Origin of the sequence: Salmonella sp. 741265116_PST (assembly GCF_046567715.1) — a bacterium.
In the GTDB taxonomy this organism is placed as follows: domain Bacteria; phylum Pseudomonadota; class Gammaproteobacteria; order Enterobacterales; family Enterobacteriaceae; genus Salmonella; species Salmonella enterica.
This window is the reverse complement of the sequence record NZ_JBKFPH010000029.1, coordinates 1-53,484: the sequence shown is the minus strand read 5'-3', so window position 1 is coordinate 53,484 and position 53,484 is coordinate 1. Positions and strand designations below refer to the sequence as shown.

The 53,484-nt window shown below is 51.7% G+C and carries 41 protein-coding genes; 32 read left to right on the top strand and 9 right to left on the bottom strand.

Going from position 1 to position 53,484, the window contains the following annotated elements; all coding sequences use genetic code 11:
* Positions 1-230: 230 nt before the first annotated feature.
* From baeR to mdtA, 6 genes are read right to left on the bottom strand one after another with little or no spacing between them, the layout of a single operon-like run.
* On the bottom strand, positions 231-953 hold the full coding sequence (gene baeR, locus ACLD11_RS17790; RefSeq protein WP_000137854.1) for a two-component system response regulator BaeR: 723 nt from the start codon (positions 951-953) through the stop codon (positions 231-233).
* Complete coding sequence (baeS, locus tag ACLD11_RS17785; RefSeq protein WP_000870081.1) at positions 950-2,353, bottom strand: two-component system sensor histidine kinase BaeS; 1,404 nt, start codon at positions 2,351-2,353, stop codon at positions 950-952. The genes baeR and baeS overlap by 4 nt, the downstream gene beginning before the upstream one ends.
* Positions 2,353-3,765 carry an MFS transporter gene (locus ACLD11_RS17780; protein WP_079981515.1) on the bottom strand — a complete coding sequence of 471 codons (1,413 nt, stop codon included), beginning with the start codon at positions 3,763-3,765 and terminating at the stop codon, positions 2,353-2,355. Before ACLD11_RS17780 ends, baeS begins: the two co-directional genes overlap by 1 nt.
* Positions 3,762-6,842 carry a multidrug efflux RND transporter permease subunit MdtC gene (mdtC, locus tag ACLD11_RS17775; RefSeq protein ID WP_023224593.1) on the bottom strand — a complete coding sequence of 1,027 codons (3,081 nt, stop codon included), beginning with the start codon at positions 6,840-6,842 and terminating at the stop codon, positions 3,762-3,764. The genes ACLD11_RS17780 and mdtC overlap by 4 nt, the downstream gene beginning before the upstream one ends.
* Entirely contained in the window at positions 6,843-9,965 is a 3,123-nt protein-coding gene (mdtB, locus tag ACLD11_RS17770) for a multidrug efflux RND transporter permease subunit MdtB (protein ID WP_197390300.1), read from the bottom strand.
* Complete coding sequence (gene mdtA, locus ACLD11_RS17765; RefSeq protein WP_411015197.1) at positions 9,965-11,206, bottom strand: multidrug efflux RND transporter subunit MdtA; 1,242 nt, start codon at positions 11,204-11,206, stop codon at positions 9,965-9,967. Before mdtA ends, mdtB begins: the two co-directional genes overlap by 1 nt.
* 282 nt (positions 11,207-11,488) lie before the next feature.
* Here mdtA and ACLD11_RS17760 point away from each other — a divergent pair, with 282 nt between their 5' ends.
* A complete protein-coding gene (locus ACLD11_RS17760) occupies positions 11,489-11,548 on the top strand; it encodes a type I toxin-antitoxin system Ibs family toxin (RefSeq protein WP_108418456.1) in 60 nt (19 codons plus the stop codon).
* A gap of 98 nt (positions 11,549-11,646) precedes the next feature.
* Here ACLD11_RS17760 and yegD read toward each other — a convergent pair whose 3' ends face one another.
* Positions 11,647-12,999 carry a molecular chaperone gene (yegD, locus tag ACLD11_RS17755; protein ID WP_411015196.1) on the bottom strand — a complete coding sequence of 451 codons (1,353 nt, stop codon included), beginning with the start codon at positions 12,997-12,999 and terminating at the stop codon, positions 11,647-11,649.
* Between the two features lie 133 nt (positions 13,000-13,132).
* On the opposite strand from yegD, the gene alkA reads away from it, so the two are divergent.
* Positions 13,133-14,002, top strand: a complete 870-nt coding sequence (alkA, locus tag ACLD11_RS17750; protein WP_023224531.1) for a DNA-3-methyladenine glycosylase 2 — start codon at positions 13,133-13,135, stop codon at positions 14,000-14,002.
* Here the strand turns inward: alkA and ACLD11_RS17745 are convergent.
* Positions 13,970-16,960, bottom strand: a complete 2,991-nt coding sequence (locus ACLD11_RS17745) for an MASE1 domain-containing protein (protein ID WP_411015195.1) — start codon at positions 16,958-16,960, stop codon at positions 13,970-13,972. The genes alkA and ACLD11_RS17745 overlap by 33 nt on opposite strands.
* A 330-nt stretch (positions 16,961-17,290) precedes the next feature.
* On the opposite strand from ACLD11_RS17745, the gene udk reads away from it, so the two are divergent.
* The 3 genes from udk to asmA all read left to right on the top strand — a co-directional run bounded on the left by udk (position 17,291) and on the right by asmA (position 20,499).
* The gene (udk, locus tag ACLD11_RS17740) at positions 17,291-17,932 is read left to right on the top strand and encodes a uridine kinase (RefSeq protein ID WP_000132082.1); all 642 of its coding nucleotides are present in this window, start codon (positions 17,291-17,293) and stop codon (positions 17,930-17,932) included.
* Between the two features lie 90 nt (positions 17,933-18,022).
* Positions 18,023-18,604 carry a dCTP deaminase gene (gene dcd, locus ACLD11_RS17735; RefSeq protein WP_001234783.1) on the top strand — a complete coding sequence of 194 codons (582 nt, stop codon included), beginning with the start codon at positions 18,023-18,025 and terminating at the stop codon, positions 18,602-18,604.
* 38 nt (positions 18,605-18,642) lie between these two features.
* Positions 18,643-20,499: an outer membrane assembly protein AsmA gene (gene asmA / locus ACLD11_RS17730; RefSeq protein ID WP_001252263.1), complete on the top strand. Its 1,857-nt coding sequence runs from the start codon at positions 18,643-18,645 to the stop codon at positions 20,497-20,499.
* An 85-nt stretch (positions 20,500-20,584) separates the two neighbouring features.
* Here asmA and ACLD11_RS17725 read toward each other — a convergent pair whose 3' ends face one another.
* On the bottom strand, positions 20,585-22,165 hold the full coding sequence (locus ACLD11_RS17725) for a TerC family protein (RefSeq protein WP_411015194.1): 1,581 nt from the start codon (positions 22,163-22,165) through the stop codon (positions 20,585-20,587).
* A 674-nt stretch (positions 22,166-22,839) separates the two neighbouring features.
* On the opposite strand from ACLD11_RS17725, the gene ACLD11_RS17720 reads away from it, so the two are divergent.
* The 27 genes from ACLD11_RS17720 (at position 22,840) to ACLD11_RS17590 (ending at position 53,302) form a co-directional block, all read left to right on the top strand.
* Complete coding sequence (locus ACLD11_RS17720; protein ID WP_000978077.1) at positions 22,840-23,979, top strand: polysaccharide export protein; 1,140 nt, start codon at positions 22,840-22,842, stop codon at positions 23,977-23,979.
* 5 nt (positions 23,980-23,984) lie between these two features.
* Entirely contained in the window at positions 23,985-24,434 is a 450-nt protein-coding gene (wzb, locus tag ACLD11_RS17715) for a low molecular weight protein-tyrosine-phosphatase Wzb (protein ID WP_000482224.1), read from the top strand.
* The gene (gene wzc, locus ACLD11_RS17710; RefSeq protein ID WP_411012150.1) at positions 24,431-26,590 is read left to right on the top strand and encodes a tyrosine-protein kinase Wzc; all 2,160 of its coding nucleotides are present in this window, start codon (positions 24,431-24,433) and stop codon (positions 26,588-26,590) included. The genes wzb and wzc overlap by 4 nt, the downstream gene beginning before the upstream one ends.
* A gap of 86 nt (positions 26,591-26,676) precedes the next feature.
* Complete coding sequence (wcaA, locus tag ACLD11_RS17705) at positions 26,677-27,519, top strand: colanic acid biosynthesis glycosyltransferase WcaA (RefSeq protein WP_017442203.1); 843 nt, start codon at positions 26,677-26,679, stop codon at positions 27,517-27,519.
* A 2-nt stretch (positions 27,520-27,521) separates the two neighbouring features.
* The gene (wcaB, locus tag ACLD11_RS17700; protein WP_000888724.1) at positions 27,522-28,010 is read left to right on the top strand and encodes a colanic acid biosynthesis acetyltransferase WcaB; all 489 of its coding nucleotides are present in this window, start codon (positions 27,522-27,524) and stop codon (positions 28,008-28,010) included.
* A complete protein-coding gene (wcaC, locus tag ACLD11_RS17695; protein ID WP_411015193.1) occupies positions 28,007-29,224 on the top strand; it encodes a colanic acid biosynthesis glycosyltransferase WcaC in 1,218 nt (405 codons plus the stop codon). The genes wcaB and wcaC overlap by 4 nt, the downstream gene beginning before the upstream one ends.
* Positions 29,199-30,413 carry a colanic acid polymerase WcaD gene (wcaD, locus tag ACLD11_RS17690; protein ID WP_000091392.1) on the top strand — a complete coding sequence of 405 codons (1,215 nt, stop codon included), beginning with the start codon at positions 29,199-29,201 and terminating at the stop codon, positions 30,411-30,413. Before wcaC ends, wcaD begins: the two co-directional genes overlap by 26 nt.
* A 12-nt stretch (positions 30,414-30,425) precedes the next feature.
* A complete protein-coding gene (gene wcaE, locus ACLD11_RS17685) occupies positions 30,426-31,172 on the top strand; it encodes a colanic acid biosynthesis glycosyltransferase WcaE (protein ID WP_411015192.1) in 747 nt (248 codons plus the stop codon).
* 15 nt (positions 31,173-31,187) lie between these two features.
* Positions 31,188-31,742: a colanic acid biosynthesis acetyltransferase WcaF gene (gene wcaF / locus ACLD11_RS17680; RefSeq protein WP_411015191.1), complete on the top strand. Its 555-nt coding sequence runs from the start codon at positions 31,188-31,190 to the stop codon at positions 31,740-31,742.
* A gap of 23 nt (positions 31,743-31,765) precedes the next feature.
* Positions 31,766-32,887: a GDP-mannose 4,6-dehydratase gene (gene gmd / locus ACLD11_RS17675; protein ID WP_000048160.1), complete on the top strand. Its 1,122-nt coding sequence runs from the start codon at positions 31,766-31,768 to the stop codon at positions 32,885-32,887.
* Between the two features lie 2 nt (positions 32,888-32,889).
* The gene (locus tag ACLD11_RS17670) at positions 32,890-33,855 is read left to right on the top strand and encodes a GDP-L-fucose synthase family protein (protein ID WP_001041701.1); all 966 of its coding nucleotides are present in this window, start codon (positions 32,890-32,892) and stop codon (positions 33,853-33,855) included.
* Positions 33,856-33,857: 2 nt separating this feature from the next.
* Positions 33,858-34,331: a GDP-mannose mannosyl hydrolase gene (locus ACLD11_RS17665; RefSeq protein WP_411015190.1), complete on the top strand. Its 474-nt coding sequence runs from the start codon at positions 33,858-33,860 to the stop codon at positions 34,329-34,331.
* Positions 34,328-35,551, top strand: coding sequence for a colanic acid biosynthesis fucosyltransferase WcaI (gene wcaI, locus ACLD11_RS17660; RefSeq protein ID WP_023252071.1), 1,224 nt, complete (start codon positions 34,328-34,330; stop codon positions 35,549-35,551). The genes ACLD11_RS17665 and wcaI overlap by 4 nt, the downstream gene beginning before the upstream one ends.
* On the top strand, positions 35,548-36,990 hold the full coding sequence (gene cpsB, locus ACLD11_RS17655) for a mannose-1-phosphate guanyltransferase (protein WP_000605943.1): 1,443 nt from the start codon (positions 35,548-35,550) through the stop codon (positions 36,988-36,990). The genes wcaI and cpsB overlap by 4 nt, the downstream gene beginning before the upstream one ends.
* Positions 36,991-37,100: 110 nt before the next feature.
* On the top strand, positions 37,101-38,471 hold the full coding sequence (gene cpsG / locus ACLD11_RS17650; RefSeq protein WP_411015189.1) for a colanic acid biosynthesis phosphomannomutase CpsG: 1,371 nt from the start codon (positions 37,101-37,103) through the stop codon (positions 38,469-38,471).
* A gap of 53 nt (positions 38,472-38,524) precedes the next feature.
* Positions 38,525-39,919 (top strand): undecaprenyl-phosphate glucose phosphotransferase, encoded by a 1,395-nt coding sequence (gene wcaJ, locus ACLD11_RS17645; RefSeq protein WP_000183163.1) that lies wholly within the window; start codon positions 38,525-38,527, stop codon positions 39,917-39,919.
* 132 nt (positions 39,920-40,051) lie between these two features.
* On the top strand, positions 40,052-41,530 hold the full coding sequence (gene wzxC / locus ACLD11_RS17640) for a colanic acid undecaprenyl disphosphate flippase WzxC (protein ID WP_000058681.1): 1,479 nt from the start codon (positions 40,052-40,054) through the stop codon (positions 41,528-41,530).
* 21 nt (positions 41,531-41,551) lie between these two features.
* Positions 41,552-42,832, top strand: coding sequence for a colanic acid biosynthesis pyruvyl transferase WcaK (wcaK, locus tag ACLD11_RS17635; RefSeq protein WP_411015188.1), 1,281 nt, complete (start codon positions 41,552-41,554; stop codon positions 42,830-42,832).
* A complete protein-coding gene (gene wcaL, locus ACLD11_RS17630; protein ID WP_411015187.1) occupies positions 42,829-44,049 on the top strand; it encodes a colanic acid biosynthesis glycosyltransferase WcaL in 1,221 nt (406 codons plus the stop codon). The genes wcaK and wcaL overlap by 4 nt, the downstream gene beginning before the upstream one ends.
* Positions 44,050-44,059: 10 nt before the next feature.
* Complete coding sequence (wcaM, locus tag ACLD11_RS17625; RefSeq protein ID WP_411015186.1) at positions 44,060-45,463, top strand: colanic acid biosynthesis protein WcaM; 1,404 nt, start codon at positions 44,060-44,062, stop codon at positions 45,461-45,463.
* Between the two features lie 176 nt (positions 45,464-45,639).
* Positions 45,640-46,533 (top strand): GalU regulator GalF, encoded by an 894-nt coding sequence (gene galF, locus ACLD11_RS17620; RefSeq protein ID WP_109273138.1) that lies wholly within the window; start codon positions 45,640-45,642, stop codon positions 46,531-46,533.
* Positions 46,534-46,852: 319 nt separating this feature from the next.
* Positions 46,853-48,088, top strand: a complete 1,236-nt coding sequence (locus ACLD11_RS17615; protein WP_411015185.1) for an oligosaccharide flippase family protein — start codon at positions 46,853-46,855, stop codon at positions 48,086-48,088.
* Positions 48,081-48,896 (top strand): glycosyltransferase family A protein, encoded by an 816-nt coding sequence (locus ACLD11_RS17610; protein ID WP_088523982.1) that lies wholly within the window; start codon positions 48,081-48,083, stop codon positions 48,894-48,896. Before ACLD11_RS17615 ends, ACLD11_RS17610 begins: the two co-directional genes overlap by 8 nt.
* Before the next feature lie 144 nt (positions 48,897-49,040).
* Positions 49,041-50,039: a hypothetical protein gene (locus ACLD11_RS17605; RefSeq protein WP_411015184.1), complete on the top strand. Its 999-nt coding sequence runs from the start codon at positions 49,041-49,043 to the stop codon at positions 50,037-50,039.
* Positions 50,036-51,112 (top strand): glycosyltransferase family 4 protein, encoded by a 1,077-nt coding sequence (locus ACLD11_RS17600; protein WP_088523980.1) that lies wholly within the window; start codon positions 50,036-50,038, stop codon positions 51,110-51,112. Before ACLD11_RS17605 ends, ACLD11_RS17600 begins: the two co-directional genes overlap by 4 nt.
* Positions 51,109-52,176: a glycosyltransferase family 4 protein gene (locus ACLD11_RS17595; RefSeq protein WP_411015183.1), complete on the top strand. Its 1,068-nt coding sequence runs from the start codon at positions 51,109-51,111 to the stop codon at positions 52,174-52,176. Before ACLD11_RS17600 ends, ACLD11_RS17595 begins: the two co-directional genes overlap by 4 nt.
* Before the next feature lie 28 nt (positions 52,177-52,204).
* On the top strand, positions 52,205-53,302 hold the full coding sequence (locus ACLD11_RS17590) for a glycosyltransferase family 4 protein (protein ID WP_411015182.1): 1,098 nt from the start codon (positions 52,205-52,207) through the stop codon (positions 53,300-53,302).
* Positions 53,303-53,484: the final 182 nt, after the last annotated feature.

The window sequence follows — 53,484 nt, the reverse complement described above, 5'->3', positions numbered from 1 at the left end:
TGTGACTGGGGTGAGTGAGCGTAGCCAACACATAAGCGACTTGAAGTATGAAGGGTATATATCGGTAAACTAAAAAGAGCGGCCAAATAATTTATTGTCCCCGATCGCGTTCGTCATGGTTTTCGGGATACCGCTTGGCCAAAGAAAAGAGGACAGTGTGTTAATTCCGCCAGAATAGCGTTGGCGGAAAATATCGTTTTACGACCTTGTTATTGTTATGCCAATAATCATTATACCAGGCGACACGCATCCGCTTCCCAGCGATATCCCACCCCGTAGACCGCGCGTATAAATGACTGTTCGGCATCCAGCGATTCCAGTTTACGGCGCAGGTTTTTAATGTGGCTGTCGATAGTACGATCGGTCACCACACGGTAGTCGTCGTAGAGGTGGTTTAACAACTGCTCGCGGGAAAAAACTTTACCCGGTTCAAGCGATAAGGTTTTTAGCAGGCGGAATTCAGCGGGGGTTAAATCCAGCGCTTTACCACACCAGGAGGCCTGAAAGCGGCTTTCATCAATCATTAACGGGCTTTCGGCATCCTGCTGCTGGAGTTCGCGCTGCGGTTTACAGCGGCGCAAAATGGTTTTCACGCGGGCCACGACTTCGCGTGGGCTGTAAGGCTTACAGATATAATCATCGGCGCCGATTTCCAGCCCAAGCAGCCGGTCGATCTCTTCGATTTTGGCCGTGACCATCACAATGGGGATGTCGGAAAAACGACGAATCTCCCGGCATAGCGTCAGACCATCGGTACCCGGCAGCATCAGATCCAGCAGGATCAGATCCGGCGGCGTTTGACGCACATACGGCAGTACCTTGTCGCCATGATTGATGAGCGTGGGGGCGTAACTCGCCGCGCGTAAGTAGTCAATAAGCAGCTGTCCCAGCTTGGGTTCATCTTCAACAATCAAAATGCGCGGCGTGTTTTCATCAATGGGTAATTCAGTCATACTTCTCTCTGTAAATCGCGATCCAGCGGTAACTCTACTGTAATGCTAACCCCGCCAAAAGGCGAATGAGCGGCGTGAAGATGACCGTTATGCGCGTGTACAATATTGACGCATATCGCCAGCCCCAGTCCAGAACCGCCGCTGGCGCGGTTACGGGACACTTCCGTGCGGTAAAAACGGTCAAAAAGCTTTTGTAACTGTTCATCGCTGACGCCCGGTGCAGAATCGGCAAAGGTCAGGAATAATGATTTGTCGCGTTGTTCGGCGGAAATATGCAGGCCACCGCCGCTGTCGGTGTAGCGCAGACTGTTTTCCAGCAGATTATTAAACAGTTGCATCAGGCGATCCGGGTCGCCGAAGACGGTCATGCTATCCGGCAGCGCGTAATGTAGCGTTAGCCCCCGGCTGGTAAAGCGCTCTCTGAACGCGCCGCCAGCGACTTCCAACAGGGGGACAAGATCGACGGTCGTTTTTTGGTAAGCCAGCGCGCCCTCGTCAGACAACGACAGCTGATGCAGGTCGTCAACCAGTTTGGTAAGCGTACCGACTTCCGCCTGTAGCGAGGTAACCGATTCTGGCGTGAACTGGCGAACGCCATCCTGAATGGCTTCCAGTTCGCCGCGCAATACCGCCAGCGGCGTGCGCAGTTCGTGGGAAATATCCGCCATAAAGTCGCGGCGCATCTGCTGGTTTTTTTCCAGCGTGCTGGCAAGCTGGTTAAAGTCCTGCGCCAGTTTTCCCAGCTCATCGGCGCTGGTTGGGGTCACGCGCGTGGTAAAATCCCCCGCCGCCAGTCTGTGCGTACCCTCGACCAACCGTTTGACCGGGGCGAGCAGGCCACGCGCCAGCAAAAATGTCGCCAGCGCGGCCAGCAACGTTGATAACGCCACGATCATCCAACTGGCGCGCCGCTGCTGCATATCAAAATTAATATCCGTATTGCGCGTCAGCCGCTCGACAGGCGAGGCGATAATCGCGCCGACTTCGACGCCATTGACCAGAATGGGGCGGCGAGTACCGTCATGCGGCACCGGACCGCGTGGGCCGACCAGCACCCGGCCATTTTGATCGACGACCCAGAACTGGGTGCGCCAACCGTGCGGCGGCATACCGGGGCCGGGTTTATCCCGGTCGTTGTCATGCTCAAATGAACGCAGAATCTGGAAAACGAAGCGATCGTTGTTGCGTAAAAAACGCCAGTTGCCGTGTTGCTGGTACTGGTCGCCCAGCGCATCGCCCAGCATTTGTAGCCGCTGCTCGTTGCCGTGTTTGATATAGTCAATAAATCCGCGTTCAAAACTGACGCGCACGGCCCAATGCATACTGATCAGCAGCACGATGCAGGTGGCGAAGATCGCCAGAAACAGCTTGCCGGTGATTCCGGGCCGCCAGACTTTCATTACAGGCTCCTTTTACGCCGTGAAATGATCATGTTTTGCTGTGTATCGTTCGGCACGCGGGCAAAAATTATCGCCGGTAGCGCGATAATAACCGCCATACATAACCAGGTGTACATAAAGACGTGATGTGTGGCGCTACTGTCTATCCCGATATGCTGTTGGCCAAACATACCCAGCAGCATTCCGGCAATAGTGACGCCGATACTCATCGAGAGCTGCATAATCATCGATAATAAGCTATTGCCGCTGCTGGCCAGCGTATCGGGAAGGTCTTTTAGCGTTAAGGTATTCATGGAAGAAAAGCGCGCCGAGTTCACCATTCCCTGCAAAAGCAGTACCAGCGGCAGGAGATAATACCAGCCGAGCAGCGCAACCGACATAAACAACAGGCTAACCAATGCCAGTCCGAGCGTAGTCGCCACCAGAACCCGACGATAGCCAAAACGGTTAACTATCTGCACCACAATCCGCTTCATTCCCATGCTGCCCAGCACCATGGGGATCATCATCAAACCGGCATGAAACGGTGAAAAACCAAGACCAATTTGCAAAAAGACCGGCGTCATAAACGGCAGCATACCGCTGCCGATACGCCCGGCAAAACTGCCCAGCAACCCCAGTGAAAACGTGGGCGTGCGGAACAATCGCAGGCTGAATAACGCACCTGAGTTTTTTTTGGCATGGAAGAGATAGAGCAGAATGGCTGCCGCGCCGCCCGCAGCAAGTCCGGCTAATGTCCAGGGCGAAATCCCCATGCTTTTACTACCATCCAGCGCCAGCGTGAGTACCGCCATGCCGATAGCTAACAGCAGGAACCCCGGCAGATCAAAGCGCCGGGTCTCTATGGTGTAGTTTGGCATCAGCATAAAGGTTGCCATAGCGCCGACAATTCCCACCGGGATATTGATCAGAAAGATCCAGTGCCATGAAGCATATTCCACCAGCACCCCGCCCAGCGCGGGGCCGAGTAACGGCCCGATCTGTCCCGGTAGGGTGACGAAGGTCATTGCCGCCATATATTGCGTGCGCGGCACGATTTTCATGACCGTCAGGCGTCCGACCGGTACCATCATCGCGCCGCCTACGCCTTGTAAAACCCGCGCTAATACCAGTTGATTAAGCGTGCCGGAGAGGGCGCAAAACAGCGAACCCAACGTGAACAGCACAATGGCGGCAAAGAAAATATTACGCACGCCGATTTTATCTGCCAGCCAGCCGCTGGCGGGGAGCATCACGGCGACGGTAAGAACATATGACACCACTACCATGTGCATATGCAGCGGGCTTTCCCCCAGGCTTTTCGCCATGGAGGGCAGCGCAGTGTTGACGATGGTGGTATCCAGCGACTGCATAAAAAAGCCGAATGCCACAATCCAGAGTTGCCAGCGGGTGTTGTCAGGAAGTTCTGTCATATCTCTACTACCGGTTTGCTATTTTTACGCGAAAAACGCAGCCGCAGACGATCGAAAAAGAGGTACACCACCGGCGTGGTATAGAGCGTCAGGAGCTGGCTCATGACCAAACCGCCGACAATGGTTATCCCCAACGGCTGCCGTAATTCCGAACCGTCTCCGCCAGATAACACCAATGGCAGTGCGCCGAACAGCGCCGCCAGCGTGGTCATCATTATTGGACGGAAGCGTAACAAGCAGGCCTGGAAAATAGCTTGTTCCGGCGTCAGGCCGCCGCTTCGTTGCGCTTCAAGCGCAAAATCGACCATCATAATGGCGTTTTTCTTCACAATGCCAATTAATAGCATGATCCCTATCAGGGCGATTAGGCTGAAAGGGGCATTGAAGAGCTCCAGCGCCAGAAGCGCCCCAACGCCCGCCGATGGCAGAGTAGAGAGAATGGTCAGCGGATGGACGTAGCTTTCGTACAGTATCCCCAGCACAATGTAGACGGTAGCGATCGCCGCCACTATCAAAATAAGCTGCGAATTCATGGTCTGCTGGAACACTTGCGCCGTTCCGGAAAAACTGCCGCGTACCGTCGGGGGGACGCCAAGCTGCGTCATGGTGCGATTAATGGCCTCCGTCGCCTGCGATAACGATGTGCCGGTCGGCAGGTTAAAGGCAATCGTGGACGCCGCGGAAAGTCCCTGATGGTTCACCGACAGCGGCGCATTGGCGGGCCGCCATTGGGCGAAATAAGAGAGGGGGATCGCTTTTCCGTCGCGGTTGATAACAAACATTTTCTCCAGCGCGCTGATATCCTGGCTATAGCGCGGATCGACTTCCATCACCACTTTATACTGGTTCATCGGCTGATAAATGGTGGAAATTTGCCGCTGGCCGAAAGCATTATTTAACAGACTGTTTGCGGCCTGAACATCAATACCCAGCCGTGACATGGTGTCGCGGTCGTAGATAAGGTTCATCTCCGCGCCGTTATCCTGCTGATCGGAGTTTACGTCCGCCAGTTGCGGCAGGGCCGAGAGCGCTTTGCGTATTTTCGGCTCCCACTCGCGCAGCGCCGCCAGGGAGTCAGACAGCAATGTGTATTGATAACTGGCGTTAGCCTGCCGCCCGCCGACGCGAATATCCTGTACCGCCATCAGAAACAGCCTGGCGCCGGGTTCTTTTGCCAGTTTGACCCGCAGTCGATCAATGACTTGCTGCGCCGTCTCTTTGCGTTCGCCGCGCGGCTTCAGCGTAATAAACATCATGCCGCTATTCACCCGCGAGCCGCCGGTAAAACCAGTGACATTATTCACCGCCGGATCGTCGCGAATAATTTTCATAAAATCCTGCAGCTTGCCGCGCATGGCCTGGAAAGAGATGCTTTGGTCAGCCTGAATACCGCCCATCAACACGCCGGTGTCCTGCTCCGGAAAGAATGTTTTAGGGATGGCGATATAAAGCCAGATGTTCAGCGCAACGGTGCCAAGAAAAACCACCCCGACAAGACGCGTATGGTTAAGCACCCATTTTAACGACGTGCCGTAACCCTGTTGCAAGGCGACCAGCAAACGGCCAACGCCCCGTTTACGCGGTTGGGTGCGCGGTTTGCTTGATTTAAGCATCCAGCCGCACATCATCGGCGTCAGCGTGAGCGAGACCACCAGCGAAATGCCAATCGCCACCGAGAGGGTAACGGCGAATTCCCGTAATAATCGCCCTGGCAGACCGCCCATTAACAGCAGCGGCAGAAATACCGCCACCAGCGACAGACTCATGGAGATGACCGTAAACCCGACTTCCCGCGTACCCTGTAATGCCGCCTGCAAAGGTTTCATTCCCGCCTCCAGATGGCGGGCGATATTTTCCAGCACCACAATGGCATCATCAACGACAAATCCGGTCGCGATAGTCAGCGCCATCAGCGACAGATTGTTGAGGCTGAAGCCGCACAGATACATGGCGGCGAAGGTGCCGATGAGCGAAACGGGAACGGCGACGGCGGGGATTAGCGTGGCGCGCCCGGAACGCAGGAATAAAAACACCACCAGGATCACCAGCGCGACAGAGATAGCCAGCGTCTCTTCTACCTCTTGCAGTGACGCGCGAATCGTCGGCGAACGATCCTGGGCGATTTGTAAATCGATAGCGGCGGGGATCATTGCCCGCAGTTCCGGCAGTTTTGCCCGGATGCCGTCGACCGTCTGAATAATGTTGGCCTCCGGCAGCTTGCGGATCATCAACAAAATAGCGGGTTTAGCGTTCGTCATCCCGGCGTTACGGACATCCTGCACCGAGTCGGTGACGCTGGCGACGTCGCCCAGGCGTACCGCCGCGCCGTTGTTATAGTGAATAATCAGCGGCTGGTATTCGGCGGCGGTTTTCAGTTCGTCGTTGGTCTGGATTTGCCAGCGGTGCACGCTATCTTCAATTGCGCCTTGCGGTCGGCGTACGTTGGCGCTGTCGATCGCTTCGCGGACCTCATCCAGCGAGACGCCCTGGTTAAAGAGCGCCTGCGGGTTTAAGCCTACACGTACTGCGGGCAGGGAGCTGCCGCCGACGTCAACATCGCCGACGCCGTCAATTTGCGCGATGGTTTGCGCCAGTTGGGTAGAGGCGAAATCATACAGTTTGCCCTGTGACCAGCTCTCCGAGGTGAGCGTTAAAATCATAATCGGCGCGTCGGACGGGTTGGCCTTGCGATAAGTCGGGCGGCTGGGCATTCCGCCTGGCAACAAGCTTTGCGCGGCGTTAATGGCGGCCTGCACGTCGCGCGCCGCGCCGTTAATATCACGATCGAAATTAAATTCGAGAATAATGCGCGTACTGCCGAGCGAGCTGCTGGAGGTCATTTCATTGACGCCTGCAATGCGTCCCAAAGAGCGTTCCAACGGCGTCGCCACTGACGAAGCCATGGTTTCCGGCGAGGCGCCCGGCAGCGAGGCGCTAACCATAATCACCGGGAAATCGACCTGCGGCAGCGGGGCGACCGGCAGCAGACGAAAGCCCAGAATGCCGCACAGCGTAATGGCGGCGGCAATCAAAATGGTGGCGACCGGGCGGTAGATGAAAAGGGCGAAAAAGCGCATCTACGCCTCCTCTTTATGGCGCGGAAAGCGACTTTTCACGTACAGCGACAGGCGGTCAAACAGGAGATAAATCACCGGTGTGGTAAACAGAGTTAATACCTGGCTGACCAGTAGGCCGCCCACCATCGCGATCCCCAACGGGCGACGTAATTCCGCGCCAACGCCGGTACTCAACATTAATGGCAATGCCCCGAGCAACGCCGCCAGCGTGGTCATCAGAATCGGTCGAAAACGCAGCAGACAGGCCTGGAAGATAGCGTCGCGCGGGCTCATCCCCTGTTCGCGTTCGGCGGCGAGGGCGAAGTCAATCATCATGATGGCGTTTTTCTTCACGATGCCGATCAGCAAAATAATGCCGATAATGGCGATAATATCGAGCTCGCTACCGGCGATGATCAGCGCCAGCAGCGCGCCGACGCCCGCCGTAGGCAGCGTTGAGAGAATCGTGATCGGATGGATAAAACTCTCATACAGCACGCCGAGCACGATATACATCGCCACCACGGCGGCGACAATAAGCCAGACGGTGCTGCCCAGCGCCGCCTGGAAGGCGAGCGTACTGCCCTGAAACTGCGTTGTAATATCCGCTGGCAGGGCGAGCGTTTTTTCCGTATCGAGAATTGCCTGCACCGCATCGCCGAGCGAATAGCCCTCCGGCACGTTAAACGAAAATGTCGTGACCGGGAACTGATCTAAATGATTGATGGAGAGCGGAGCGAAGCGCTGCTCAATGCGGGCAATCGCGCTGAGCGGTACGGTGCCGCCGTCGCGGCTCGTCAGGCGAATCGTCTCCAGCGCCGCCAGGCCCGGCGTGCTGGCGGTATTATGTTCCAGCACGACGCGGTACTGGTTCGCCTGGGTATAAATCGTTGAAATCAGGCGTTGTCCGAACGCGTTGTAGAGCGCGTTATCCACATCCGCCATGCTGATACCCAGACGGCTGGCGCTGTCGCGGTCGACATTCACCCAGGCCGCTAATCCTCGATCTTGCCAGTCGCTGCTTACCTCAGAGAGCTGTGGTAACGACTGTAGCGCGTTCTGCAGTTTTGGCACCCAGTGGCTGAGCGCATCGAGCGTCGTGGCCTGCAGGGTAAACTGATACTGCGTGCGGCTGACCTGCGTGTCGATGGTTAAATCCTGCGTCGGCTGGAGATACAGCACCACGCCGGGAATCGTCGCCACGGCGGTTTGCAGCCGGGAGATCACCTGCTGCACGCGGTCATCACGCGCATCAAGCGGCTTGAGGTTAATTTGCAGGCGCGCGCTATTCAGCGTGGGGTTAGCGCCGTCTACGCCAACAAAAGTCGTCAGGCTTTGCACCGCCGGGTCCTGTAATATCCGCTCCGCCACCTGGCGCTGACGTTGCGCCATACTGGCATACGATGACGATTGCGGCGCCTGCAGCGTCCCCTGGATAATGCCGTTATCCTGTACCGGAAAGAATCCTTTCGGAATGACTATCCACAGCATAACGCTGAGCAGGAGCGTGGCGAATGCCACGCTCAATGTAAGCCACGGATGGTTGAGCACTTTCGCTAATCCGCGTCCGTAGCTGGCGATCACGCGGTCAAACATCCGCTCGCAGGCGCGGGAAAAGCGGTTTTGTTTACGCAGAGACTGCTGGCTGAGCATACGCGCGCACATCATGGGCGTGAGCGTCAAAGAGACGACGGCGGAGATTAAAATCGCTACCGCCAACGTCACCGCAAATTCGCGGAACAGTCGACCAACAATATCGCCCATAAAGAGCAACGGGATCAGCACTGCAATCAGTGAAAAGGTGAGGGAAATAATGGTAAAGCCGATTTCGCCCGCGCCTTTGAGCGCCGCCGCCAGCGGTTTTTCTCCTTTTTCGATGTAGCGCGAGATGTTCTCGATCACCACAATCGCATCGTCCACCACGAAACCCGTGGCGATAGTGAGCGCCATCAGCGTCAGGTTATTAATGGAAAAATCCAAAAATACCATCACCGCAAAGGTGCCGATAAGCGACAGCGGTACGGCGACGCCGGGAATAATTGTGGCGGGAATGTTACGTAAAAACAGATAGATAATCATGACGACCAGCGCGATCGCCAGCATCAGTTCAAACTGGGTATCGCGCACGGAAGCGCGAATATTGGTGGTGCGATCGGACAGGACCGTGACCTTCACCGATTTCGGCAGGCTTTCGGTAAGCTGGGGCAGCATCTGGCGAATGCTGTCCGCTGTCGCAATGATATTGGCGCCAGGCTGGCGTTGAACGTTCATCACGATAGCCGGCGCTTGATTCGCCCATGCGCCGAGCCAGCTATTTTCCGCCCCCTGTTCGACGGTGGCGACATCGCCCAGCCGTACCGGCGCGCCGTTTTGATACGCGATGATAAGCCTGCGGTATTCGTCGGCAGACTGCATCTGATCGTTAGCAGAAAGCGTCACCGCCCGTTCGGGGCCATCCAGACTGCCTTTCGCCGAGTTGACGTTGGCGCCGGTAATTGCGGTACGGACCGTTTCGCTGGTCAGACCGAGCGCGGCGACAGCCTGAGCATTCAGTTTTACGCGTACCGCAGGGCGCTGCCCGCCGGCAAGCGTCACCAGTCCGACGCCGGAGACCTGCGAGATCTTCTGCGCCACGCGGGTTTCTACCATGTCCTCTACCTGGGTCATCGGCATCGCGTTTGAGGTGACGGCAAGCGTCATAATCGGCGGGTCCGCCGGATTGACTTTGCTATAAATCGGCGGATTCGGCAGGTCGGAAGGCAATAAATTGGTGGCTGCGTTAATCGCCGCCTGTACTTCCTGCTCGGCAACGTCCAGCGGCAGCGTCAACTGAAACTGTAGCGTTACCACCGATGCGCCGCCGGAGCTTTGCGACGACATCTGCTTCAGTCCTGACATCTGGCCGAACTGGCGCTCAAGCGGCGCGGTGACGGCGGAGGTCATGACATCCGGGCTGGCGCCAGGGTAGAGCGTAACAACCTGAATAGTGGGGTAGTCGACCTCCGGCAAAGCGGCGACGGGCAGGAAGCGATAGCCGATAATCCCGGCGAGTAAAATCGCCGCCATCAGCAGAGTGGTGGCCACGGGGCGCAGAATAAACAGACGCGAGGGGCCGCCCGTGCTGCCCGGAGGTAATACCTGCATCAGGCGCGCGCTCCTTTTTGACCTTCATGGCGGGAAGGGGATTTTTCATCCGCCATGGTGGTTTGCGGCTCAACGACCTCGACTTTTGCGCCTTCCGTCAGCCGATCAATACCATCGGTAACGACGCGATCGCCTGCCGACAAGCCTGCGCTGATCACCACGTTTTGGTTATCCTGAATACCGATTTTTACCCGCTTCTTGCTGACGTTATTTTCGTCGTTCAGCACCCACACAAAGTGGCCCTCATTGCCCATTTGCACCGCCGCGGCAGGCACCACAACGGCATTTTGTTCGGTATCGACCAGCATCCGGGCGTTCACAAATTGATTGGGGAACAGCGTATCGTCCTGATTGGTAAAGCGCGCTTTAATTTTGATCGTTCCCGTCGTGGGATCAATCTGGTTGTCCAGACTGAGCAACACACCTTCGCTCAATTTGTGCGAGTTAGTCCGATCCCAGGCTTCTACGACCAGCGTTTTCCCCGCTTTCTGCGCCTGAACCACGGTCGCGATATCGCTTTCCGGCAGAGTAAAAATGAGATCAATCGGGTGCGTTTGCGTAATGACGACAATACCTGCGGTATCGCTGCTGGAAATCTGGTTGCCGACATCCACCTGTTTCAGACCCACGCGTCCCGAGACCGGGGCCGTGATACGACTCCAGTCGAGCTGTAACTGCGCGCTGGCGACATTGGCTTCATCCGCTTTAATGGTTCCCTGGGTTTCGTTGACCAGCGCCTGTTGCGCACCCAATTCCTGACGGGAAACCAGATTGGTTTTTGCCAGTTGCTGATAGCGCGCCAGATCACGACGCGCATTCGCCAGCGTAGCGTTATCTTTCGCCAACTGTCCCTGAGCCTGCGCCAGGGCGACCTTAAACTGGCTGGGATCGATTTGCGCCAGCAGATCGCCTGCGTTGACCTGCTGACCTTCCTGAAAGTGCAGGGCGATGAGTTGACCGTCCACGCGGCTACGCACCGTAACGGTATTCGCGGCGGTCACGGTACCCAGCCCGCTCAGATAGCGCGGTACGGCTTGCGTGGTCGCGGTCGCGGCCTGTACCGGCGCCAGAGGGCCGTCGCGCATACCGCGGCGACCTGCGGCGGCGGTATGCGGCGCTTGCGCGGCGACGCCCGGCGCGGCGGTCGGGCTTTCGCTACGGCTATGCCAGAACCAGAATGCGGCGGCGGCTACTACAACCCCAATCGCTATTGCCCAGCGGAAAGTATTACTGCCTTTCATCGGTATAAGTTTCTCATCCTGAAACGTTTTGCGGAATGTTGCTCCCTCTATTGTAGTCAGCAGGGAAGGGAGAAAAATGGAGGAATTATGGAACACGGTCGGGATTATTCTGAATGGCGACCCGCTTTGCGAGGCGCTACGCAACTCTCATCGGTGAAAATCGTTAACGCGCCGGAGTGCGGTAAAGTGGCGGCACGGCAATGAAGGTAAGCCACCGATTTCAGCAGGACGCTGAAACGGGAAAGCCCCTCCCGAGGAAGGGGCCAAAATAAGGAAAGGGTTATGATGAAGTTAGTCATCATACTGGTGATACTCTTAGTGATTAGCCTACCAGCTTACTAAGACACCAGGGGGAGGAGGAATCCTCCCTTACCCTCACTCCTGACGTTAAGCCACATCAAGAATAATGTCAATCCATCAGCGCTGGGCCTGCGAGGCGCTTAGCGGAAAACGACCTCCGCCCAGCGCGCCAGTCCTGCGGTGACGGAGCCGAAATCATCGCCGCCAGCGACGGGTATGCCCGGTAACTGTTCGGAAAGCGCTTTTTTAATCAATGGCGAACGGGCGCTGCCGCCGGTCAGATAGATGACATCCGGTTTTTCCTGCGCGCTGTCCAGCGCCAGTTGCACCTGTTCCAGAATACGCGTCAGCGGTTGATCCAGCGCCGCTTCCAGTCCTTGCTGGCTGATAGCGACCGCCAGGTCGTCGCTGATAAATGGCAGCCTCGCCGTAACATCCGCCTGGCCGGAAAGGGCGATTTTGCTCTCTTCCGCGCAGCGTACCAGGCGGTAACTAAGGCGCTGGCACCAGACCTTGAGCAGCAACGCGACCTTGTCTGCTTCACGCGCGTTGCGAACCAAATCGTTCAACAGACGACCATTCGCGCTACTGTAAAAATCGCTTTGCGCCGGGACGTCGTTAATCGCCACGGCATTCCACCACGGCAGCACCGGCAGGGCGATGCCTTTTTCGGTTTCGCCGCCCATGCCCAGCAAAGGCATCAGATTTTTAAAGGCCAGCGCGATATCCAGATCGTTTCCGCCCACGCGGCAACCGCTGTGCCCCAACAGGCTGCTTTCACGATCGGCGCGCTGACGCCACTGCGGCCCCATCAGCAGCATGGAACAGTCGGTGGTGCCGCCGCCAATATCCACGACCAGCACACGCTTCTCTTCCCGCAGCGTAGCCTCGTAGTCCAGGCCCGCCGCGACCGGTTCGTACTGGAATACCACCTCCTGAAAACCGGCGCGTTTTGCCGCCCGCTCCAGAATACCCTGCGCCTGGCGGTTCGCGTCATCGCCGCCCAGTCCCTGAAAGTTGATCGGGCGACCGATCACCGCCTGGGTAATGGCCTCCGGCAATTGGCTGTGCGCCGTATGACGAATATGTACCATCATGGCGCAGACCAAATCTTCAAACAGCGCGACCTGCTGCGGTTTCAGGCCGCTGGCGCCTAAAAAGGATTTCGGCGATTTGACAAACCAGACCTCCTGGGGATCGTCAATATAGTGCGCCAGCGACGCCAGACCAAACTGTACGCTTTGCGCGCCAACCTCAATATCTTCCTCGCGGTTGTAGCGTATCGCGCGGCGCAGCAGCGCCTGGGTTTCTTCGTCCGTTGCCGGCACATCATGATGGCGATACAGCCACTCGCTCACCGCTTCGCGCGTCGGCGCGCACAGCATAGACGGCAGTAATGCGCTGTTATTCTCCATTGTCAGCAACTGTGGATGCCCGTCGCGCATAATGGCGACCGAGCAGTTTGCCGTACCGTAATCAAATCCTATAAACACCTTAAAATCCCCATGCCAGTGAAGAAGGGGCGTGACTTTAGCGAAATGTCGTCGCGGCGACAACTGGAATATGAAAGCAAGGCGTTACGTGCGATTAGCGTTTATGCTGAAAGGTCAAATAAAGGAGAAAAGTATGTTTACCCTGAGCTGGCAGCCGCCTTACGACTGGTCGTGGATGTTGGGCTTTCTTGCCGCGCGTGCGGTGGACGGCGTGGAAACGGTAGGCGAGGGCTTTTATGCGCGCAGCCTGGTGGTGGGCGAGCATCGCGGACTGGTCAGCGTGAGGCCCAATCTGCCCACCCACACTGTGCAGGTCAGCGTGAGCGCCGGATTACTTCCCGTCGCGCCGGCGTGTCTGGCGAAGGTTTCGCGTCTGTTTGATCTTGACTGCCAGCCCGCGCAGGTTGCCGCCGTGCTGGGGCCACTGGGCGAGGACAGACCGGGGCTGCGTTTACCGGGATCGGTTGATACGTTTGAACAGGGCGTGCGGGCGATACTGGGGCAACTGGTGAGTGTTGCAATGGCGGCAAGGTTGACGGCGAAAGTGGCGCGCCGCTATGGCGAGGCGTTGCCGGATGCGCCCGATTATGTCTGTTTTCCCGGTCCGGAAACGCTGGCGTTGGCCGATCCGCTGGCGCTTAAAGCTCTGGGGATGCCGCTGCGGCGCGCCGAAGCGCTGATTCATCTGGCGCAGGCGACGCTGGCGGGAAAACTGGCGCTCGCCGCGCCGCCGGATATTGAGCAGAGCGTTAAAAATTTACAAACGTTTCCGGGAATTGGCCGCTGGACGGCGAACTATTTCGCTCTGCGCGGTTGGCAGGCAAAAGATATCTTTTTACCCGATGATTACTTAATTAAGCAGCGCTTCGCCGGGATGACGGCCGCGCAGATCCGTCGCTACGCGGAGCGCTGGAAACCGTGGCGTTCCTACGCGCTCCTGCATATCTGGTATACCCACGGCTGGCAACCGTCAATGGATAGCGAAATAGCTGGTATTCAGTAACAAATCCAGCGGTTGCGCTTCGGCGATAGTGTCGCCATAAATCAGATCCACGCCAATACGGGAGAGCGTATCCAGCACCTGTGGGTTTTGTACCGGCCCGACGAGCGTTTTGATGTCCAGATGCTGGGCGTGTCCCTGGATGATCGAGGTCAGCATTTCATCCATTAAACTTTCATGAACGTTGGTGATAAGGTCGCTATCCAGCAGTAAATAATCGGCGATATGCGGGGTCAGTAAATTAAACATTTGTAAATCGCGCCCGACATGGCTGAGAATCACCTGGCAGCCGCGTTGCCGCAGTTTTCGCAGAGTTGCAGCGGCGGTCTGCGCCTGCTTAACGATAACGTCAGCCGGGATAATCAGGTGTAATAACCGTGGCGGCAGTGGGCTATGCTCCAGTTGTTCCAGCAGTTCATCAATAAGGGTCGCGCTGCATAATCCCGCGGCGGACAGCGGCAGCGCAACGCTTAATCCCTTGCTGGCGACGGCGGTCGCCGCATGGTGGAAAAACTCATGGAATACCCGTCGGTCAAGCGCGTGATGCAGCGCGGAGTCGGCTAACCCTACCCGGAACGCGCGCTCTTCCATCACTTCCCCTTCGCTGGTCCACAGCCTGAGTGAGACCAGCCAAAAGCTGGTGGCCTCCGGCGTACGCGGCGGCGCGACGTTTCTGGCAAGCATCAGCAGGTGGTTATTTTTAATCATATGCCACTGTTCTTCCAGCGGCATCATTCCCTTTGAGGAGGTTAATGCGTGCTGCGGTTCGTACACGGTCAGACGGCCGCGACCGCTATTTTTCGCGGCGTAGCAGGCAATATCGGCCTGAGACACGACCTCTGTGAGCTGGCAGTTATGTTCATTTATCATTGTGATCCCGGCGCTGGCGCCGATCCGATGCAGGTGTCCTTCCCACATAAAGTGATATTCATTAACGGCGTTGATAAGCCGCGTCACGATAAAGCGCGCGCTGTCACTATTACAATCCGGCAGCAACAGGCCAAACTCATCGCCACCCAGACGGGCCAGAAGATCGCCGGATCGAAGCATACTGAGCATCAGTGACGCGAGCTCGCGCAATAAGGCGTCGCCGGCGGCATGTCCCGCGCTGTCGTTAACCGCTTTAAAACGGTCCAGATCAATAAACACCAGCGCATGATGTTGAGGCGATTCCTGTATTGTTTGCAGGCGCTGTTGAAGCTGTTTTTCAAAACTGGCGCGGTTGGCAAGATGGGTGAGGGCGTCATGCGTTGCGCTGTAGCTGAGCTGGCGTAACATTTTTCGTGATTCGGTAACGTCCTGGATAACCAGAACCGAACCAATCTTATCGCCGTCAAGCGTACTGAGCGGCGTGATACTGTAATGAATATCGTAGCTGCCGCCGTTATGACAATGGAGCACTATCTCCTGTTCCATGTCCGATCGCGACCTGTCGGCGCGATAAATATCCTCCAGCAGCGGCCCCTTATTACCTGACGTAATGCGCAGAACCGTTAATAATGGTGCGCCTAAAGCATCCTCTTGCCGCCAGCCGCTCATCTTCTCGGCGATCGGGTTCATAAAGGTGATATTCATCGCGACATCAATACACACCACCGCTTCTCCGATAGAGTCAAGCGTGATGTGCAACCGTTCTTTTTCCTGAAACAGCGCGTCGTTCGCTTGTGTAATACGTTCCATCAACCGCTGGTTTTCCTGCTCGCTTTGCTTGAGATCGTTAATATCTTCAATCTGAGCAATAAAATAGAGAGGTTTATTGTCTTTATGACGAACCAGCGAGACGGCCAGTAGCGCCCAGACGACATCGCCGTTGCGGGTGTAGTAGCGTTTTTCCATGGAATAGCTATTGATGTCGCCGCGCACCAGCATGTTTAGCTGTTCAAGGTCGTTATTCAGGTCTTCCGGCCAGGTCAATTGCTGAAATGTCATCGTGCGTAATTCATCCTGGCTATAGCCAAGAAAATGGCTCAGAGATTTATTGACCTGTAGCCACTGACCCTCCGTACCGACCAGCGCCATACCAATGGCGGAATACTCCATCGCGTTGCGAAAGCGGGATTCGCTCTCGGTGATATGTTTGCGTTCCGTGCGAAACGCGTACATCACCATCGTCATCATATTGGCAGGCAGCAGGATCATTAAAAAAGGTAGCCACGGCATATTGACCATCACGTCGGTTTTCGGCGTGGCGAGCAGCGTGGGGTCATTGGCCAGCATGAGCGAGACCACGATAACGGTAGCTAAAAAAATTAAAAACGCCTCCATTCGCGGCAGGCGCACCGCACTCCACATCAACAGGACGATAACGCACGTAAACGGCCACGGAATATAGCGCATAGCGAGCCAGCTTAGCGCCAGCGTAATGACCAGCGTCAATAGCGTTTCCAGCAACAGATGCGGGTCGCGATGACGCAACAGATAGTGTGGTTTAAACAGTAAACCTAACGGTACCAGCGTCAGCGCGCCGATGGCTTCCGATAATACCCAAATCAGAAACGCTTTCGAGGCGACCGCTTCCGGCGCTATCAGCCAAAATAACAGGCCGCCGAGTAGCGGCGGAATCACGGCGCTGCCGATAGCCAGACGAAACCAGTCATTCAAATTTTGTAAGGGGTTGTAGCTGGGGAGCAGTTTTCGCAGCAGTATCGCGCCAGTGGCCGCCTCGATAATATTTATTGCCGTCCAGCTAAAGTTAAGCGAGGCGGCAGGAAATAAAGTCAGTGAGGCGCCGATGCTGCCGAGCGAGCAGGCGACCGCGATCCCTGGCCACAGACGGCCCGCATGGCGGTAAAACGCGACCATCATAATGGAGGTGGGGAACCACAGCGGCGCGAGTTGGGTGCCGACACGCGATAATACGAGCGAAAAGAGCGTAAAGACAAACGCGACCAGGCCTAAACTGACCAGACGCAATAGCGGGTGGGGGACGGTAACGAAAACATGTTGGGATGGTTTACTCATTACCACTCTATCCGAATCGCCGGTAACGTCGCGGAATACCGGACGCGTCAGTTTACTCTGTGATTATGCTAGTATAAACGCGTAATGATTTATACGCTGGCTGAATATAAATTGTGGCTCCCGGCGTATTCCTCCTCCAGACGGGTCGATAAAACCGCTGCCCGCGTTAAAACTGAACGCTTTTACGTCGCGACGTCGAATGCGCCGCCAACAAATTCACCGTGGCATAGCGCCGGACTGGTATCGCGCTGCTGAAATCCCTATAATTGCCGCGTTTGGCGTTTCGGCGCCCCCCTTCCTTACATCCAGGTTAATCAGGTCGCTAAATTTATGACTGATCAGTCTCATCAGTGCGTCATTATCGGTATCGCTGGCGCATCGGCTTCCGGCAAGAGTCTTATTGCCAGTACCCTTTACCGCGAATTGCGTGAACAAGTGGGTGACGAACATATTGGCGTTATTCCCGAAGACAGTTATTACAAAGATCAAAGCCATCTGTCGATGGAAGAACGCGTAAAAACTAACTATGACCATCCGAATGCGATGGATCACAGCCTGCTATTTCAGCATCTTCAGGCGCTCAAGCGCGGTTCGGCGATTGAATTACCGGTATACAGTTATGTTGAGCATACCCGTATGCAGGAAACGGTTCGCGTAGAACCGAAGAAAGTGATTATTCTTGAAGGTATTCTGTTACTGACCGACGCGCGTTTGCGTGAAGAGATGAACTTCTCTATTTTTGTCGATACGCCGCTGGATATCTGTTTGATGCGCCGTATCAAACGCGATGTGAACGAGCGTGGTCGCTCAATGGATTCGGTGATGGCGCAATATCAGAAAACGGTGCGTCCGATGTTCCTGCAATTTATTGAGCCTTCCAAACAATATGCGGATATTATCGTGCCGCGCGGCGGTAAAAACCGCATCGCTATTGATATTCTGAAAGCGAAAATCAGCCAGTTCTTTGAATAAATCTGGCGAATTGTGTACCGTTCAGTGATAACCTGGTTAGCCCTTGATGTGCTTGATTTAAGGGCTTGATGCGCGAAAGGAGAAAGTGCCATGCGTTTATGCGACCGAGATATTGAAGCCTGGCTGGATGAAGGCCGTTTGTCTATCACCCCGCGACCTCCCGTAGAGCGCATTAACGGCGCGACGGTCGATGTACGTCTTGGCAATAAATTTCGAACCTTCCGTGGTCATACGGCGGCGTTTATCGATCTGAGCGGGCCGAAAGATGAGGTCAGCGCGGCGCTGGATCGCGTGATGAGCGATGAAATCGTTTTGCCGGACGGCGAGGCATTTTATCTGCATCCGGGTGAGTTGGCGCTGGCCGTCACCTTTGAATCCGTTACCCTGCCGCCGGATTTAGTGGGCTGGCTGGATGGTCGTTCCTCGCTGGCGCGTCTGGGGCTGATGGTGCATGTGACGGCGCACCGTATCGATCCTGGCTGGTCGGGCTGCATTGTGCTTGAGTTTTACAACTCCGGGAAGCTGCCGCTGGCGTTGCGTCCGGGTATGCTCATCGGCGCGTTGAGCTTTGAGCCGCTGTCCGGCCCGGCGGCGCGGCCTTATAACCGCCGTCAGGATGCCAAATATCGCGATCAGCAGGGCGCTGTTGCCAGCCGGATTGATAAAGACTGAGCCATTCGGCGCAATACTGCCGGTCCATTGAGGGTAGCATGAGACGATTTCTGACGACGCTGATGATTCTCCTGGTCGTGCTGGTGGCCGGATTTTCTGCGTTGGTATTGTTGGTCAATCCGAATGATTTCCGCGCCTATATGGTGCAGCAGGTTGCCGCGCGTAGTGAATATCAGTTGCAACTGGACGGGCCGCTGCGCTGGCACGTATGGCCGCAACTCAGCATCCTTTCCGGGCGAATGACGCTAACGGCGCGAGGCGCCAGCGAACCGCTGGTGCGGGCTGACAATATGCGCCTGGATGTCGCTTTATGGCCGCTGTTGAGTCATCAGCTTCATGTTAAGCAGGTGATGCTGAAAGGCGGGGTGATTCAACTGACGCCGCAAACGGAAGCGGTACGCAGCGATGATGCGCCGGTCGCGCCGAAAGATAATACCTTGCCGGACGTAGCGGAAGATCGCGGCTGGTCGTTTGATATTCGTAGCCTGCGCGTTGCCGACAGCGTGCTGGTTTTCCAGCATGAAAATGATGATCAGGTCACGGTGCGCGATATTCGTCTGAATATGGAACAAGATGCCGAGCATCGCGGCACGTTTGATTTTTCGGGACGCGTGAACCGCGATCAGCGGGATCTTGCTTTATCGTTCAGCGGAACGGTGGATGCTTCCGATTATCCGCATAATTTAACCGCGGGTATTGAGCAACTGCGCTGGCAATTGCAGGGCGCGGATCTACCGGCGCAGGGGATTGAGGGGCAGGGACAATTGCAGGCGCAGTGGCAGGAGGCGCAAAAACGTCTTTCATTTAACCACTTAAATTTAACGGCGAATGACAGTTCTCTGACCGGGCATGTTCAGGTAACGCTGGCGGAGCAGCCGGAATGGCAAATTGACCTCCAGTCCAGCAAGCTTAATCTGGACAACCTGTTGCCGCATCATAGCACCGTGGCTCAGACGGGCGGCGCGGTGTCGCAGGGGCAAAATACGCTCCCCCTGACCAGGCCAGTTATCGCGTCGCGTGTTGGTGCGCCGCCTTATCAGGGGCTGCAAAGCTTTACGGCGGAGATTGCTTTACAGGCGGATTCAGTTCGCTGGCGGGGAATGGACTTTACCCAGGTTTCGACGAAGATGTCTAATCAGGCCGGATTGCTGGATATCACCGAGTTGCAGGGGAAACTGGCCGACGGAGAGATGTCGCTGCCCGGCACGCTGGACGCCCGCACCGCCAGTCCGCGCATCGAATTCCACCCTCGCCTCAACCATGTTGAGATTGGGACTATCCTGAAAGCCTTTAATTATCCGATTAGCCTGACCGGTAAGATGTCGCTGGTTGGCGATTTCTCCGGGGCGGATATTGACGCAGAGGCATTTCGCCATAGCTGGAAAGGAAAAGCGCATGTTGACATGAGCAATACGCGCCTCGAAGGAATGAATTTCCAGCAACTGGTGCAGCAGGCCGTAGAGCGAAGCGGCGGCGACGCGCAGCAGTCGCAGGAAAATATGGACAATGCGACCCGACTGGATCGCTTCACGACCGATCTGACGCTAAATAAGGGCACGCTGACGCTCGACGACATGGTCGGGCAATCTTCTATGCTGGCGTTAACCGGCAGCGGAACGCTGGACCTGGTTAAGCAGAGTTGTGATACGCAATTTAATCTGCGTGTGCTGGGCGGCTGGAACGGCGATAGCAACCTGATCACCTTCCTGAAAGAGACGCCGGTGCCGCTGCGCGTCTATGGCAAGTGGCAGGAGCTGAACTATACCCTGCAAGTGGATCAGTTATTGCGCAAGCATTTACAGGATGAGGCGAAGCGTCGGCTCAATGACTGGGCGGATCGCAATAAAGATACCCGCAACGGTAAAGATGTGAAGAAACTGCTGAATAAGCTGTAGTTTTTGGCCAAAGGGCAGAGCCGGATGGCGAGGCTAACGCGCCTCCGGCCTGCCTGGTAAGCAGGCCGGGGCAGGCGAACAGACGTTACATCTCCTGGTCTGGCTCGCCGTTATGCAGCGGAATTAACTGCACTTTCTGCACTCGATGGCTTTCTACCTGCAATGTTTTCAGCAAATAATCGCCCACCTGAACCTCTTCACCGGTTTGCGGTATGCGCTGCAAATATTCCATCAATAATCCGGCAATCGTATGGTATTCCCGTTTTTCATCCAGCGGTAGCGGCACATACTGCACCAAATCCTCCAGCGGCATATGGCCGTTTGCTGTCCAGGAACCGTCCGGGTTCTTCTGAATATCGTGGCGGGCGTCAATTTCCTCGACTTCATTCGGCAGATTACCGGCGATAGTCTCCATGACATCGCTTAATGTCACAATGCCTTCAACCGAGCCAAACTCATCTACGACAAAGGCAAAATGGGTTCTGGCGTTACGGAACTGCTCCAGCGCAGGCAGCAGCGGCAATGTTTCCGGGAAAACCAGCGGTTGGCGAATCAGCGCCCGCAGGTTGAGCGGTTCGCCGCGCAGCGATTGTTGCAACAGATCGATGACGTGGACGACGCCGAGTAAATCTTCCTGTTCATTTTCACCCGTCACGACCAGACGCGTATGCTGGTTCTTCTCCAGCAGAGCGCGGATTTCCGCTTCCGGCGCGTTGAGATCGATATGCTCGATATCGTGACGCGACGTCATGATGCTACTTACGGTGCGCTGGTTGAGATTCAGCACCCGCTCAATCATCCTGCGCTCCTGCGGATTAAAAATCTGGCTGTCGTCATGGTCTGCCAGCATCGCGGCGGTTTCCGCATCCAGTTCGGCATCCTCTTTTTTACCGCTAATCAGCCGCATCACGGCCTCCGTTGTGCGCTGGCGCAGCGTATGGTTAGCGGAAAGAAAACGGCGGCGGTTAAAAATAGCCAGTTGGTTGAGCGCCTCGATCATCACCGAGAAGCCGATAGCCGCGTACAGATACCCTTTCGGAATGTGGAAACCAAACCCTTCCGCCACCAGGCTAAAGCCGATCATTAGCAGGAAGCTAAGACACAAAATGACAATGGTGGGATGGTTGTTCACAAATCGGGTCAGTGACTTGCTGGCGAGCAGCATCAGACTAATGGCGATTATCACTGCCGCCATCATGACCGCCAGGTGATCGACCATCCCCACGGCGGTAATCACGGAGTCGAGAGAAAAGATAGCGTCCAGCACCACAATTTGCGCGACCACCGCCCAGAATTTCGCCCCCTTACGCTGGGTAGGGTTGGCGCTATCTTTCCCTTCCAGCCGTTCGTTGAGCTCCATGGTGGCTTTAAAGAGCAGGAAGAAGCCGCCGAACAGCATAATCAGATCGCGGGCGCTGAAGCTTAACGCCTGTACGCTAAAGAGCGGCTTAGTCAAGGTGACCAGCCACGAGATTGACGCCAGCAGCAGCAGGCGCATGATCATCGCCAGTATCAGGCCGGTAACGCGCGCGCGGTCGCGCTGCCCCGGCGGTAGTTTTTCAGCGAGGATGGCAATAAAGACCAGGTTATCAATGCCGAGAACAAGTTCGATAACGATTAACGTTACCAGTCCGGCCCAGATTGACGGATCGGCAATCCATTCCATAGTAAGAGCAATACCTTCTGTAATATGACAATTGTCACAATTCGATCATGGATAATACGGCGGAAAAATGCAATGCCGCAGAGCAATTTATCTTTGTTACGCGGCTATAAAATAACTTTAAAATAGCTGTAATGTTTCTGTCGGAAACTAAATAATGTCAAGAATATATTTAGGAAATATCGCAGGTGGAGTGGAGTAAATAAATATTGTCAACATCAATAAAATCCTAAAATCATCTGTTAATTCATTTAATATTAATCTTAAAAATATAGAATGGCGGGTTTGTTACCTTGCCTGTCATTAGGTTAGCTGCAACAATTCTTGCAGGATTAAGATAGCGCTCTTAAATATCCTGTCACGACATCGAGAAAACAATTAATACGTAACCTTTATTTCGCTGAAGATTTTTATCTGAACGAGGATGAAATCGGAGGGGAATACGAAAATTTAGAATAATCAGTGTATTGGTAGCTAAGAAGCCAGGGGCGGTAGCGTGCCTGAAAGCCTGAATATAAGCCTTTATTATTCTGTCAATAGCCTGCGGATGAATTGATTTTTTTTCAGAATGATGCCAGTTAATTTTCTCTGCCATTAACTGCAAGGTAAATGTGCACGGACGAAGCCGCTATTTAAATTGCACAGGATAATGACTCTGCCAAAGTGATAAATAATCAATGATGAAATCTAAAATGAAATTGATGCCATTATTGGCGTCGCTCAGCTTGATAAGTGGTTGCACAGTACTTCCGGGCAGCAATATGTCTACGATGGGGAAAGATGTGATCAAACAGCAAGACGCTGACTTTGATCTCGACCGGATGGTCAATGTGTATCCGCTGACGCCACGGCTGGTTGAGCAATTACGCCCGCGGCCCAATGTCGCGCAACCGAATATGTCGCTGGACCAGGAGATTGCCAGCTATCAGTATCGCGTCGGGCCTGGCGATGTGCTGAATGTCACCGTCTGGGATCACCCGGAATTGACCACGCCAGCAGGCCAGTACCGCAGCTCAAGCGATACCGGCAACTGGGTTCAGCCGGACGGCACCATGTTTTATCCCTACATTGGCAAGGTTAGCGTCGTCGGTAAAACTTTGTCAGAGATTCGCAGCGATATTACCGGGCGTTTAGCGAAGTACATCGCGGACCCGCAGGTGGATGTCAATATCGCCGCTTTCCGCTCGCAAAAAGCGTACATCTCCGGCCAGGTGAATAAATCCGGTCAGCAGGCCATTACTAACGTACCGCTAACCGTCCTGGATGCGATTAACGCTGCGGGCGGCCTGACCGATATGGCGGACTGGCGCAACGTCGTGTTGACGCACAACGGCAAAGAGCAGCGCATTTCGCTACAGGCGCTGATGCAAAATGGCGATCTTAGCCAGAACCGCTTGCTCTACCCTGGCGACATTCTGTATGTGCCGCGCAATGACGATCTGAAAGTCTTTGTCATGGGCGAAGTGAAAAAACAGAGCACCCTCAAAATGGATTTCAGCGGCATGACGCTCACCGAAGCATTAGGCAATGCGGAAGGCATCGATCTGACCACCTCCAACGCCAGCGGCATTTTTGTGATTCGTCCGTTGAAAGGCGAGGGAGGACGCGGCGGCAAGATCGCCAATATCTACCAGCTTGATATGTCTGACGCCACGTCATTGGTGATGGCGACGGAATTCCGACTTCAGCCTTACGATGTGGTGTACGTCACGACCGCGCCGGTTGCTCGCTGGAACCGTCTGATCAATCAGTTGCTGCCGACCATTAGCGGTGTCCGTTATATGACGGATACGGCCAGCGACATTCATTCCTGGTAATCGTTATGTTTAACAAAATCTTAGTGGTCTGTGTGGGGAATGTTTGCCGTTCTCCGACGGCGGAACGTTTGCTAAAGCGCTTTCATCCCTCGCTGACGGTTGCATCCGCCGGATTAGGCGCGCTGGTCGGCAAAGGCGCCGATCCTGCGGCGGCGAGCGTGGCGAGCGCCCACGATCTGTCTTTGGAAAATCACTGCGCAAGGCAAATTTCCGCGCGTCTGTGCCGGGAATATGACCTGATTCTGACGATGGAGAAACGTCACATCGCCGCCCTGTGCGACATTGCGCCGGAAATGCGCGGCAAGGTAATGCTGTTTGGTCACTGGGACAGCGAGCGTGAAATACCGGACCCGTATCGCAAAAGCCGCGATGCGTTTGAGGCGGTGTACACATTACTGGAAAGGTCTGCCCGCCAGTGGGCGCAGGCACTGAATGCAGAGCAGGGAAAACCATGACAGAAAAAGTAAAACAATCTGCGGCGGTTACGGGTAGCGATGAAATCGATATCGGGCGTCTGGTCGGAACGGTGATTGAGGCGCGTTGGTGGGTATTGGGGACGACGGCCATATTTGCGCTGTGCGCGGTAATTTATACGCTCTTCGCCACGCCCATCTATAGCGCCGATGCGCTGGTGCAGATTGAACAAAACACCGGTAATTCGCTGGTACAGGATATCAACAGCGCATTAGCGAATAAGCCGCCGGCTTCCGATGCGGAAATTCAGCTCATTCGATCGCGTCTGGTGCTGGGGAAGACCGTTGACGATCTGGATCTGGATATTGCCGTCACCAAAAACACCTTTCCGCTGTTCGGCGCCGGGTGGGAGCGGCTGATGGGACGTCACAATGAAAGGGTGAAAGTCACGACATTCACCCGACCAGAGACGATGAGCGGACAGATCTTCACCCTCAAAGTGCTGGGCGACAAACGTTATCAGTTGGTTAGCGACGGCGGATTTAGCGCGCAGGGCGTTGTGGGCCAGCCACTTAATAAAGACGGCGTGACGATGCAGGTAGAGGCGATTGACGCCCGTCCTGATACGGAATTTACGGTGAGTAAATTCTCAACGCCTGGCATGATTAATAACCTGCAAAATAACCTCACCGTAACGGAAACCGGCAAAGATACCGGCGTTCTGAGTCTGACGTTCACGGGAGAGGATCGCGACCAAATCCGCGACATTCTCAACAGTATTACCCGTAACTATCTGCAACAGGATATTGCGCGGAAATCTGAAGAGGCGGGGAAGAGTCTGGCGTTTCTGGCAAAACAACTGCCGGAAGTCCGCAGCCGTCTGGATGTGGCGGAAAACAAGCTAAACGCTTTCCGCCAGGATAAAGACTCGGTGGATTTACCGCTGGAGGCGAAGGCGGTGCTCGATTCGATGGTTAATATCGACGCCCAGTTGAATGAGTTGACGTTTAAAGAGGCGGAAATTTCCAAGCTCTTTACCAAAGCGCATCCGGCTTACCGCACCCTGCTGGAAAAACGTAAAGCGCTGGAAGATGAAAAAGCCAAACTGAACGGGCGGGTGACGGCGATGCCGAAAACCCAGCAGGAGATTGTGCGTTTGACCCGTGATGTGGAGTCCGGCCAGCAGGTCTATATGCAACTGCTTAATAAACAGCAGGAGCTGAAAATCACCGAAGCCAGCACCGTTGGCGACGTGCGCATCGTTGACCCGGCGATTACCCAGCCAGGCGTGCTGAAGCCGAAAAAGGCGTTGATTATTCTCGGCAGCATTATTCTGGGATTAATGTTATCGATTGTCGGCGTGCTGCTGCGCTCGCTGTTTAATCGCGGTATCGAAAGCCCGCAGGCGCTGGAGGAGCACGGGATCAGCGTCTATGCCAGTATTCCGCTGTCGGAATGGCAAAAAGCGCGCGATAGCGTCAAAACCATTAAAGGAATTAAGCGTTACAAGCAGAGCCAACTGCTGGCGGTGGGCAATCCGACCGATCTGGCGATTGAGGCGATTCGCAGCCTGCGCACCAGCCTGCATTTCGCCATGATGCAGGCGCAAAATAATGTACTCATGCTCACAGGCGTCAGCCCCTCTATCGGCAAAACCTTTGTTTGCGCCAATCTGGCGGCCGTCATCAGCCAGACGCATAAACGGGTATTACTGATCGACTGCGATATGCGCAAGGGCTACACCCATGAACTGCTCGGCACCAATAACGTGGACGGCTTATCTGACATTCTGGCGGGCAAAGGCGAGATAGCCTCCTGCGCGAAACCCACGGCGATCGCTAATTTTGATCTTATTCCGCGCGGTCAGGTACCGCCTAACCCATCAGAACTGCTGATGAGCGAGCGCTTCGGCGAGCTGATCGCCTGGGCAAGCAGCCGCTACGACCTGGTATTAATCGACACGCCGCCGATTCTGGCCGTGACGGACGCCGCGATTGTGGGGCGTCACGTCGGGACGACGCTGATGGTGGCGCGTTATGCCGTCAACACCTTGAAAGAAGTGGAAACCAGTCTGAGCCGTTTTGACCAGAATGGCATTCAGGTCAAAGGCGTCATTCTCAACTCCATTTTCCGCCGGGCGACGGGCTACCAGGATTATGGCTATTACGAGTATGAATACCAGTCAGATTCCAAATAAAAAATAAGGCGTGCCGGATGGCGCGGCCTGTGACTGTAGGCCGGACAAGCGTAGCGCCATGCGGCAAAACTATCTGGGGAATAAGCATGACAACAGAAACTCCGCTGATCTCAATTTATATGCCAACCTGGAACAGGCAGCAGTTGGCTATCCGGGCGATTAAATCAGTACTACGTCAGGACTACCGTCACTGGGAGATGATCATCGTGGATGATTGCTCCTCATCTTATCAGCAGCTACAACAATTTGTTGAGGAGCTGAACGACCCGCGCGTCCGTTATACTCATAACGCCAGGAATACCGGCGCCTGCGCGGTTCGCAACCAGGCCATTATGCAGGCGCAAGGGCACTACATTACCGGTATTGATGATGACGATGAATGGACGCCCAACCGTCTGAGCGTGTTTCTGGCCCATAAACACCAGTTGACTACGCACGCCTTTTTGTATGCCAACGACTATGTGTGTGAGGGCGAGGTCTACTCTCAGCCTGCCAGCCTGCCGCTGTATCCGAAATCCCCTTATTCGCGCCGCTTGTTCTACAAGCGCAATATTATTGGCAATCAGGTTTTTACCTGGGCCTGGCGCTTTAAAGCGTGTTTGTTCGATACCGAACTCAAGGCGGCGCAGGATTACGACATTTTTCTGCGCATGGTGGTGGAGTATGGCGAACCGTGGAAAGTCGAAGAGGCGACGCAAATTTTACATATCAACCACGGCGAGATGCAGATTACCTCTTCGCCGAAAAAGTTCTCCGGCTATTTCCATTTTTATCGTAAGCACAAAGATAAATTCGATCGCGCCAGCAAAAAATACCAGCTTTTTACCCTGTACCAAATTCGCAATAAGCGAATGACCTGGCGCACGTTGCTGACGTTGCTCTCCGTGCGTAACAGCAAACGCCTGGCGGCCGGGCTGCGGGGGCGATAACGATGCTGGAAGACTTACGCGCGAATAGCTGGAGCTTACGCCCCTGTTGCATGGTGCTGGCCTACCGTATCGCTCATTTTTGTTCCGTCTGGCGCAAAAAGAATGTGCTGAATAATCTGTGGGCCGCGCCGGTGCTGGTGCTGTATCGCGTGATCACGGAATGCCTGTTCGGGTATGAAATCCAGGCCGCCGCGACCATTGGTCGGCGGTTCACTATCCATCATGGTTACGCGGTAGTGATTAACAAACATGTCGTCGCCGGCGACGATTTTACCATTCGCCACGGCGTCACCATTGGCAATCGCGGCGCGGACAGCCTGGCTTGTCCGGTGATTGGTCACGGCGTTGAGCTGGGAGCGAATGTCATCCTGCTTGGCGATATTACTATCGGTAATCACGTCACGATTGGCGCGGGTAGCGTGGTGCTTGACAGTATTCCGGACCATGCGCTGGTGGTGGGGGAAAAAGCACGGGTAAAGGTCAGCACATGAATATTCTGCAATTTAATGTACGGCTGGCGGAAGGCGGCGCGGCGGGAGTGGCGTTGGATCTCCATCTGCGGGCATTGCAAAAAGGGCTGACGTCACGTTTTGTCTATGGTTATGGCAAAGGCGGAAAAAAAAGCGTCAGCCACCACCGTTATCCGCAGGTGATAAAACAGACGCCGCGCGGCACGGCAATCGCTAATATCGCGCTGTTTCGTTTCCTGAATCGCGATCTGTTTGGCAATCTCGACAATCTTTACCGCACGGTTATCCAGACATCCGGCCCGCTGGTGCTGCATTTTCATGTTCTCCACAGTTACTGGCTAAACCTGGCGGACATCGTGACGTTTTGCGAAAAAGTCAAAGCGCAAAAACCAGACGTCACGTTGGTCTGGACGCTGCACGATCACTGGAGCGTCACCGGGCGTTGCGCCTTCACCGACGGTTGCGAGGGCTGGAAAAGCGGCTGCCAAAAATGCCCGACCCTAAGCAATTATCCGCCGGTCAGGGTGGATCGGGCGCACCAGCTTATTGACGGCAAACGTCAGCGCTTTCGTGACATGCTGCGGCTGGGCTGCCAGTTTATTTCGCCGAGCCAGCACGTGGCCGAGGCCTTTAACAGCGTTTATGGCGCGGGGCGCTGCCAGATTATTAACAACGGTATCGATCTGGCGACTGAGGCGATTCTCGCGCAGCTATCACCTGTGCCGCTGAATCCGGGAAAACCGCGAATTGCCATTGTGGCGCATGACTTGCGTTATGACGGCAAAACTGACCAGCGTCTGGTACACGACATGATGGCGCTGGGCGAAAAAATTGAACTGCATACCTTCGGTAAATTTTCGCCTTTTACTGGCCAAAACGTTGTTAATCACGGTTTTGAAACCGATAAGCGCAAATTAATGAGCGCGCTCAATGAGATGGATGCGCTGGTCTTTAGCTCGCGGGTCGATAACTATCCGCTGATCTTGTGTGAAGCGCTCTCGATCGGCGTACCGGTGCTCGCTACCCACAGCGAGGCGGCGCAGGAGGTGCTGGCGAAATCCGGCGGCCAGACTTTTGCCGCTACAGATGTACTGCGCCTGGCGCAGCGGCGTAAGCCAGAGATTGCTCAGGCGGTATTCGGCTCAACGCTGGACGCCTTTCGTATGCGTAGCCGCGTCGCGTACAGCGGTCAACAGATGCTGGAGGAGTATGTCTCGTTCTATCAGAATCTGTAGCTATCTGCTGCTGCCGCTGATCTACCTACTGGTCAATGTCAAGATTGCCCAACTGGGGGAAAGCTTTCCCATTACCATCGTCACTTTTTTACCGCTGTTGCTGCTGTTATTTGTGGAACGCATTAGCGTAAAAAAATTGATGATCGCCTTAGGCATCGGCGCAGGGCTTACGGCATTTAACTTCCTGTTCGGCCAGTCGCTGAATGCCGGTAAATATGTCACGTCCACGATGCTGTTTGTCTATATTGTGGTCATTATCGGGATGGTCTGGAGTATCCGATTCAAAACCATTTCCGCGCATAACCACCGAAAGATTTTGCGTTTTTTTTATCTGGTGGTGGGTATAGTGGTCGCGCTCGCCGCGGTTGAGATGGCGCAAATTATCCTTACCGGCGGCAGCAGTATTATGGAAGGAATTTCGAAATATCTCATTTACAGTAATAGCTACGTACTGAACTTCATAAAATTTGGCGGTAAGCGTACCACTGCGCTGTATTTTGAACCGGCATTTTTCGCTTTGGCACTAATCTCAATTTGGCTGAGCATCAAACAGTTTGGTATCAAAACACCGAAAAGCGATGCTATGATTCTGGCAGGGATAATATTATCAGGATCATTTTCAGGGGTAATGACCTTTATCCTGTTTTATCTTCTGGAGTGGGCGTTCCAATATTTGAATAAGGATGCGATAAAGAAAAAACTTCCACTGGCGCTGGTCTCATTAACCCTGTTTTTGGTTGGGGTAATTATTGCATTTCCTTATATCGCGACACGACTTGGCGATTTAGGGACGGAAGGCTCATCTTCTTATTATCGTATTGTGGGCCCCTTAGTCATGGTCGGATATTCCTTGACCCATATTGATGGTGTAGTCAGATTTGGCTCACTTTATGAATATGTCGCATCATTCGGAATCTTTAACGGTGCGGATGTCGGGAAAACCATAGACAATGGATTGTATCTGCTGATTATTTATTTTTCCTGGTTCGCAGTGCTAATGACGCTGTGGTATATGGGGAAAGTTTTAAAAATGGCGCTAAATGCGTTTGGCGATAATCGTAATTTTCGGGTGCAGCTCTATCTTTTTACGCCGGTGTCGCTGTTTTTTACCGGTTCAATATTTAGCCCGGAATATGCTTTTTTAATCGTCTGTCCGTTCATTTTGCGCAAGGCGTTAAAAATTTCATAACGGGGTGGTGGCATGTTTTTAAGCGTCGTTACCGTCGCCTTTCGCAATTACGAAGGGGTGGTAAAAACCTGGCGCTCGCTGCGCAATCTGGCACGCGATCCGGGTCTGTCATTTGAATGGATCGTAGTGGACGGCGGTTCGGAGGACGGCACGCGCGAATTTCTGCAAAAACGTCACGGTGAGTTTAACCTGCGTTTTATCAGTGAAAAGGATCGCGGTATTTATGATGCCATGAACAAAGGCATTGCGCTGGCGCAGGGGCGCTATACCCTGTTTCTTAATTCCGGTGATGCGTTCCATGATGATGCCGCGCTGTTTGTCCGCCAACTGGCGCGGCAAAAGGGCGAGGCGATGTATATTGGCGACGCGCTGCTGGATTTCGGCGGCGGGCATAAAATACGCCGGAAGGCTAAACCCGGGTATTATATCTACCATAGTTTGCCAGCCAGCCATCAGGCAATATTTTTCCCGACGGCAGCGTTAAAAAAGTATCCTTATGATCTGCAATATCATGTCTCTTCAGATTATGCGCTGGCGGCCCGTCTCTATAAAGCAGGCTATCCTTTTCGGCGAATTAACGTACTGGTATCTGAATTTTCGATGGGCGGCGTGTCAACCTCGAATAATCTGGAATTATGTCAGGATGCAAAAAATGTACAGCGAAAAATATTACGTGTGCCAGGGTTTTGGGCGCAATTATCCTATTTATTACGTCTGAAAACGACGGGTAAAACAAAAGCGCGGTATAACAAAGTCTAATCACCGGGAGTTATTATGCAGGATCTTAGCGGCTTTACGGTGCCGAAGGGGTTCCGCGGCGCTAATGCGCTAAAAGTACAATTATGGTGGGCGGTACAGGCGACATTATTCGCCGGGTCGCCGCAAATATTGTATCGCTGGCGAGCCTTTTTGCTGCGTCTGTTTGGCGCCAAAATTGGAAAGAATGTGGTTATTCGACCGTCAGTAAAAATTACCTATCCATGGAAATTAACCGTCGGCGATTATGCCTGGGTAGGCGACGACGCGGTGTTATATACGTTGGGTGAAATTAATATTGGCGCACATGCGGTTATTTCACAAAAAGGGTATTTGTGTACCGGTAGCCATGATTATACCAGCGCCCATTTCGATATTAACGCCGCGCCGATTGTTATTGGCGAAAAATGTTGGCTGGCAACCGATGTTTTTGTCGCGCCCGGCGTGACGATAGGTCATGGCACCGTCGTCGGCGCGCGCAGCAGCGTATTTAAATCATTACCGGCAAATGCGATTTGTCGGGGCAATCCCGCAGTGCTAACGCGCCAGCGCGTTCAGAAAGTTACTCCCTAACGGGACTATTTGAGGAAATGAAAATGTCAAAAGTCGCTCTCATTACTGGCGTAACCGGACAGGATGGGTCTTACCTGGCAGAATTTCTGCTGGAAAAAGGGTATGAGGTGCATGGTATCAAGCGCCGCGCGTCATCGTTTAATACCGAGCGCGTGGACCATATTTATCAGGATCCGCACAGCTGCAACCCGAAATTTCATCTGCATTATGGCGACCTGACCGACGCCTCCAACCTGACCCGCATTTTACAGGAAGTGCAGCCGGATGAGGTCTACAACCTGGGCGCAATGAGCCACGTGGCGGTGTCGTTTGAGTCGCCGGAATATACCGCCGATGTGGATGCGATGGGCACGCTGCGCCTGCTGGAGGCGATTCGCTTCCTCGGTCTTGAAAAGAAAACGCGGTTCTACCAGGCCTCCACCTCTGAACTGTACGGTCTGGTGCAGGAAATTCCGCAGAAAGAGACCACGCCGTTCTACCCGCGTTCCCCCTATGCTGTGGCGAAACTGTACGCCTACTGGATCACCGTCAACTACCGTGAATCCTACGGCATTTACGCCTGTAACGGCATTCTGTTTAACCACGAGTCCCCGCGTCGTGGCGAAACCTTCGTCACCCGTAAGATCACCCGCGCCATCGCCAATATCGCCCAGGGACTGGAGTCCTGCCTGTATCTCGGCAACATGGATTCGCTGCGCGACTGGGGCCATGCGAAAGATTACGTACGGATGCAGTGGATGATGTTACAGCAGGAGCAGCCGGAAGATTTCGTGATTGCCACCGGCGTGCAGTATTCCGTACGCCAGTTTGTGGAGCTGGCGGCGGCGCAACTGGGGATAAAACTGCGCTTTGAAGGCGAAGGCATTAATGAGAAAGGGATCGTGGTATCCGTTACCGGACACGATGCGCCGGGCGTGAAACCGGGGGATGTGATTGTGGCCGTTGATCCGCGTTATTTCCGTCCGGCGGAAGTGGAAACCCTGCTGGGCGACCCGTCCAAAGCGCATGAGAAACTGGGCTGGAAACCGGAAATCACCCTGTCGGAGATGGTCTCCGAGATGGTGGCGAACGATCTGGAGGCCGCGAAAAAACACTCACTGCTGAAATCTCACGGTTACGAGGTGGCCATCGCGCTGGAGTCCTGAGAATGAACAAGCAACGAATTTTTGTGGCGGGCCATCGCGGGATGGTGGGTTCCGCCATTGTACGGCAGCTTGCGCAGCGCGGCGACGTGGAACTGGTACTTCGCACCCGCGATGAGCTGGATCTGCTCGACGGGCGTGCGGTACAGGCGTTCTTTGCCGGGGCGGGTATCGACCAGGTTTATCTGGCGGCGGCGAAAGTGGGCGGCATTGTCGCCAACAACACGTATCCGGCGGATTTTATCTATGAAAACATGATGATAGAGAGCAACATTATTCACGCCGCGCACCTGCACAACGTGAACAAACTGCTGTTTCTCGGTTCGTCCTGTATCTATCCGAAACTGGCAAGGCAGCCGATGGCGGAAAGCGAGCTGCTGCAGGGAACGCTGGAGCCGACTAACGAGCCGTATGCCATCGCCAAGATCGCCGGGATTAAACTGTGCGAGTCCTACAACCGCCAGTACGGTCGCGACTACCGTTCGGTGATGCCGACCAACCTGTACGGCCCGCATGACAATTTCCATCCGGACAATTCACATGTGATCCCGGCGCTGCTGCGCCGCTTTCATGAGGCCGCGCAGAGCCACGCGCCGGAGGTGGTAGTGTGGGGCAGCGGCACGCCGATGCGCGAATTTCTGCACGTTGACGATATGGCGGCGGCCAGTATTCACGTGATGGAGCTGGCGCGCGAAGTGTGGCAGGAGAACACCGCCCCGATGCTGTCGCACATTAACGTCGGCACCGGCGTGGACTGCACCATCCGCGAGCTGGCGCAGACTATCGCAAAGGTGGTGGGTTACCAGGGCCGGGTGGTGTTCGACGCCGCGAAGCCGGACGGCACGCCGCGTAAATTGCTCGACGTCACGCGCCTGCATCAGCTTGGCTGGTATCACGAAATTTCACTGGAGGCAGGGCTTGCCGGTACTTACCAGTGGTTCCTTGAGAATCAGCAACGGTTCCGGGGGTGACAATGTTTTTACGTCAGGAAGATTTCGCCGCCGTGGTGCGGGCGACGCCCCTCATCTCCCTCGATTTCATCGTGGAAAACGGCCAGGGGGAAATTTTACTGGGCCAGCGTCTCAACCGTCCGGCGCAGGGCTACTGGTTTGTGCCGGGGGGGCGGGTGTGCAAAGACGAAACGCTGGAGGCCGCCTTTGCACGGCTGACGCAGGCGGAACTGGGCGTGCGTCTGCCGCTGGCGGCAGGGACGTTTTATGGCGTCTGGCAGCACTTCTATGACGACAACTTTTCCGGTGAGGATTTTTCAACTCACTACATCGTGCTCGGCTTTCGTCTGCACGTGGCAGAGAGCGATTTACGCCTGCCTGACGCGCAACATGGCAGTTACCGCTGGCTGTCGCCGGAAAAGCTTCTGGCAAGCGATAATGTTCATGAGAACAGTCGGGCCTACTTCTTTCCTGACGCGCCGGCGGTGGGCCTATGAAGATCCTGGTCTATGGCATTAACTATTCGCCGGAACTGACCGGTATCGGCAAATATACCGGCGAAATGGTGGCGTGGATGGCGCGGGAAGGCCATGAGGTGCGGGTCATTACTGCGCCGCCGTACTACCCGCAGTGGAAGGTCGGCGAGCGCTATTCCGCCTGGCGCTATCGCCGGGAAGAGGGCGAGGCTACCGTCTGGCGCTGCCCGCTGTATGTGCCGAAACAGCCCTCCACCTTAAAACGGTTGCTTCATCTGGGGAGCTTTGCATTGAGCAGTTTTTTCCCACTGATGGCGCAGCGTCGCTGGAAGCCGGATCGGATTATCGGCGTTGTACCGACGCTCTTTTGTACGCCGGGAATGCGTCTGCTGGCGACACTCTCCGGCGCGCGTACCGTACTGCATATTCAGGATTACGAAGTGGATGCCATGCTCGGCTTAGGAATGGCGGGAAAAGGTAAGCGCGGCAGCGTAGCGCGGTTAGCAACGGCCTTTGAACGTAGCGCGCTGCGTAGCGTTGATAATGTTTCGACCATCTCTCGCTCCATGATGAATAAAGCGCGGGAAAAGGGCGTCGCGGCGGAAAAAATCCTCTTTTTTCCGAACTGGTCGGAAGTGGCGCGCTTTCAGGACGTTAATGACGCTGACGTGACGGCTTTGCGTCAGCAGCTTGGCTTGCCAGAGGGTAAAAAAATCGTGCTCTATTCCGGCAATATCGGCGAAAAGCAAGGGCTGGAAAAGGTGATAGACGCCGCGGAACGATTACGCGATCGACCGCTGATTTTCGCGATTGTCGGCCAGGGGGGCGGCAAGGCGCGGCTGGAGAACATGGCCCGCGAACGCGGCCTGCCAAATATTAAATTCCTCCCGCTGCAGCCTTACGACGCCTTACCCGCGCTGCTGAAAATGGGCGACTGCCATCTGGTGGTGCAAAAGCGCGGCGCGGCGGATGCGGTACTGCCCTCCAAGCTGACTAACATTCTGGCGGTCGGCGGTAATGCGGTGATTACCGCTGAGCCGCACACCGAATTAGGACAACTTTGCGCGCGCTATCCGGGCATCGCCGTTTGCGTGGAACCGGAGTCGACCGACGCGCTGGTTAACGGGATTAGCCAGGCGCTCGCCATGCCGAAAAACAACACGACGGCACGTGAATACGCCGAACGCACGCTCAATAAAGAGAACGTGCTACGCCAATTTATTGCAGATATTCGGGGATGATAATGCGTCAGACAAAACTTTACCCGGTTGTGATGGCCGGTGGCTCCGGTAGCCGATTGTGGCCGCTTTCTCGCGTGCTTTATCCAAAACAGTTTCTGTGCCTGAAAGGCGATCTCACCATGCTGCAAACCACCATTTGCCGTCTGAACGGCGTGGAGTGCGAAAGCCCGGTGGTTATCTGCAACGAACAGCACCGTTTTATCGTTGCCGAACAACTCCGCCAGCTCAATAAGCTGACGGAGAACATTATTCTTGAGCCCGCCGGGCGCAATACCGCGCCGGCGATTGCGCTGGCGGCGCTGGCGGCGACGCGCCAGCATACGGACTGCGATCCGCTGATGCTGGTACTGGCGGCGGATCATGCGATCGCCAATGAAGAGGCCTTCCGCGACGCGGTGCGCGACGCCATGCCCTATGCCGACGCGGGCAAACTGGTGACCTTCGGTATCGTGCCGGATCTGCCGGAAACCGGCTATGGCTATATCCGGCGCGGTGATGTCGTGCCGGGCGCGACGGATGCGGTGGCTTTTGAGGTGGCGCAGTTCGTTGAGAAGCCGGGGCTGGAAACCGCCCAGGCCTACGTCGCCAGCGGCGATTACTACTGGAACAGCGGCATGTTTCTGTTCCGCGCCGGACGCTATCTGGAAGAGCTGAAAAAGTTCCGCCCCGATATTCTGGCCGCCTGTGAACAGGCGATGCGCGGCGTCGATCCGGATCTTGACTTCATTCGCGTGGATGAAGAGGCCTTCCTCGCCTGTCCGGAAGAGTCCATTGACTACGCGGTGATGGAGCGGACGGCGGACGCGGTGGTGATGCCAATGGACGCGGGCTGGAGCGATGTCGGCTCGTGGTCCTCGCTGTGGGAAATCAGCGCCCACACCCCGGAGGGAAACGTCCACCACGGCGACGTCATCAGCCATAAAACGGAAAACAGCTACGTTTACGCCGAATCCGGCCTGGTGACCACCGTCGGCGTGAAGGATCTGGTGGTGGTGCAGACCAAAGACGCCGTGCTGATTGCCGATCGCCACGCGGTGCAGGACGTGAAAAAGGTGGTGGAGAAGATCAAGGCCGACGGACGCCATGAGCACCACATGCACCGCGAGGTTTACCGTCCGTGGGGCAAATACGACTCCATCGACGCGGGCGAGCGCTATCAGGTGAAGCGTATTACCGTCAAGCCGGGGGAAGGACTGTCGGTGCAGATGCACCATCACCGCGCCGAGCACTGGGTGGTGGTGGCGGGGACCGCCAGAGTCACCATCAACGGCGAGGTTAAGCTGCTCGGTGAAAACGAGTCCATCTATATTCCGCTGGGGGCGACCCACTGCCTGGAAAATCCGGGAAAAATACCGCTCGATTTAATTGAAGTGCGTTCCGGCTCGTATCTCGAAGAGGACGACGTGGTGCGGTTCGAGGACCGTTACGGGCGGGTCTGACGCCTGCAATTATGCCCGGTAAGCGCAACGCGCCATCCGGCAATGAACAACAATAACGATGTTGGCCATTTACGGTCAGGGCTAACTGTTGCCTGAAGAAGGGTAAGAACATGACAAAATTAACCTGTTTCAAGGCCTACGACATTCGCGGCAGGCTGGGCGAAGAGCTCAATGAAGATATCGCGTGGCGGATTGGCCGCGCCTGCGGCGAATATTTAAAACCGAAAACCATCGTGCTGGGCGGCGACGTGCGCCTGACCAGCGAGGCGCTGAAGCTGGCGCTGGCGAAAGGGTTACAGGACGCGGGCGTTGACGTGCTGGATATCGGTATGTCCGGCACCGAAGAGATTTACTTCGCCACCTTCCACCTCGGCGTGGACGGCGGTATTGAAGTGACCGCCAGCCATAATCCGATGGACTACAACGGTATGAAGCTGGTGCGCGAGGGCGCCCGCCCGATAAGCGGCGACACCGGTCTGCGCGACGTTCAGCGTCTGGCGGAAGCGGGCGATTTCCCGCCGGTGAACGAGGCCGCGCGCGGCAGCTACAGACAAATCAGCCTGCGCGACGCCTACATCGACCACCTGCTGGGCTATATCAGTGTTAACAATCTCACCCCGCTGAAGCTGGTGGTGAATTCCGGCAACGGCGCGGCGGGGCCGGTCATTGACGCCATCGAAGCGCGCCTGAAGGCGCTGGGCGCGCCGGTGGAGTTCATCAAAATCCACAACACCCCGGACGGCACCTTCCCGAACGGCATTCCCAACCCGTTGCTGCCGGAGTGTCGCGACGACACCCGCAAGGCCGTTATTGAACACGGGGCGGACATGGGCATCGCCTTTGACGGCGACTTCGACCGCTGCTTCCTGTTCGATGAGAAAGGGCAGTTTATCGAGGGGTACTACATCGTCGGGCTGCTGGCGGAAGCGTTTCTGGAAAAACACCCGGGGGCGAAGATTATCCACGACCCGCGCCTGACCTGGAACACGGAGGCAGTGGTGACGGCGGCGGGCGGGACGCCGGTGATGTCAAAAACCGGGCACGCCTTTATCAAGGAGCGGATGCGTACGGAGGATGCCATTTATGGCGGGGAAATGAGCGCGCATCACTATTTCCGTGATTTTGCCTACTGCGACAGCGGGATGATCCCGTGGTTGCTGGTGGCGGAGCTGGTGTGCCTGAAGGGGCAGTCGCTGGGTGAACTGGTCCGCGACCGGATGGCGGCGTTCCCGGCGAGCGGGGAAATCAACAGCAGGCTGGCGGAGCCGGCGGCGGCCATCGCGCGGGTGGAAGCGCACTTCGCGGAAGAGGCGCAGGCGGTGGACCGCACGGACGGCCTCAGCATGTCGTTCACCGACTGGCGTTTCAACCTGCGCTCGTCAAACACCGAACCGGTGGTGCGCCTGAATGTGGAATCACGCGGCGATATTCCGCTGATGGAAGCGCGAATACGCACTCTGCTGGCGCTGCTGAATCAGTAACGTCAGATCTCCCCTTACCGCCTGCGGGTAAGGGGCCAATCACAGGAACAACGATGACAAATCTAAAAAAGCGCGAACGAGCCAAAACCAATGCATCGTTAATCTCTATGGTGCAACGCTTTTCAGATATCACCATCATGTTTGGCGGGCTGTGGTTCATCTGTGAAGTCAGTGGACTGCCATTCCTGTACATGCACCTGTTGGTGGCGCTGATTACGCTGGTTGTTTTTCAAATGCTGGGCGGGATGACCGATTTTTATCGCTCCTGGCGCGGCGTCAAAATGTCGACAGAGTTAACGCTGTTACTGCAAAACTGGACGCTGAGCCTGATCTTCAGCGCCGGTCTGGTGGCGTTTAATGATGACTTTGACAACCGCCTCGCCACCTGGCTGGCCTGGTATGCGCTGTCCAGCCTGGGCTTAGTGTTATGCCGTTCATTTATTCGTTTCGGCGCGGGCTGGCTACGCAATCGTGGTTATAACACTCGCCGGGTCGCCGTCGCCGGAGATTTGCCTGCGGGCCAGGCGTTGCTGGATAGCTTCCGTAATGAGCCGTGGCTGGGTTTTGAGGTGGTGGGCGTCTATCACGATCCCAAACCGGGCGGCGTCTCTGCTGACTGGGCCGGGAACTTCGAGCAGTTAATTGACGATGCGAAAGCCTCGCGAATTCACAATGTTTATATCGCCATGTCAATGAGCGACGGCGCCATGGTGAAAAAATTGGTGCGCGAGCTGGCCGACACCACCTGCTCGGTGATCCTTATTCCCGATGTGTTCACCTTTAATATTCTCCACTCGCGCGTGGAGGAGATGAGCGGCGTTCCGGTCGTTCCGCTGTATGACACGCCGCTATCAGGGATTAACCGTCTGCTTAAACGGGCAGAAGATATCGTGCTGGCGTCGCTGATTCTGCTGCTCATCTCACCGGTACTGTGCTGCATTGCGCTGGCGGTCAAATTGAGCTCGCCCGGGCCGGTGATTTTCCGTCAGACGCGCTACGGGATGGACGGCAAGCCGATCAAGGTCTGGAAGTTCCGCTCAATGAAGGTGATGGAAAACGATAAGGTCGTTACCCAGGCGACACAAAACGATCCACGCGTCACCCGGGTAGGTAACTTTTTGCGTCGTACCTCGCTGGATGAATTGCCGCAGTTTATCAATGTATTAACCGGCGGGATGTCCATCGTCGGTCCTCGCCCGCACGCGGTGGCGCATAACGAACAGTATCGTCAGTTGATTGAAGGTTACATGCTACGCCACAAGATGAAGCCGGGCATCACCGGCTGGGCGCAAATTAATGGCTGGCGCGGTGAGACCGATACGCTGGAGAAAATGGAAAAACGCGTGGAATTCGACCTGGAATACATCCGCGAATGGAGTATTTGGTTCGATATCAAAATCGTTTTTCTGACGATTTTTAAAGGGTTTGTTAATAAAGCGGCGTATTAAGAACCTGACCCACAAGGCTATTTTACTTGCCATATTGCACCAGGGCAGCGTGTACGCTCCGGTTTTTCCGCGCTGCCCCTGTTCAATCTGGCTGCGCCAATGATGCCTTGTGAACAGGTTCTGGAGAAAAGAATGAGTTTACGACAAAAAACGATCAGTGGCGCTAAATGGTCGGCTATCGCCACGATAGTGATTATCGGTCTGGGGTTAATTCAGATGACGGTGCTGGCGCGGATCATCGACAACCACCAGTTTGGCCTGTTGACCGTCTCGCTGGTGATTATCGCGCTGGCCGACACGATCTCGGACTTTGGCATCGCGAACTCGATTATCCAGCGTAAAACGATTGGGCATCTGGAGCTGACCACGCTCTACTGGCTAAACGTTGGGCTTGGGATTGTGGTATTTGCGGTGGTCTTTTGGCTGAGCGATGCGATTGCCCATGTTTTGCATAACCCGGATCTCGCGCCGTTAATCAAAACGTTGTCGCTGGCGTTTATCGTGATCCCTCACGGGCAGCAGTTCCGCGCGCTGATGCAAAAAGAGCTGGAGTTCAATAAGATCGGCATGATCGAAACGACCTCCGTGCTGGCGGGGTTCACCTTTACGGTGATTAGCGCCCATTACTGGCCGCTGGCGTTAACCGCGATTCTCGGCTATCTGGTGAACAGTGCGGTGCGAACGCTGCTGTTTGGTTACTTCGGCCGCAAGATTTACCGTCCGGGGCTGCATTTTTCGCTGGCATCGGTGTCCACGAACCTGCGTTTTGGCGCGTGGCTGACGGCGGACAGTATCGTCAATTACATCAACACGAATTTATCGACGCTGGTACTGGCGAGAATTCTCGGCGCAAGCGTCGCCGGGGGATATAACCTCGCGTACAACGTGGCGGTTGTGCCGCCAGCGAAGCTTAACCCCATCATTACTCGCGTGCTATTTCCGGCATTCGCCAAAATCCAGGACGATACCGAGAAGCTGCGCGTCAACTTCTATAAGTTGCTTTCCGTGGTGGGAATTATCAATTTTCCCGCGCTGTTGGGCCTGATGGTAGTGGCGAACAATTTTGTGCCGTTAGTGTTTGGCGAGAAGTGGAACAGCATTATCCCGATCCTGCAATTGCTGTGCGTGGTGGGGCTGCTGCGCTCGGTCGGCAACCCGATTGGTTCGCTGCTGATGGCGAAAGCGCGCGTGGATATCAGCTTTAAGTTCAACGTCTTTAAAACGTTTCTGTTTATCCCGGCAATTCTCATTGGCGGCCATCTGGCGGGGGCGATTGGCGTGACGCTGGGGTTCCTGGTGGTGCAAATCATCAACACCATTCTGAGCTATTTCGTGATGATTAAGCCGGTACTCGGCTCCAGCTATCGTCAGTATATTCTCAGCCTGTGGCTACCGTTTTATCTCTCATTGCCAACATTTATTACCAGCTACGGCGCAGGAAAGTTGGTCGACGGCTATTTACCGTTGTCAGGGGTATTCGCACTACAGGTTATGGTCGGTATTTTGAGTTTTATTTTAATGATTATTTTTTCACGCAATGCGCTGGTGATGGAAATAAAAAATCAGCTTGTTGGTAGTGCAAAACTGAAAAAGTTATTACGTGTCGGATGACGGGGATATAAGAGGCTATTTATGAAATTATTAATTTTAGGCAACCACACATGCGGCAACCGTGGTGATAGCGCCATTATGCGCGGTTTGCTTGATGCCATCCGTCAACAGGCGCCAGAGGCGGAGATGGATGTGATGAGCCGTTTCCCGGTGAGTTCCGCCTGGTTGCAGGGGCGCCCGATTATTGCCGACCCGCTGTATCAGTTAAGCCAGAAACAGCAGGCGGCGGCAGGGCTTAACGGTCGGGTGAAAAAAGTATTACGTCGTCGTTTTCAGCATAAAATTTTATTGTCTAAAGTCGCCCAGGAAGGATCGCTGCGTAATTTTGCTATCGCGCCGGAATTTGCCGAATTCGCACAATTTATTGCGCAGTATGACGCCGTCATTCAGGTGGGCGGTTCAAACTATGTCGACTTATACGGTTTGACTCACTTTGAATATCCGCTGTGCGCGTTTATGGCGAACAAACCAATTTATATGGTGGGACATAGCGTCGGCCCTTTCCAGAATCCTGACTTTAACCAGCTCGCCAATTATGTTTTTGGACGCACCAGTGCGCTGATCCTGCGTGAAACCGTCAGCCGCGATCTGATGACCGCCGCGCAGATCGATACCCGGAAAGTGGAGCAGGGGGTGGATACTGCCTGGTTAGTCGAACGCCGTCACGACGAGTTTGTTGCCAGTTATGCTGTGCAGCACTGGCTGGACGTCACCGCGCGCCGCAAAACCGTCGCGATTACGTTGCGCGATCTGGAGCCGTTTGATAAACGCCTGGGCACCACTCAGCAGGCCTATGAGCAGGCATTTGCCCAGGTCGTGAATCGCCTGATTGCGGACGGTTATCAGGTACTGGCGCTGTCGACCTGCACCAGTATTGATCGCTATAACCGCGATGACCGGATGGTTGCGTTACGGATGGCGAAGTATGTAAACGACTCAGAGCATTTCCATATCGCGATGGACGAACTCAATGACGTGGAAATCGGAAAGATCCTCGCATCCTGCGTACTGACCATCGGGACGCGCCTGCATTCCGCCATTATCTCCATGAATTTTGGCACGCCCGCCATCGCCATTAATTATGAGCATAAATCCGCCGGGATTATGCAGCAGCTAGGCCTGGCGGAATTGGCTATCGATATCCGTCACTTGCTGAACGGTTCATTACAAAGCGTGGTGGCCGATACGCTCAGTCAATTGCCTGCGCTAAAGGCAAAAGTGGCTAACACCGTTACCGAGGAGCGAGCGAAAGGGTTCACGATGATCAAATCCGTTCTCGACAGAATTCGGGAGGAACAATGAAAGTCAGCTTTTTTCTGCTGAAATTTCCACTCTCATCGGAAACCTTTGTGCTGAATCAGATTACTGCGTTTATTGATATGGGCCATGAGGTGGAGATTGTCGCGTTACAAAAAGGCGATACCCAACATACTCACGCCGCCTGGGAGAAGTATGGCCTGGCGGCGAAAACCCGCTGGTTACAGGATGAGCCCCAGGGACGGCTGGCGAAACTGCGCTACCGGGCATGTAAAACGCTGCCGGGGCTGCATCGGGCGGCGACCTGGAAAGCGCTCAATTTTACCCGCTATGGCGATGAATCACGCAATTTGATCCTTTCCGCGATTTGCGCGCAGGTGGGCCAGCCTTTTGTGGCGGATGTGTTCATCGCACACTTTGGTCCGGCGGGCGTGACGGCGGCCAAACTACGCGAACTGGGCGTGCTTCGCGGCAAAATCGTGACTATTTTCCACGGGATTGATATCTCCAGCCGCGAAGTGCTCAGTCATTACACGCCGGAGTATCAGCAGTTGTTTCGTCGTGGCGATCTGATGCTGCCCATCAGCGATCTGTGGGCCGGTCGTCTGAAAAGTATGGGCTGCCCGCCGGAAAAGATTGCCGTTTCGCGCATGGGCGTCGACATGACGCGTTTTACCCATCGTCCGGTGAAAGCGCCAGGGATGCCGCTGGAGATGATTTCCGTCGCGCGCCTGACCGAGAAAAAAGGCCTGCATGTGGCGATTGAAGCCTGTCGGCAACTGAAAGCGCAGGGCGTGGCGTTTCGCTACCGCATTCTGGGGATTGGCCCGTGGGAACGTCGGCTGCGCACGCTCATTGAGCAGTATCAGCTAGACGATGTCATTGAGATGCCGGGGTTTAAACCGAGCCATGAAGTGAAGGCGATGCTGGATGACGCCGATGTTTTTTTGCTGCCGTCGATTACCGGTACGGATGGCGATATGGAAGGTATTCCGGTGGCGCTGATGGAGGCAATGGCGGTAGGGATTCCCGTGGTGTCTACCGTGCATAGCGGTATTCCGGAACTGGTGGAGGCCGGCAAATCCGGCTGGCTGGTGCCGGAAAACGATGCGCAGGCGCTGGCGGCCCGACTCGCTGAGTTCAGCCGGATTGACCACGACACGCTGGAGTCGGTGATCACGCGCGCCCGTGAAAAAGTGGCGCAAGATTTTAACCAGCAGGTGATTAATCGCCAGTTAGCCAGCCTGCTACAAACGATATAAACGAGGTGGTATGCCCACGACTAAATTCTCCCGACGTATCCTCCTGACGGCAGGTTCCGCGCTTGCTGTTCTCCCTTTTCTACGCGCCTTGCCGCTACAGGCGCGTGAACCTCGCCAGACCGTCGATATTAAGGATTATCCGGCGGATGACGGTATCGCCTCGTTCAAACAGGCCTTCGGCGACGGGCAGACCGTGGTCGTACCGCCAGGATGGGTGTGTGAAAATATCAATGCGGCGATAACGATTCCGGCGGGAAAAACGCTGCGGGTACAGGGCGCGGTGCGTGGGAATGGCCGGGGACGGTTTATTTTGCAGGACGGGTGTCAGGTGGTGGGGGAGCAGGGCGGCAGTCTGCACAATGTGACGCTGGATGTTCGCGGGTCGGACTGTGTGATTAAAGGCGTGACGATGAGCGGCTTTGGCCCCGTCGCGCAAATTTTCATCGGCGGTAAGGAACCGCAGGTGATGCGTAATCTCATTATCGATGACATCACCGTTACCCACGCCAACTACGCCATTCTCCGCCAGGGATTTCATAACCAAATGGACGGCGCGAGGATTACGCATAGCCGCTTTAGCGATTTACAGGGGGACGCCATTGAGTGGAATGTCGCGATTCACGACCGCGACATCCTGATTTCCGATCATGTCATCGAACGCATTGATTGTACCAATGGCAAAATCAACTGGGGAATCGGCATCGGGCTGGCGGGTAGCACCTATGACAATAGTTATCCTGAAGACCAGGCAGTAAAAAACTTTGTGGTGGCCAATATTACCGGATCTGATTGCCGCCAGCTGGTACACGTAGAAAATGGCAAACATTTCATCATTCGCAATGTCAAAGCCAAAAACATCACGCCCGATTTCAGTAAAAAGGCGGGTATTGATAACGCAACGATCGCAATTTATGGCTGTGATAATTTCGTCATTGATAATATTGATATGACGAATAGTGCTGGGATGCTCATCGGCTATGGCGTCGTTAAAGGAAAATACCTGTCAATTCCGCAAAACTTTAAATTAAACGCCATTCGGTTGGATAATCGTCAGGTTGCTTATAAATTACGCGGCATTCAAATCTCCTCCGGTAACTCCCCCTCTTTTGTCGCCATCACCAACGTACGGATGACGCGTGCTACGCTGGAACTGCATAATCAACCGCAGCACCTGTTTCTGCGTAATATCAACGTGATGCAAACCTCAGCGATTGGCCCGGCGTTAAAAATACACTTCGATTTGCGTAAAGATGTCCGCGGGCAATTTATGGCCCGCCAGGACACGCTGCTTTCCCTCGCTAATGTTCATGCCATCAATGAAAACGGGCAGAGTTCCGTGGACATCGACAGGATTAATCACCAAATCGTGAATGTTGAAGCAGTGAATTTTCCGCTGCCGAAGCGGGGAGGGTAAACGCCGCTATTTTTACGAAAATTCCTGGGAAAAAGTTGTTCATACTTAATGTTATGGTACCGACTAAGACGTAATGCAGGGCGTGCCATCATTATCCTGGCAGCAGAGTAATTCATGCTGGCGAAAACAAGCTAAAGAGCTATAATTCAGCAACCATTTTACAGGTGGATGAAACAATGATGAATTTGAAAGCAGTTATACCGGTAGCGGGGTTGGGTATGCACATGTTGCCTGCCACCAAGGCAATCCCAAAAGAGATGCTACCGATCGTCGACAAACCGATGATTCAGTACATTGTCGATGAGATTGTGGCTGCAGGGATCAAAGAAATCGTGCTGGTGACTCACGCGTCTAAAAACGCCGTTGAGAACCACTTCGACACCTCTTATGAACTTGAATCACTTCTTGAGCAGCGCGTTAAGCGCCAGCTTCTGGCGGAAGTGCAATCTATCTGCCCACCGGGCGTGACTATCATGAACGTTCGCCAGGCGCAGCCGTTAGGGCTGGGGCACTCTATTCTGTGCGCGCGTCCGGTCGTGGGCGATAACCCTTTCATTGTGGTACTCCCGGATATTATTATTGATGATGCTACCGCCGATCCGCTGCGCTATAACCTTGCGGCGATGGTGGCGCGTTTCAATGAAACGGGTCGCAGCCAGGTGCTGGCGAAGCGCATGAAAGGTGATTTATCGGAGTATTCCGTTATCCAGACGAAAGAACCTCTGGATAATGAAGGCAAAGTCAGCCGGATTGTGGAGTTTATCGAAAAACCGGATCAGCCGCAGACGCTGGATTCCGATTTGATGGCGGTAGGCCGTTATGTGCTTTCAGCCGACATCTGGGCGGAACTGGAAAGAACCGAACCGGGCGCCTGGGGCCGTATCCAGCTCACCGATGCCATTGCTGAGCTGGCGAAAAAACAGTCGGTTGACGCGATGCTAATGACGGGCGATAGCTATGACTGCGGTAAAAAAATGGGCTACATGCAGGCATTTGTGAAGTACGGGCTCCGTAACCTGAAAGAAGGGACGAAGTTCCGTAAGAGCATAGAGCAGCTTTTGCATGAATAAGTATTAACAACCGTGATAAATGGTTGGTGATAAACATAATAACGGCAGTGAACATTCGAAGCGGCAAGTCGGCTGAAACGAGTGTTGACTGCCGTTTTAGTTTTGTATAAAGGGCTTAAGTAACAAGGGGTTATCTGGAGCATTTTAATGCTGATTTTATAAGATTTATCCTTGTTTCTAACGGCAATTGATAAGACAATTGGCGTTTAAGTTTTAGTGAGCTTTGCCCTGTATGGGCGAGGTTTGTAACAAGTCGATATGTACGCAGTGCACTGGTAGCTGATGAGCCAGGGGCGGTAGCGTGGTACACTTTACACACATGAAAAGAATTGAAAAAGTTTTTGGGCCCGTTTATAGAAATATATCATGGCTTATATTTGAAAAACTAATTACGCTCAGCTTAGTTTTCTATTCAGAAGGAATTATTACGAGAGCGCTTTCTGTTGAGCAATACGGTCAATGGATATATGCTTTGAATTTAGTTACACTTATATCTTCAGTTGCCTTAATAGCTGGAGCAGAGATCACTATTCCTGCGCTTTCACGAAATAAGAAGATTATAAGTGAAATTATTACATCTGCGTTTGTGATTAGGATGCTATTAGCAATGGTTGCTTATGCATTAGTTAATATATATACTTATTTTTTTATTAGTGATCCATTTCTCAAAAAAATTACCTATATAGTTGCTATCATAATTATATTTAACGAACCATTTTCGATAATAATAAACTATTATCAGTCTATAGTTAATATCAAATCGATTGCGTTCGTTAGAATGTTATCGCTATTAGGGCGTGTTGTATTTATCATTTTTTGGGTTAACTTGCTATCATCTGATATGATTGCATGGTCGAGGGTAATTGAATTTATACTGCTTACATGTTTTTTGATATTTTTATGGTATAAAAAATCTTTTATTTTTCGCATAGATCTACAGGTTTTGAAGAAAATATTTCTCCGAGGATTATACTTTTGGCCGTCATTAATATTAATGTATGTATATTTACGGCTTGATAGATTTTATGTAGAGAAATATTTTTCATTTGAGGTACTTGCGATATATGGGATTGCAATCCAATTGATGGAGCAAGCTTTTATGCTAATAAGAATGGTATTGCAATCTATTGCACCGATTTATATTTATAAAAAACTCCCGAGAGATGAAATTATAAGGAATTTAGTGTATTTGATGTTTTGCCTTGTAATAATGAGTATAATTATTGCGTTATTAGGGCAATTATTGTTACCTAAAATAGTTATTTTTATCTTTGGTAGTGGTTATAGTAATGCTGCTTTATTAACTGTGAAAATGTTGCCAGCTTTAATATTTTTTTGTATAGATAATGTATTAATGCAATATTTATTTAGAGAAAGAACAAGTAAACTTCTTTTTATTAAATGGGCAGGAGGAGTGATTATTTTAACTATAATATATTATTTGTTTTTTGATATTTTTCATAGTAAAAATCTATACTTTGTATATAATATAAATTATTTTTTGATGTCATTAATTACCTTTTTTCTTTTTATGAGGAAAATTAGAAGTGTCTGATATTAGTCATATAATTATTTTTACTCCAACATACAACCGCGCCCATACTCTAACTCGTTGCTATGAAAGTATAGTTAACCAAAATTATAAAAAATTAACGTGGCTCGTTATCGATGATGGTTCTACTGATAATACTAGAACCTTAATTGAGAAATTTATTTGTCAAGATCAAATAAAAATAGTGTACCACTATCAGAAAAATGCAGGAAAACAAGGGGCATGGAATAAAGCTGTAAGCTTAGCACAAGAGTACGATGCCTTCTTGTGCTTAGATTCTGATGATATTCTTCTTGAAAATTGTATATCACATGTGTCTTCATATTTTTATCTCCTTAAAGAAAGTGACGTTATTGGGCTCAGATGCTTAGCAATTCGACAATCTACAAATAGACCTGATAGTCTGTATAATTTAGAGCGAATTGAAAAAAAATCATGGTACGATGAATTATTTAGCAGACAGCTTGGAGAAAGATCTGATATATTTGACCCTAAAAAATTAATTAATTATTTATATCCAGTAGATGAAACGATAAAATTTGTTCCTGAAATATGGTTTTATGCAGCAAGCGCCCCGTTATATAAATATATATATATCCCAGTACCATTGACTAAGTTTTATGATAAACATTGCCATCTTAGATTAAGTAAGGTAAGTTTTTCTCAGCATATACATGGGCATAAGAAGGCTCGTGAAATAATATTACGTACAGTTCCTTTAAAAGTAGTTTATAAAAACCCTGTTTTTTACTTAAAGAATTTAATACGGTACCTTCAATGTTTATATTATATTTTCATAAGAAATAAATAAGATATTAATATGATAATAAATAATATATTATTAATGACATTATTAGCTGTATGTACTATAGACCTACCTTCCTTTGTAGTAGTTTATGGCTTGCAATTGTATATTCTGCCATGTATTGTACTAATGTGTCTAATAAGAGGTGGAGTGTTTCCATTAAAATTTTTTTTCGTAGCATCTTTTCTATCATTAATAATAATTATTATTACCGTAATTCAGGAGACTTATACTCCTTATCCTGATTTACTATGGAGTTATACTGCCAGATTAATTTATTGGATTATGGTTTTTACGCTGCTTATTCCATTTATACAAAAAATACCACTGATAGTTTTAATAAAAATAATAAGAAGATGGATATTGTTATATTCTACATTTTTATTTATACAGTTTATAGCATTTTATCTATTTCATATTATAGTTGATTACTCATTAATTATTGGTGGTCAGGAATCAAGAATACTAAACGAAGTAGGTTTAAGAGCTTCCGGCTTGACTGCTGAACCCTCAATTTATTCCGGGATAATGATTTCACTATTGATACTATTGTATCTCATGACTGGGAAAAATAATACAATAACATACATAGGGTTAATAAGTATATTATGTACTTTATCTACTTTAGGAATTTTTTTGGTCATTATTTATTTGGCTATAACAAATTTATATCGAATTAAAATTTCTAGAATAGTCTTTTTTGTATCCCTTTCAATTGCAATTATTTTTATTTTATGGGATTTTCTTTTAAAAAGAATAGAACTTTTTCTGCAGGGCGGGGATGTTAGTAATAATATAAAAATTATGGTCATTGATAATCTGTTTAATAATGAGTCTTTATTTTTGCTTGGATATGGGTTGGTTGGTTATAGTGATAAAGCTCCCCCATATTATCAGGCTCTTTATGACCTAACTTTATTTGGGAATTTATGTGTTATCTTTGGTATTCCTATTGGTCTTATGTTATCTATAACTGTTTTTTTATTTGTATTGAATATGAGGATTTCTTTCGAGAAGAAAATACTGATAATTCTTTCTTTTATAAAAATCACTATCCCAAACTATATATTTTTTTATTTTTTCTTGGTTTTACTATATGTCATAACTAATAAAATATCGGTAAGATATCACAATAGAAGAGAAGTATGAAGACGATTTGTTTTTTTATAAATGATTTAAGTAACTCAGGCGGTACAGAGCGTATTACTTCAATAGCCGCAAATAACCTAAGCCTGAAGGGCTATAAGGTTTTTATTCTCACAATAAAAGACTGCATATCACCTTTTTTTAAAATTAATAATTCTGTTGAAGTTGTTAACATTTCTTCCAAAAATAATGTTGCAAGTAAAAAAATATCTATAATTAAAAATTTAAGAAGAATAATTAAACAGAATAGAATAGATGTACTTATTAATGTCGATGCTATACTAACACTTTACTCTATTCCATCTTTATTTGGTATCAAATGTATAAATATTTGTTGGGAGCAATTTAATATAAAAGCAAACTTGGGTCTTAAAAGTAGAGATGTAAGTAGATTATTAGCAATGCTCTGTTGCGAAAAATGTATTGTGCTTACTCGAGGGGATAAAAAAGCTTGGCTTAGAAAAAAAATCTGTAATAGTAGTAAAATTAAAGTAATATATAATCCATCTAGCTATCCTATTTTAGATAATGAAAAAAAACGAAATGAGCAAATAGTCCTTGCTGTTGGGCGATTGACAAAGCAAAAAGGTTTTGATCTATTACTGAGAGCGTGGGGAGGGATAACTAAAAAAGAAGGATGGCGCTTAAAAATAGTCGGCGGGGGAGAAGAACTGAACAGCTTAAAAGAATTAGCTGAACAGTTAAATATACATGATTCGGTCATTTTCGAATCACCAACTTCAGACATTGTGTCACACTACAAAAATGCTGATATTTTTTGCTTATCCTCACGTTTTGAAGGTATTGGCTTAGTTTTATTGGAGGCACAATCTTTTGGATTACCCTCACTTTCTTTTAATTGCTATTATGGTCCTGCTGAAATATTAAATAATAATAATGGATATTTGATTCCATGTTTTGATATAGCTCAGTACTCTGAAAAGTTAAGTAAATTAATGCAGGATAGTAACCTTCGAACAAAAATGTCATGTAATGCTAAAGCCCAAGCTAAATTATTTACTGTAGAGAGATTTACAGATAGTTGGTTATGCGTACTGGATGAGGTTTTACTATGAATATTATTCACGTTATTCCAAAGGCTAAAGTTGGTGGTGTCGAAACTGCAGTTTTTAGTTCATTTCATGATATTTTGAATCATGGTTATTGCTTTCGTATAGTTTCTATAGAAAAGGATGATGTCAATTATTATAAAGAAAACATAGATATTACGAGTCTAAATTCATCATTTTTTAATCCGTTGGGTTTCTTACGATTCCTAAAATTTATGAAAGATAATAAACCTGATTTAGTTGTTTTTTCACTATGGAAAAGTGCATTATTTGGTCTTGTATGGCAGTTGTTTTACAATAAACGAGATGAAGTTAAAACTGCTTTTATAATTCACAATACAAAATTTTCTCATATTCTTGATAAAATAATAACAAAAATAGCTGTTAAAAAGTTTGATGCTATCTATTTTGATTCACATGAAACAAAGCAACTTTTTGAAAAAAAAGAAAATATAAAAGGTGAGGTTCTAAGTTTCATAACATCAAAAATCACTCCTAAACAATTTAGTTTAGATATTAGAAATATTAATATGGTTTATATTGGGAGGATCCATAAATCTAAAAATCTAAAAGATAGTATTAGATTTGTAAAAAAACTAAATGAGTTAGGTGTTTGTGCTAATTTTGATATATATGGGCCAGATGAAGGAGAACTAGCTAATATAACATCTACAATCGAGTCATTTGGTTTATCCTCAAAAGTAAAGTATAAAGGTGTTCTGAAATATAATGAGGTTGATGACGTTTTAAAAAAATACGACATTTATTTGCAGCTAAGTTTATATGAAGGTATGGCTATGTCAGTAGTAACAGCACTTCAAGCTGGCCTTATAGCATTGGTTTCCGCTGTAGGTGAAATTCCAAACTATATAGAAGATGGGGTTAACGGAGTGCTTTTTGATATTTCTTGCTTGGATGATGATATTTATATAGAAAAAATAGCGAGTGATTTCCAGCGATTAATCAATGAAAATAAATTGATAAAAATGCATGAGATCGCTAAATTAACATTCTCTAATAAAACATTATACTCAGAAGACTATATTAATAAAATTGTAAAGCAAGCATAATTATTTTAATTTGAATGAAATAATATATATGAAAATAGTACATGTACAGTTGCTTCCGCTGTTAAGTGGTGTCCAAAGAGTTACACTTAATGAAGTGGAAAATGATATAGATAATGAACATATTATTATATGCTCTTCTGAAGGGCCATTAACACAAAAGTTAAAAGAACTACACATTCAATATTTTTGCGTTAGAGAATTATGTCGAGAGATCTCAATTATTAATGATTTAAAAGCGATTAAGAAAATTTATCAAATATTAAGAATGACTAATGCTGATGTAGTGCATACTCACTCATCAAAAACTGGAGTGATAGGAAGAATAGCCGCTAAGATTGCAGGAATAAAAAGAGTTATTCATACAGTTCATGGGTTTTCTTTTCCTTCAGCAAAATCTAAAAGGGCTTATCTTTTATATTACATCTTAGAGTATATTGTAAAATATTTTACGGATGCTTTAATTGTATTAAACGAGAAAGATAGAAGGATTGCTTGTCAAAAACTACATTACGCACCTAAGAATGTTTATTTGATACCCAACGGAGTAGATGTCAGTAAATTTACTCCAGATGAGTTACGTCATAAATATAGTCCGAAATTATTAAAGGTAATTATGGTCGGGCGTTTATGGGTGCAAAAAGATCCATCCACTTTATTAAAAGCTGTAATTGACTTATTGGAGAGAAATATTAACATTGAGCTTTCCTTTGTGGGGGATGGTGAGCTCCGTTCAGTACTAATATTACAGGCTGAGAAGTATACAAATAAAATAAAGTTTCTTGGATGGAGAGATGACATAGAAAATATTCTTCCTGAGTATGATGTTTTTGTTTTACCATCTTTATGGGAAGGAATGCCATTGGCAATTCTTGAAGCCATGAGCTGTGGTTTAGCATGCGTAGTAACGAATATACCAGGTAATAATGATTTAATAAAAGATAAGCATAATGGTTATTTATTTGACTGCGGAGATGCAAAGAGATTGTCAGAACTCTTAGAGTATTATTATAATAACAGAAATGTTCTTGTTGAACATTCTAATCTAAATAGACAAATAGTACTTGATAAGTATACTCTTCTAAAACGAAATTCTTTAATAAAGAATGTATATACCCGTGATCATTGAAGATGCTTGATTTTTCGGCAACAGGAGATCATGCTGCTCACCATGAAAATATTCATCACTGACCAACAAAAAGCTGAACTTGAGCGCCTTCACGATTCCAGTCGTGACGGGCGAGTCAGCAGGGCAAGATCATCAAAAGTATGTTTTTTGTACTAATAAATTCGCATTTTCTGTCTAAAAAT

Bases quoted from the DNA above. Each gene is read 5' to 3' on its own strand.
- ACLD11_RS17600 (WP_088523980.1), top strand. From the start codon at position 50,036: ATGAAGACGATTTGTTTTTTTATAAATGATTTAAGTAACTCAGGCGGT.
- wcaF (WP_411015191.1), top strand. From the start codon at position 31,188: ATGCAGGATCTTAGCGGCTTTACGGTGCCGAAGGGGTTCCGCGGCGCT.
- wcaL (WP_411015187.1), top strand. From the start codon at position 42,829: ATGAAAGTCAGCTTTTTTCTGCTGAAATTTCCACTCTCATCGGAAACC.
- wcaE (WP_411015192.1), top strand. From the start codon at position 30,426: ATGTTTTTAAGCGTCGTTACCGTCGCCTTTCGCAATTACGAAGGGGTG.
- asmA (WP_001252263.1), top strand. From the start codon at position 18,643: ATGAGACGATTTCTGACGACGCTGATGATTCTCCTGGTCGTGCTGGTG.
- udk (WP_000132082.1), top strand. From the start codon at position 17,291: ATGACTGATCAGTCTCATCAGTGCGTCATTATCGGTATCGCTGGCGCA.
- wzxC (WP_000058681.1), top strand. From the start codon at position 40,052: ATGAGTTTACGACAAAAAACGATCAGTGGCGCTAAATGGTCGGCTATC.
- mdtA (WP_411015197.1), bottom strand. From the start codon at position 11,206: ATGAAAGGCAGTAATACTTTCCGCTGGGCAATAGCGATTGGGGTTGTA.
- galF (WP_109273138.1), top strand. From the start codon at position 45,640: ATGATGAATTTGAAAGCAGTTATACCGGTAGCGGGGTTGGGTATGCAC.
- mdtC (WP_023224593.1), bottom strand. From the start codon at position 6,842: ATGCGCTTTTTCGCCCTTTTCATCTACCGCCCGGTCGCCACCATTTTG.
- ACLD11_RS17670 (WP_001041701.1), top strand. From the start codon at position 32,890: ATGAACAAGCAACGAATTTTTGTGGCGGGCCATCGCGGGATGGTGGGT.
- wcaK (WP_411015188.1), top strand. From the start codon at position 41,552: ATGAAATTATTAATTTTAGGCAACCACACATGCGGCAACCGTGGTGAT.
- mdtB (WP_197390300.1), bottom strand. From the start codon at position 9,965: ATGCAGGTATTACCTCCGGGCAGCACGGGCGGCCCCTCGCGTCTGTTT.
- cpsB (WP_000605943.1), top strand. From the start codon at position 35,548: ATGATAATGCGTCAGACAAAACTTTACCCGGTTGTGATGGCCGGTGGC.
- dcd (WP_001234783.1), top strand. From the start codon at position 18,023: ATGCGTTTATGCGACCGAGATATTGAAGCCTGGCTGGATGAAGGCCGT.
- gmd (WP_000048160.1), top strand. From the start codon at position 31,766: ATGTCAAAAGTCGCTCTCATTACTGGCGTAACCGGACAGGATGGGTCT.
- wcaD (WP_000091392.1), top strand. From the start codon at position 29,199: ATGTCTCGTTCTATCAGAATCTGTAGCTATCTGCTGCTGCCGCTGATC.
- alkA (WP_023224531.1), top strand. From the start codon at position 13,133: ATGTTTACCCTGAGCTGGCAGCCGCCTTACGACTGGTCGTGGATGTTG.
- cpsG (WP_411015189.1), top strand. From the start codon at position 37,101: ATGACAAAATTAACCTGTTTCAAGGCCTACGACATTCGCGGCAGGCTG.
- wcaI (WP_023252071.1), top strand. From the start codon at position 34,328: ATGAAGATCCTGGTCTATGGCATTAACTATTCGCCGGAACTGACCGGT.
- ACLD11_RS17665 (WP_411015190.1), top strand. From the start codon at position 33,858: ATGTTTTTACGTCAGGAAGATTTCGCCGCCGTGGTGCGGGCGACGCCC.
- wzc (WP_411012150.1), top strand. From the start codon at position 24,431: ATGACAGAAAAAGTAAAACAATCTGCGGCGGTTACGGGTAGCGATGAA.
- wzb (WP_000482224.1), top strand. From the start codon at position 23,985: ATGTTTAACAAAATCTTAGTGGTCTGTGTGGGGAATGTTTGCCGTTCT.
- ACLD11_RS17745 (WP_411015195.1), bottom strand. From the start codon at position 16,960: ATGAGTAAACCATCCCAACATGTTTTCGTTACCGTCCCCCACCCGCTA.
- wcaJ (WP_000183163.1), top strand. From the start codon at position 38,525: ATGACAAATCTAAAAAAGCGCGAACGAGCCAAAACCAATGCATCGTTA.
- wcaA (WP_017442203.1), top strand. From the start codon at position 26,677: ATGACAACAGAAACTCCGCTGATCTCAATTTATATGCCAACCTGGAAC.
- ACLD11_RS17720 (WP_000978077.1), top strand. From the start codon at position 22,840: ATGATGAAATCTAAAATGAAATTGATGCCATTATTGGCGTCGCTCAGC.
- baeS (WP_000870081.1), bottom strand. From the start codon at position 2,353: ATGAAAGTCTGGCGGCCCGGAATCACCGGCAAGCTGTTTCTGGCGATC.
- wcaM (WP_411015186.1), top strand. From the start codon at position 44,060: ATGCCCACGACTAAATTCTCCCGACGTATCCTCCTGACGGCAGGTTCC.
- ACLD11_RS17595 (WP_411015183.1), top strand. From the start codon at position 51,109: ATGAATATTATTCACGTTATTCCAAAGGCTAAAGTTGGTGGTGTCGAA.
- ACLD11_RS17725 (WP_411015194.1), bottom strand. From the start codon at position 22,165: ATGGAATGGATTGCCGATCCGTCAATCTGGGCCGGACTGGTAACGTTA.
- wcaC (WP_411015193.1), top strand. From the start codon at position 28,007: ATGAATATTCTGCAATTTAATGTACGGCTGGCGGAAGGCGGCGCGGCG.
- ACLD11_RS17590 (WP_411015182.1), top strand. From the start codon at position 52,205: ATGAAAATAGTACATGTACAGTTGCTTCCGCTGTTAAGTGGTGTCCAA.
- baeR (WP_000137854.1), bottom strand. From the start codon at position 953: ATGACTGAATTACCCATTGATGAAAACACGCCGCGCATTTTGATTGTT.
- ACLD11_RS17780 (WP_079981515.1), bottom strand. From the start codon at position 3,765: ATGACAGAACTTCCTGACAACACCCGCTGGCAACTCTGGATTGTGGCA.
- ACLD11_RS17615 (WP_411015185.1), top strand. From the start codon at position 46,853: ATGAAAAGAATTGAAAAAGTTTTTGGGCCCGTTTATAGAAATATATCA.
- wcaB (WP_000888724.1), top strand. From the start codon at position 27,522: ATGCTGGAAGACTTACGCGCGAATAGCTGGAGCTTACGCCCCTGTTGC.